55 protein-coding genes and 2 riboswitches (1 of these 57 only partly in view) are annotated in these 55,731 nt (G+C 71.1%); of the genes, 20 read left to right on the forward strand and 35 right to left on the reverse strand.

The features are described 5' to 3' along the window. Window positions 1-311 precede the first annotated feature (311 nt). From ABZY11_RS08175 to ABZY11_RS08185, 3 genes are all read right to left on the reverse strand, one after another. Window positions 312-704, reverse strand: coding sequence for a DUF3040 domain-containing protein (locus ABZY11_RS08175; protein ID WP_356478345.1), 393 nt, complete (start codon window positions 702-704; stop codon window positions 312-314). A gap of 291 nt (window positions 705-995) precedes the next feature. After that, window positions 996-1,754, reverse strand: coding sequence for a methyltransferase (locus ABZY11_RS08180; protein WP_356478346.1), 759 nt, complete (start codon window positions 1,752-1,754; stop codon window positions 996-998). Window positions 1,755-1,856: 102 nt separating this feature from the next. Next, window positions 1,857-2,384 carry an SAV_6107 family HEPN domain-containing protein gene (locus ABZY11_RS08185; RefSeq protein WP_356478347.1) on the reverse strand — a complete coding sequence of 176 codons (528 nt, stop codon included), beginning with the start codon at window positions 2,382-2,384 and terminating at the stop codon, window positions 1,857-1,859. Between the two features lie 169 nt (window positions 2,385-2,553). Between ABZY11_RS08185 and ABZY11_RS08190 the strand changes: the two genes are divergently transcribed. From ABZY11_RS08190 to ABZY11_RS08210, 5 genes are all read left to right on the forward strand, one after another. Beyond that, window positions 2,554-3,393 (forward strand): ATP-binding cassette domain-containing protein, encoded by an 840-nt coding sequence (locus ABZY11_RS08190; RefSeq protein ID WP_356478348.1) that lies wholly within the window; start codon window positions 2,554-2,556, stop codon window positions 3,391-3,393. Continuing rightward, on the forward strand, window positions 3,365-5,452 hold the full coding sequence (locus ABZY11_RS08195; protein WP_356478349.1) for a YhgE/Pip domain-containing protein: 2,088 nt from the start codon (window positions 3,365-3,367) through the stop codon (window positions 5,450-5,452). Before ABZY11_RS08190 ends, ABZY11_RS08195 begins: the two co-directional genes overlap by 29 nt. A gap of 29 nt (window positions 5,453-5,481) precedes the next feature. Beyond that, the gene (locus tag ABZY11_RS08200) at window positions 5,482-6,093 is read left to right on the forward strand and encodes a TetR/AcrR family transcriptional regulator (RefSeq protein ID WP_356478350.1); all 612 of its coding nucleotides are present in this window, start codon (window positions 5,482-5,484) and stop codon (window positions 6,091-6,093) included. Between the two features lie 361 nt (window positions 6,094-6,454). Continuing rightward, on the forward strand, window positions 6,455-7,072 hold the full coding sequence (locus tag ABZY11_RS08205) for a DUF4126 domain-containing protein (protein WP_356478351.1): 618 nt from the start codon (window positions 6,455-6,457) through the stop codon (window positions 7,070-7,072). A 30-nt stretch (window positions 7,073-7,102) separates the two neighbouring features. Beyond that, window positions 7,103-8,620 carry an NAD(P)/FAD-dependent oxidoreductase gene (locus ABZY11_RS08210; protein ID WP_356478352.1) on the forward strand — a complete coding sequence of 506 codons (1,518 nt, stop codon included), beginning with the start codon at window positions 7,103-7,105 and terminating at the stop codon, window positions 8,618-8,620. A gap of 49 nt (window positions 8,621-8,669) precedes the next feature. On the opposite strand, the gene ABZY11_RS08215 is transcribed toward ABZY11_RS08210, so the two are convergent. The 7 genes from ABZY11_RS08215 to ABZY11_RS08245 all read right to left on the reverse strand — a co-directional run bounded on the left by ABZY11_RS08215 (window position 8,670) and on the right by ABZY11_RS08245 (window position 15,354). Further along, window positions 8,670-9,587, reverse strand: a complete 918-nt coding sequence (locus ABZY11_RS08215; protein ID WP_356478353.1) for a hypothetical protein — start codon at window positions 9,585-9,587, stop codon at window positions 8,670-8,672. A gap of 50 nt (window positions 9,588-9,637) precedes the next feature. Beyond that, complete coding sequence (metF, locus tag ABZY11_RS08220; RefSeq protein ID WP_356478354.1) at window positions 9,638-10,555, reverse strand: methylenetetrahydrofolate reductase [NAD(P)H]; 918 nt, start codon at window positions 10,553-10,555, stop codon at window positions 9,638-9,640. Between the two features lie 124 nt (window positions 10,556-10,679). Beyond that, window positions 10,680-11,333 (reverse strand): thiamine phosphate synthase, encoded by a 654-nt coding sequence (gene thiE, locus ABZY11_RS08225; RefSeq protein ID WP_356478355.1) that lies wholly within the window; start codon window positions 11,331-11,333, stop codon window positions 10,680-10,682. A 106-nt stretch (window positions 11,334-11,439) separates the two neighbouring features. Continuing rightward, window positions 11,440-11,805 (reverse strand): Rv2175c family DNA-binding protein, encoded by a 366-nt coding sequence (locus tag ABZY11_RS08230; RefSeq protein WP_266420400.1) that lies wholly within the window; start codon window positions 11,803-11,805, stop codon window positions 11,440-11,442. 43 nt (window positions 11,806-11,848) lie between these two features. Continuing rightward, window positions 11,849-13,597 carry a peptide-N4-asparagine amidase gene (locus ABZY11_RS08235; RefSeq protein ID WP_356478356.1) on the reverse strand — a complete coding sequence of 583 codons (1,749 nt, stop codon included), beginning with the start codon at window positions 13,595-13,597 and terminating at the stop codon, window positions 11,849-11,851. A gap of 127 nt (window positions 13,598-13,724) precedes the next feature. After that, entirely contained in the window at window positions 13,725-14,909 is a 1,185-nt protein-coding gene (locus tag ABZY11_RS08240; RefSeq protein ID WP_356478408.1) for an FAD-dependent oxidoreductase, read from the reverse strand. Between the two features lie 100 nt (window positions 14,910-15,009). Further along, window positions 15,010-15,354, reverse strand: a complete 345-nt coding sequence (locus ABZY11_RS08245; RefSeq protein ID WP_356478357.1) for a hypothetical protein — start codon at window positions 15,352-15,354, stop codon at window positions 15,010-15,012. Between the two features lie 51 nt (window positions 15,355-15,405). Continuing rightward, window positions 15,406-15,519: riboswitch (TPP riboswitch) on the forward strand. Here ABZY11_RS08245 and thiO point away from each other — a divergent pair. The 6 genes from thiO to ABZY11_RS08275 all read left to right on the forward strand — a co-directional run bounded on the left by thiO (window position 15,517) and on the right by ABZY11_RS08275 (window position 21,312). Next, window positions 15,517-16,701 (forward strand): glycine oxidase ThiO, encoded by a 1,185-nt coding sequence (thiO, locus tag ABZY11_RS08250; protein WP_356478358.1) that lies wholly within the window; start codon window positions 15,517-15,519, stop codon window positions 16,699-16,701. Its footprint overlaps the riboswitch before it by 3 nt. Beyond that, complete coding sequence (gene thiS, locus ABZY11_RS08255; RefSeq protein WP_356478359.1) at window positions 16,698-16,934, forward strand: sulfur carrier protein ThiS; 237 nt, start codon at window positions 16,698-16,700, stop codon at window positions 16,932-16,934. Before thiO ends, thiS begins: the two co-directional genes overlap by 4 nt. Window positions 16,935-16,936: 2 nt before the next feature. Further along, window positions 16,937-17,749, forward strand: a complete 813-nt coding sequence (locus ABZY11_RS08260; RefSeq protein ID WP_356478360.1) for a thiazole synthase — start codon at window positions 16,937-16,939, stop codon at window positions 17,747-17,749. Between the two features lie 93 nt (window positions 17,750-17,842). Further along, the gene (pknB, locus tag ABZY11_RS08265; RefSeq protein WP_356478361.1) at window positions 17,843-19,759 is read left to right on the forward strand and encodes a Stk1 family PASTA domain-containing Ser/Thr kinase; all 1,917 of its coding nucleotides are present in this window, start codon (window positions 17,843-17,845) and stop codon (window positions 19,757-19,759) included. A gap of 6 nt (window positions 19,760-19,765) precedes the next feature. After that, window positions 19,766-20,623, forward strand: coding sequence for a deoxyribonuclease IV (locus tag ABZY11_RS08270; RefSeq protein ID WP_356478362.1), 858 nt, complete (start codon window positions 19,766-19,768; stop codon window positions 20,621-20,623). A 113-nt stretch (window positions 20,624-20,736) separates the two neighbouring features. Further along, entirely contained in the window at window positions 20,737-21,312 is a 576-nt protein-coding gene (locus ABZY11_RS08275) for a DUF4396 domain-containing protein (RefSeq protein ID WP_356478363.1), read from the forward strand. Between the two features lie 33 nt (window positions 21,313-21,345). Here the strand turns inward: ABZY11_RS08275 and ABZY11_RS08280 are convergent, their stop codons facing one another. Next, on the reverse strand, window positions 21,346-21,978 hold the full coding sequence (locus ABZY11_RS08280; protein WP_356478364.1) for a sulfite oxidase-like oxidoreductase: 633 nt from the start codon (window positions 21,976-21,978) through the stop codon (window positions 21,346-21,348). A 154-nt stretch (window positions 21,979-22,132) separates the two neighbouring features. Here ABZY11_RS08280 and bfr point away from each other — a divergent pair, with 154 nt between their 5' ends. Then, entirely contained in the window at window positions 22,133-22,612 is a 480-nt protein-coding gene (gene bfr, locus ABZY11_RS08285) for a bacterioferritin (protein ID WP_124718145.1), read from the forward strand. A gap of 15 nt (window positions 22,613-22,627) precedes the next feature. Here bfr and ABZY11_RS08290 read toward each other — a convergent pair whose 3' ends face one another. Next, the gene (locus tag ABZY11_RS08290; protein ID WP_356478409.1) at window positions 22,628-22,936 is read right to left on the reverse strand and encodes a (2Fe-2S)-binding protein; all 309 of its coding nucleotides are present in this window, start codon (window positions 22,934-22,936) and stop codon (window positions 22,628-22,630) included. Window positions 22,937-23,106: 170 nt separating this feature from the next. Next, window positions 23,107-24,453 (reverse strand): class II 3-deoxy-7-phosphoheptulonate synthase, encoded by a 1,347-nt coding sequence (locus tag ABZY11_RS08295; RefSeq protein WP_356478365.1) that lies wholly within the window; start codon window positions 24,451-24,453, stop codon window positions 23,107-23,109. Window positions 24,454-24,556: 103 nt separating this feature from the next. Here ABZY11_RS08295 and ABZY11_RS08300 point away from each other — a divergent pair, with 103 nt between their 5' ends. Next, a complete protein-coding gene (locus tag ABZY11_RS08300) occupies window positions 24,557-24,613 on the forward strand; it encodes a trp operon leader peptide (RefSeq protein ID WP_107408160.1) in 57 nt (18 codons plus the stop codon). A 92-nt stretch (window positions 24,614-24,705) separates the two neighbouring features. Continuing rightward, window positions 24,706-26,622, forward strand: a complete 1,917-nt coding sequence (locus ABZY11_RS08305; RefSeq protein ID WP_356478366.1) for an anthranilate synthase family protein — start codon at window positions 24,706-24,708, stop codon at window positions 26,620-26,622. A gap of 34 nt (window positions 26,623-26,656) precedes the next feature. Here ABZY11_RS08305 and ABZY11_RS08310 read toward each other — a convergent pair whose 3' ends face one another. The 4 genes from ABZY11_RS08310 to ABZY11_RS08325 all read right to left on the reverse strand — a co-directional run bounded on the left by ABZY11_RS08310 (window position 26,657) and on the right by ABZY11_RS08325 (window position 30,494). After that, window positions 26,657-27,661 carry a 2-hydroxyacid dehydrogenase gene (locus tag ABZY11_RS08310; RefSeq protein ID WP_356478367.1) on the reverse strand — a complete coding sequence of 335 codons (1,005 nt, stop codon included), beginning with the start codon at window positions 27,659-27,661 and terminating at the stop codon, window positions 26,657-26,659. A gap of 126 nt (window positions 27,662-27,787) precedes the next feature. After that, window positions 27,788-28,480 carry a response regulator transcription factor gene (locus tag ABZY11_RS08315; RefSeq protein WP_356478368.1) on the reverse strand — a complete coding sequence of 231 codons (693 nt, stop codon included), beginning with the start codon at window positions 28,478-28,480 and terminating at the stop codon, window positions 27,788-27,790. Beyond that, a complete protein-coding gene (locus ABZY11_RS08320; RefSeq protein WP_356478369.1) occupies window positions 28,477-29,700 on the reverse strand; it encodes a DUF5931 domain-containing protein in 1,224 nt (407 codons plus the stop codon). Before ABZY11_RS08320 ends, ABZY11_RS08315 begins: the two co-directional genes overlap by 4 nt. 50 nt (window positions 29,701-29,750) lie before the next feature. Beyond that, window positions 29,751-30,494, reverse strand: coding sequence for a lysophospholipid acyltransferase family protein (locus tag ABZY11_RS08325; protein WP_356478370.1), 744 nt, complete (start codon window positions 30,492-30,494; stop codon window positions 29,751-29,753). A 193-nt stretch (window positions 30,495-30,687) separates the two neighbouring features. Here ABZY11_RS08325 and ABZY11_RS08330 point away from each other — a divergent pair, with 193 nt between their 5' ends. Both ABZY11_RS08330 and ABZY11_RS08335 read left to right on the forward strand, forming a co-directional pair. Further along, window positions 30,688-31,467 carry an alpha/beta fold hydrolase gene (locus ABZY11_RS08330; protein WP_356478371.1) on the forward strand — a complete coding sequence of 260 codons (780 nt, stop codon included), beginning with the start codon at window positions 30,688-30,690 and terminating at the stop codon, window positions 31,465-31,467. Then, window positions 31,460-32,140: a hypothetical protein gene (locus ABZY11_RS08335; RefSeq protein ID WP_356478372.1), complete on the forward strand. Its 681-nt coding sequence runs from the start codon at window positions 31,460-31,462 to the stop codon at window positions 32,138-32,140. The genes ABZY11_RS08330 and ABZY11_RS08335 overlap by 8 nt, the downstream gene beginning before the upstream one ends. Window positions 32,141-32,196: 56 nt before the next feature. On the opposite strand, the gene ABZY11_RS08340 is transcribed toward ABZY11_RS08335, so the two are convergent. From ABZY11_RS08340 to ABZY11_RS08365, 6 genes are all read right to left on the reverse strand, one after another. After that, window positions 32,197-32,955: an endonuclease/exonuclease/phosphatase family protein gene (locus ABZY11_RS08340; RefSeq protein WP_356478373.1), complete on the reverse strand. Its 759-nt coding sequence runs from the start codon at window positions 32,953-32,955 to the stop codon at window positions 32,197-32,199. Window positions 32,956-33,197: 242 nt separating this feature from the next. Continuing rightward, window positions 33,198-34,139, reverse strand: coding sequence for an ROK family glucokinase (locus ABZY11_RS08345; protein ID WP_356478374.1), 942 nt, complete (start codon window positions 34,137-34,139; stop codon window positions 33,198-33,200). A gap of 74 nt (window positions 34,140-34,213) precedes the next feature. Then, window positions 34,214-34,672, reverse strand: a complete 459-nt coding sequence (locus ABZY11_RS08350; protein ID WP_356478375.1) for a DUF5304 domain-containing protein — start codon at window positions 34,670-34,672, stop codon at window positions 34,214-34,216. Window positions 34,673-34,755: 83 nt separating this feature from the next. Beyond that, window positions 34,756-36,048: an ArsA-related P-loop ATPase gene (locus tag ABZY11_RS08355; RefSeq protein ID WP_356478376.1), complete on the reverse strand. Its 1,293-nt coding sequence runs from the start codon at window positions 36,046-36,048 to the stop codon at window positions 34,756-34,758. Window positions 36,049-36,052: 4 nt separating this feature from the next. Next, window positions 36,053-36,502, reverse strand: a complete 450-nt coding sequence (locus tag ABZY11_RS08360) for an SRPBCC family protein (RefSeq protein ID WP_356478377.1) — start codon at window positions 36,500-36,502, stop codon at window positions 36,053-36,055. 107 nt (window positions 36,503-36,609) lie between these two features. After that, window positions 36,610-37,416 (reverse strand): metallophosphoesterase, encoded by an 807-nt coding sequence (locus tag ABZY11_RS08365; protein ID WP_356478378.1) that lies wholly within the window; start codon window positions 37,414-37,416, stop codon window positions 36,610-36,612. Window positions 37,417-37,696: 280 nt separating this feature from the next. Here ABZY11_RS08365 and ABZY11_RS08370 point away from each other — a divergent pair, with 280 nt between their 5' ends. Beyond that, a complete protein-coding gene (locus ABZY11_RS08370) occupies window positions 37,697-39,493 on the forward strand; it encodes an AMP-dependent synthetase/ligase (RefSeq protein WP_356478379.1) in 1,797 nt (598 codons plus the stop codon). 59 nt (window positions 39,494-39,552) lie between these two features. On the opposite strand, the gene ABZY11_RS08375 is transcribed toward ABZY11_RS08370, so the two are convergent. Next, on the reverse strand, window positions 39,553-40,695 hold the full coding sequence (locus ABZY11_RS08375; RefSeq protein WP_356478380.1) for a glycosyltransferase family 4 protein: 1,143 nt from the start codon (window positions 40,693-40,695) through the stop codon (window positions 39,553-39,555). A gap of 120 nt (window positions 40,696-40,815) precedes the next feature. On the opposite strand from ABZY11_RS08375, the gene ABZY11_RS08380 reads away from it, so the two are divergent. Continuing rightward, window positions 40,816-42,063 (forward strand): glycosyltransferase 87 family protein, encoded by a 1,248-nt coding sequence (locus tag ABZY11_RS08380; RefSeq protein ID WP_356478381.1) that lies wholly within the window; start codon window positions 40,816-40,818, stop codon window positions 42,061-42,063. A gap of 14 nt (window positions 42,064-42,077) precedes the next feature. On the opposite strand, the gene ABZY11_RS08385 is transcribed toward ABZY11_RS08380, so the two are convergent. The 5 genes from ABZY11_RS08385 to ABZY11_RS08405 form a co-directional block, all read right to left on the reverse strand. Beyond that, window positions 42,078-43,319, reverse strand: coding sequence for a hypothetical protein (locus ABZY11_RS08385; RefSeq protein ID WP_356478382.1), 1,242 nt, complete (start codon window positions 43,317-43,319; stop codon window positions 42,078-42,080). A gap of 16 nt (window positions 43,320-43,335) precedes the next feature. After that, window positions 43,336-44,367, reverse strand: a complete 1,032-nt coding sequence (locus ABZY11_RS08390; RefSeq protein WP_356478383.1) for a C40 family peptidase — start codon at window positions 44,365-44,367, stop codon at window positions 43,336-43,338. 236 nt (window positions 44,368-44,603) lie between these two features. Further along, the gene (locus ABZY11_RS08395; RefSeq protein ID WP_356478384.1) at window positions 44,604-45,632 is read right to left on the reverse strand and encodes an NlpC/P60 family protein; all 1,029 of its coding nucleotides are present in this window, start codon (window positions 45,630-45,632) and stop codon (window positions 44,604-44,606) included. A gap of 284 nt (window positions 45,633-45,916) precedes the next feature. Further along, complete coding sequence (locus ABZY11_RS08400; protein WP_356478385.1) at window positions 45,917-47,281, reverse strand: NYN domain-containing protein; 1,365 nt, start codon at window positions 47,279-47,281, stop codon at window positions 45,917-45,919. 33 nt (window positions 47,282-47,314) lie between these two features. Then, complete coding sequence (locus ABZY11_RS08405) at window positions 47,315-47,557, reverse strand: hypothetical protein (RefSeq protein ID WP_014156692.1); 243 nt, start codon at window positions 47,555-47,557, stop codon at window positions 47,315-47,317. Between the two features lie 163 nt (window positions 47,558-47,720). Between ABZY11_RS08405 and ABZY11_RS08410 the strand changes: the two genes are divergently transcribed. Both ABZY11_RS08410 and ABZY11_RS08415 read left to right on the forward strand, forming a co-directional pair. Then, window positions 47,721-48,461: a rhomboid family intramembrane serine protease gene (locus ABZY11_RS08410; protein ID WP_356478386.1), complete on the forward strand. Its 741-nt coding sequence runs from the start codon at window positions 47,721-47,723 to the stop codon at window positions 48,459-48,461. After that, window positions 48,458-48,739 (forward strand): Lrp/AsnC ligand binding domain-containing protein, encoded by a 282-nt coding sequence (locus ABZY11_RS08415; protein ID WP_093543818.1) that lies wholly within the window; start codon window positions 48,458-48,460, stop codon window positions 48,737-48,739. Before ABZY11_RS08410 ends, ABZY11_RS08415 begins: the two co-directional genes overlap by 4 nt. A 76-nt stretch (window positions 48,740-48,815) precedes the next feature. Here ABZY11_RS08415 and ABZY11_RS08420 read toward each other — a convergent pair whose 3' ends face one another. From ABZY11_RS08420 to ABZY11_RS08445, 6 genes are all read right to left on the reverse strand, one after another. Next, window positions 48,816-50,192, reverse strand: a complete 1,377-nt coding sequence (locus ABZY11_RS08420) for an aminotransferase class V-fold PLP-dependent enzyme (protein ID WP_356478387.1) — start codon at window positions 50,190-50,192, stop codon at window positions 48,816-48,818. 176 nt (window positions 50,193-50,368) lie between these two features. Then, window positions 50,369-50,486: riboswitch (SAM riboswitch) on the reverse strand. Window positions 50,487-50,570: 84 nt separating this feature from the next. Continuing rightward, window positions 50,571-51,635: an anthranilate phosphoribosyltransferase gene (gene trpD, locus ABZY11_RS08425; RefSeq protein WP_356478388.1), complete on the reverse strand. Its 1,065-nt coding sequence runs from the start codon at window positions 51,633-51,635 to the stop codon at window positions 50,571-50,573. Window positions 51,636-51,758: 123 nt separating this feature from the next. Then, complete coding sequence (locus tag ABZY11_RS08430) at window positions 51,759-53,384, reverse strand: cytochrome bc complex cytochrome b subunit (protein ID WP_356478389.1); 1,626 nt, start codon at window positions 53,382-53,384, stop codon at window positions 51,759-51,761. Next, window positions 53,381-54,433 (reverse strand): Rieske 2Fe-2S domain-containing protein, encoded by a 1,053-nt coding sequence (locus tag ABZY11_RS08435; RefSeq protein WP_356478390.1) that lies wholly within the window; start codon window positions 54,431-54,433, stop codon window positions 53,381-53,383. Before ABZY11_RS08435 ends, ABZY11_RS08430 begins: the two co-directional genes overlap by 4 nt. Beyond that, entirely contained in the window at window positions 54,430-55,239 is an 810-nt protein-coding gene (locus ABZY11_RS08440) for a c-type cytochrome (RefSeq protein WP_356478391.1), read from the reverse strand. The genes ABZY11_RS08435 and ABZY11_RS08440 overlap by 4 nt, the downstream gene beginning before the upstream one ends. Window positions 55,240-55,301: 62 nt before the next feature. Further along, window positions 55,302-55,731 carry the 3' portion of a heme-copper oxidase subunit III gene (locus ABZY11_RS08445; protein ID WP_356478392.1) on the reverse strand. 191 nt of this gene lie beyond the right edge of the window, so the window shows 430 of its 621 coding nt (coding positions 192-621); the start codon falls outside the window, past its right edge — the gene reads right to left on this strand; its stop codon occupies window positions 55,302-55,304.

The following is a 55,731-nucleotide window of genomic DNA, read 5'->3' on the forward strand; positions in this document are numbered from 1 at the left end:
CGACCGTCGCGCCAGCAGGGATGACCGCCCACCGGCAGGGGGTGACCGGGGGCGTGGTCTGCGGCCCGCCACCGGCCCCCTGTCGCCGGACGCTCCGGTAGCTGCCCGGGATACCCCGCAGGCGGCCTTCGCGCCGGCAGCGGGCGGGCCCGAGGCTCCCTCGGGCCCGCCCGCACCAGGTCGTGTCCACACCAGGGCCCGTCCGCAAAGAAGTCAGCCCCGGACCGGCCACCACGGGCGGCCGGTCCCGGGCATACGTGAGGGGCGGCCGCCACCACGCGGCCGCCCCTCACCCAAGTGTGTCCGAGGGCCTACTGACCCTGCTCGTCGCGGCGGCGCTGCCACCGCTGCTCGATGCGGTTCATCACGGTCCGGCGCTGCCTGGGCCGACCGCGCTCGCCGCTGCCTCCGGCTGCCGGATGTTCGCCCGGTTTGGGTGCCTTGCGCCAACCAGTGACCGCCAGGACCGCACAGCCCAGCATGACGAGAAAACCCACCACGCTGATCCAGATCTGCTGGGCGACCATTCCGGCCATGAGGAGCGCGATACCTACCAGGAAGCCTGCGACCGCCTGGTAGACCCGTCGCCGGGTGTACGTACGCAGCCCGCTTCCCTCGAGCGCTGTCGCGAACTTGGGATCTTCGGCGTACAGCGCTCGCTCCATTTGCTCGAGCATTCGCTGCTCGTGCTCCGAGAGCGGCACGGAGTCCTCCTCGTCGTCGGCCGCGGGGGGCGGCCGGTATGCGGCCCTTCCAGGATAGGCAGGGAATCGCCCCCGTGAAACCCGCCTTCTTGCCCATCAGCCAGTCCGGGCCGCCACAACGGCTCAGCTGCTGAGGCGTTGATTCCCCAACCTCCGATCCGTCATGCCGGATGGTGTCCCCCGATCATACGGGGCGCAGCCCCCGATCGGGGGGCCTGGTGCGTACTCCGTCTGCCGCTGCGTCGCTGATCAGCCGCGCTGCGGCCGGGCCGCCACCGGACCGGACCGCGCTCAGGCGCGCTTCGTGCCCAGAACGTGCAGCTGCGTCGCGACCGAGTGGAAGGCGGGCAGCTCGGCCGCGGCGGACTCCAGCTTGAGCAGGGCCTCCACCGCACCGGGCTCCGTGTCCACCAGCACGCCCGGCACAAGATCCGCGAAGACCCGCACGCCGTGGACCGCACCGACCTCGACATCGGCCCCGGAGACCAGCTCGGTGAGCTGCTCCGCGGTGTAGCGCCGGGGCACCGGGTCTCCTTCGCCCCAGCGGCCCGCCGGGTCGCTGAGCGCCTGCCGGGCCTCGGTGAAGTGACCGGCGAGCGCGCGGGCCAGGACGGCACCGCCGAGCCCGGCGGCGAGCAGGCTGAGCGCACCGGACGGCCGGAGCGCTGCCACGGCGTTGCGTACGCCTTCGGCGGGGTCGTCCACGTACTCCAGGACGCCGTGGCACAGCACCGCGTCGTACCCCCCGCGCTCGACCACCTCGAACAGGCCGTGGATATCGCCCTGGACACCGCGGACCCGGTCGGCGACCCCGGCCTCGGCCGCGCGGCGCTCCAGCGCGAAGAGCGCGTTGGGGCTGGGGTCGACGACGGTGACGCGGTGGCCGAGACGGGCAACCGGCACCGCGAAGTTGCCGGTGCCGCCGCCGGTGTCCAGGACGTCCAGGGCGTCCCTGCCGGTCGCCTTCACCCGGCGGTCGAGGGCGTCCTTGAGGACCTCCCAGACCACGGCGGTACGGAGGGAGGCGCGGGGGCGCAGCTGGTCCGACACGACAGATGACTCCTCGGCACGGTGCCGCCGCTGACGGCGGAGCGTGAACAGTGCAGGTGGTACGAGCAATACCCACCCTATTGCCTCGCGCCGCCGCTGCCGTCATCCCGCGTCGGGCCGCTCCCTCCTGGCCTGTGGGAGCACCGGCTGGAGCACCAGCAGCCGCTCGACCAGACGCAGGAACATCGCCGCGTCCCGCAGCAGGTCGTCGGCGTCCCGCCGGCTGGCCGCACCCGGGATCCCGGCTTCCGCGCGGGCCCTGCGGCGGGCGCCGGAGGCGAAGAGCGCGCTCCATTCGGTCAGCTCGGGGGCTATTTCGGGCAGGACCTCCCAGGCGCTGCGGATGCGCTCCCGGCGCCGCTTGGACGTCTCCGGGCGGCCCCGCGCGGCGAGCACCGCGGCCGCGGTGCGCAGCGCTGCGAGGTGGGCGGTGGCATACCGCTCGTTCGGCACATCGAGAACGGCGGCCTCGTCGAGGCCGGTGCGGGCCTGGGCGAGCAGATCGAGGGCGGCGGGCGGCGCCGTGGTGCGGCGCAGAACGGGGTGGACATCGCTTGCCGGGCCGGTCAGTGAGGGGGCAGGGCCGTCTGCGCGGCGCCGGGGTGCGGCTGCTGCGGACGAGTGGGCCATGACGAAACCTCCTGTCTCGTGTAACGGCTCCGTGGCCGTATGTATCCATCGTGAGGGGCACCACTGACAATTGGTCTCGACCCCTCCCTGACCTGCCCTTTTGCTTCGTCCGCAAGTTCGGGCTACCTTTTTGGACTGACCGGTCAGTCCAAAACAAGGGGGAGGGTCTGTGGACAGCCCGCACGGGGCATCCGTCACCGCCGAGGACTTCGGCCTCAAGGGGCCGCGCGGCTGGGCCTTTCAAGGCATGGGGATCGATGCCGGGCCCGGTTCTCTGGTGGCCATCGAGGGCCCGTCCGGCTCGGGCCGCACCTGCCTGCTGCTCGCTCTCACCGGCCGGATGCGCCCCACCGAGGGCCGGGCGAAGGTCGGCGGACTGCGCCTGCCGCGCAAGATGGCCGCCGTACGCCGCATCGCCGCACTGGGCCCGGTCCCCGGGGTCAGCGAGCTCGACCCGGCCTTCACCGTCGCCGAGCACCTGCGCGAGCGGGCCCTGCTGCAACGCCGCTTCGACGGTTCGCTGCGCGCCCTGCTGCGCCCGCGTGCCGAGCGGATCGCCACTGCCCAAGGGCGGATCGACGCGGCGCTGGACGCCGCCGGACTCGACCCGGCCACCCTGCCCAAGGCCGAACGGACCTCCGTACGGGACCTGGAGCGGCTGGAGGCGCTGCGGCTCTCCGTCGCCCTCGCACTGATCGGCAACCCCCGGCTGCTCGCGGTGGACGACACCGATCTCAAGCTCTCCGACGCCGAACGCGCAGAGGCCTGGGACCTGCTGCGGTCCATCGCGGACAGCGGCACGACCGTGCTCGCCGTCTGCAGCCAGGCGCCCGAGGACGCCATCACCCTGCGCATGGTCAGCACGGACGCCACCGGCAGCACGGACAGCACCGACAACGCAGACAGCACCGACGGGGCCGGCGTGAGCAGCGCGGACGACGGCACGACCGGGGAGAACACGACCGAGGAAGGAACGGCCGATGCGTTCGCCGAGACTGGCCGCGCTTGAGCTCAAGCGTTTCGGCAGGGGAAAGCTGCCGCGCGCCGCACTTGTCGCGCTGCTCCTCCTGCCGCTGCTCTACGGCGCGCTGTACCTGTGGTCCTTCTGGGACCCGTACGGCCGCCTCGACAAGATCCCCGTCGCGCTGGTCAACAACGACAAGGGCGCCACCGCGGCCGGCAAGCGCGTCTCGGCCGGCGACGAGATCACCGGCAAGCTCCTCGACTCCAAGGTCTTCGACTGGCACGAGGTGAGTTCCGCCGAGGCCGACAAGGGTGTCGAGGACGGCACGTACTACCTCTCACTCACCATGCCGTCGGACTTCAGCAAGCGGATCGCGTCCAGTTCGGGTGACTCCCCCGAGACCGGCGCCCTCCAGGTGCGGACCAACGACGCCAACAACTACATCGTCGGGCAGATCTCCCGAACGGTCTTCTCCGAGGTGCGCACCGCCGCGTCGACCAACGCCTCGCGCGGTTTCTACGACCGGATCTTCATCAACTTCTCCGACCTCCACGACGCGACGGCGAAGGCCGCCAAGGGCGCCGACGACCTCAAGGGCGGCATCGGCAAGGCCAAGAAGGGATCGCAGGATCTCGCGGACGGGCTGAAGGACGCCAAGGCCGGCAGCGGCCGGCTGGCCGGCGGGATCGTCAAGCTGAACAAGGGCGCGGGCGACCTCGAAACCGGCTCCCGGCAGGTGGCCGACGGCACTCAGCAACTCGCCGACAAGGTGAACGGGGTGGCGGCGGACGTCCGCCCGTTCCTGAAGGACAACGGCAAGTCGATCGGCGACACCGCCCGACTGGTCTCCGATTCCTCGAAGACCGTGCGGGACAACCTTGACCTGCTGGTGAAGGCGGCACCCACCGCGGCCACCGCCGCGCACACGGCCTCCGACGACCTGGCCGAGATCTACCGCACCAGTTGCACCGACGAGCCGGTCCCCGACGCCACCGTCTGCCCGCCGCTGAAGCGCGCCAAGACCGCGGCGGCCGATGTCGCCGGCGTGGCCGACGATGTGAACGTGCTGGTGACCAACCAGAACGGTGATCTGAAGAAGCTGCGCACCCAACTGACCACGCTTCAGCGGCAGGCCGACGACCTGGCCGAGCGTGCGCCGCACCTGGACGAGGACCTGAAGTCCGCCGTCAAGAAGATCAACGCACTCAACACCGGCGCCCACAAGGTCGCGAAGGGGGCCGACGACCTGCACACCGGCCTGGCCACGGCCCGGACCGGCTCCGCCGACCTGGACTCCGGCGTGGGCGATCTCAAGAAGGGCGCGACGAACCTGGACGGCGGGCTGATCCGGCTCGGCGACGGCTCGACCACCCTCGCCCAGGGGCTCAACGACGGTGTCGGCAAGATCCCCGACTACGACAAGAAGGACCGCGACGCCCGTACGGGTGTCATGGCCGACCCGGTGCAACTGGCCTCCCAGTCGCTGCACGCGGCCCCCAACTACGGCACCGGCTTCGCGCCGTACTTCATCCCGCTCTCCCTCTGGGTCGGCGCGATGGTGGCCTACATGCTGATCCAGCCGCTCAACCGGCGTGCGCTCGCCGCCGGGGCCTCCGCCTGGCGGATCGCCTTCGCGGGCTGGCTGCCGGTGGCCGCGATCGGCCTGCTGCAAGTGGCCGCCCTGATGTCCGTACTGCACTGGGGACTCGGTCTGCAGATGACCCGCGCAGCCGGGACGGTCGGCTTCCTGGCACTGGTGACCTGCTGCTTCGCGGCGATCGTGCAGTGGCTGAACGCCCGGTTCGGAGCCGCGGGACGGATACTCGTGCTGGCGGTGCTGATGCTCCAGCTGACCTCGGCCGGCGGAACGTATCCCGTCCAGACCAGCCCCGGGTTCTTCAACGCGATCCACCCCTACCTGCCGATGAGTTACGTCGTCGAGGGGCTGCGCCGGCTGATCACGGGCGGCGGCCTGGGCCCGGTCTGGCAGGGCAGTGCGGTGCTGCTGGCCTTCACGGTGGGGGCGCTCGCCCTGACCGCGGTCGCCGCACGCCGCAAGCAGGTGTGGACCCTGGACCGGCTCCACCCGGAGCTGAGCCTGTGAGCGCGCCGGAACCTGTGAGAATCGGGGTCATGGAAAGCAGTAGCACCACGCGTCGCCGGGCCACCCGGCAGAAGCTCTACGAGGCGGCCGTGACTCTCATCGCCGAGAAGGGCTTCTCGGCGACCACGGTGGACGAGATCGCCGAGCGCGCCGGGGTCGCCAAGGGCACGGTCTACTACAACTTCAAGAGCAAGACCGAGCTCTTCGAGGAGTTGTTGCGGCACGGCGTCGGACTGCTCACGGCCTCGCTGCGCTCCGCGGCCGAGGAGACCGAGGGTCGCGGCGGCACCCGGGTCGAGTCCCTGGACGCGATGATCCGGGCCGGTCTGGTCTTCATCGACCGCTATCCGGCCTTCACCCAGCTCTACGTCGCGGAGCTGTGGCGCACCAACCGGGCCTGGCAGGGAACCCTCCTGGTGGTACGTCAGGAAGCCGTCGCGGTGGTCGAGGGGGTGCTGCGCGAGGGCGTGGGCAACGGAGAGCTGAGCGAGGAGATCGACATCCCGCTCACGGCCGCCGCGCTGGTCGGCATGGTGCTGGTGGCGGCCCTGGACTGGCAGGCGTTCCAGCCGGAGCGTTCGATCGACGACGTGCACTCGGCGCTGTCGCTGCTCCTGCACGGGCGGGTCAGCGGGCGCTGACCCGCCCGGCCGGGAGCGTGGCAGCACGGAAGACGCCGGCCCGGAGAGGCTCGATCCCCCCGAGCCTCCGCCGGACCGGCGTCTTCCGTGCTGCCGGAGAGCCTTCCCCGTGACCCCGTTCTCCCCCGTGGTCCCCGGGCCCTCCGTTGTGATCCCCCGCTCCGGAGGGAGCGCCGCGACCGTTCCGCCGCCCCGTGCCGGCGGTACCGGAGCCGCGCTCCTTCCGTGTGTTCCACTCTCCCGTCCGCGCAGGTGGGAACCCATCCGCACAGCTACTCATCTCCTCGCCTAGGTACGGATACTCAGAGCTGCGCACCGAACCCCACCCCGGGTGTTGCTCCATCTGGTTACGATCGCGTCCGTGTCCGTACTTCCTCTGGTGTTCACAAGCGGCTGGGCCAGCGGGATCAACGCTTACGCGGTGGTCCTGCTGCTCGGTGTGTTCGGCGCGACCGGTCTGACCGACGAGGTGCCCGCGTCGCTGCAACGCACCGATGTCCTCGTCGTGGCCGCGGTCCTCTTCCTGTGCGAGGTGGTGGCGGACAAGGTCCCGTACATGGACTCGGTCTGGGACTCGGTGCACACCGTCATCAGGCCGGTCGCCGGTGCCGTCGTGGCCGCGCTGCTGGCCGGCGAGAGCGATTCGCTGCCGCAGCTCGCGGCCGCTGCGGTCGGCGGTTCCACGGCGCTGATGAGCCATCTGGTGAAGGCGGGCACCAGGATGGCGGTCAACTCCTCCCCCGAGCCGTTCAGCAATATCGCCGTGAGCATCGCCGAGGACCTGGGCGTCGCCGGGATCGTCACCTTCGCGATATTCCATCCGGTGGTGGCCGCGGTCATCGCGGGGACGCTGTTGTTGCTGGGCATGGTGACGGTGGCCTTCCTGGCCTCCAGAATCCGCCGGTTCCTGCGCCGAAGAGCTCAGCGGCGGGAGGAGAAACGCCTGGCCGGGACGGGTTCGCACTGGCCGGCGGAGTGACTGTCGGTGGTGGCCGTTAAGGTCACTGACATGGCACGTATTGCGGTGATAGGCGCCGGGATGGGCGCGATGGCGGCGGCCGCCAGACTGGCCGTGGCAGGCCACCGGGTGACAGTGTACGAGCGGTCGGAGACCTTCGGCGGTTCGGTCGGCCGGTATGCCCATGAGGGCTTCGCCTTCGACACCGGTCCGGCGCTGCTGCATCTGCCCGCCGTCTACCGCGACTTGTTCGTGAAGACCGGCAAGGAGCCGCTGGAGCGGTGCGTCACCATGACCCAGGTCGATCCGGCGAGCCGTCATCTGTTCGCCGACGGCACGGCGGTCTCGCTGCCGAATGCCTCACGGGCCGGGGTCGTCTCCGCGCTGGACGACGCGCTCGGTGGCGGTGCCGGCGCGGCCTGGGGCGGGTTCCTGGACCGGGCGCGCGATGCCTGGGACCGGTCCCGGCGTCCGCTCCTGGAGGAGCCCCTGCGCCCCGACCGGCAGGTGCTCGGCCGTGATCCGTATCCGGCGCTCCGGCAGCGCCGCCTGCTGCGCTCCGCCCGGCAGGCGGGCACGGTCGCGGAGATCGGCGCGTGGGAGCTGGCGGACCCCCGGCTGGCCGCGCTCCTCGACGGATACGCCCTGTCGTACGGGCTCGACCCGCAGCGCGCACCGGCGGCGGCCGCCCTGCTGCCGTACATGGAGGAGACCTTCGGCAGCTGGTACGTCTCCGGTGGGATGCGGGCCCTGGCGCAGGCGGTGTACGAGCGGTGCCTGGCCCGGAAGGTGGAGTTCGTCTTCGGCGGCGAAGTGGCCCGGGTCGTCGAGAAGGACGGCCGGGCGACGGGCGTCGAGCTGGTGGACGGGACGGTCGCCGAGGCCGGCCATGTGGTGCTGGGGGCCCGGCCGTGGCCGGGCCTGGTGCCCGGTCAGGAGCTGTGGCAGGACGACGATGTGACGGCGCGTCCCCGGCCGGGACAAGGGATGGTGCCGGGCCGGTTCCTGATGCTGCTCTCGTTGCGCGGCGCCCGGCCCTCGGACACCGTGCACCGGACGCTGGTGCATCCCGAGGACGGCGCGGCGGAGCGCGAGGCGGTGTTCGGCGGACGGCTCGCCGAGCGCCCCACGGTGACGGTGCTGCGCCCGGACGACCCGTCGACCCGCCCGGACGACGCGCACGAGGCGGTGACGCTGATGGCGACGGTCGCCCCGCACGGGGCGGTGGACTGGACGGACCCGGCGCTGCGCGAGCGGTGCGCCGATTCGCTGATCGAGGCGGCGGCCGCGGCCGTGCCCGGGATACGGGAGCGGCTGCTCCGCGCCGAGGTGCGGACGCCGGCCGAGACGGCTGCCGAGACCGGCGCCGAGGGCGGTTCGGTGCCCGCGCCCGCGCTGGCCGGGGCGGGCGGAGCGTATCTGCGTCCGGGCAACCGCACCCGGCTGCCGGGGCTCTACGCCGCGGGCGGCTGGTCGCATCCGGGCGGCGGGCTCGCCCACGCGGGCATGTCGGGGGCGCTGGTCGCCGGACTGATCGTGGAGGGCGACGGCTTCCGGGGCTCGCAGTGACCCGGTGGGCCCGCTGCCGAACCCGTCCGGTCCGGCGGCCTGCCCGTCGTCAGTAGCGGTACTGCTCTTCGTCGTAGCCGTTGCCGTTGTTGTAGCCGTTCGGGTACGGGGCGGGCTGTGCGGGCTGTTCCGGGGGTGTGACCGGGTACTGCTCGCCCTCGCGCTGCTGAGGCACCCAGACACCGCCCGGCGGGGTCTCGGGAGCGTACTGCTGGGCGTAGGGGTCGGCGGTGTACTCCTGCCGGCCGCCGAAGCTGTCGTAGCCGTTGCCGTAGCTGTCGTACGCGTCGTACTGCGCGGAGCCGCCGGTGGTGCCGGTCCCGATGTACGGGTCGGAGTAGGCGGCGTACTGCTGCCGTTCGGTGCCGTAGTCGTACTGCCCGGCGAGCGGGTCCTGACCGGCGTGCGTGTCCTGGCCCGGCGCCCCGTACCCGGAGGGGTCGGCGTACGGGTCGTAGGCGGCGTACTGGGGCTGCTGCCGGGGCTGCTCCTCCTGGCTCCCCTGCTGCGAGTGGTGTTGGTCGGAGTAGACGCCGTACTGCCCGGTGTCGTCCGGCATCGGCTCGGGTGCGTAGACCGCGGCCGCCGGAGCCTCGGCGTCCGCGCGCTGCGGGGCCTGCTCGTCGTACGCCATCTCCAGGTCCGACACCTGGAGCGTGGGCCCGCGGCCCTCCCGGTCGCGGCCGCCGCGGCGACGACGGCTCTCGCCGGGGCGGCCCCCTATGGCCCAGCCGGTGGAGAAGCCGCGCCGGAAGGAGAGCGTGACGTACGTCTGGCCGGTCGCGAAGGCGATCGTGCCGAGGACGATGACGAGCACCGACGGCATCAGCACGCCGACGACCACGCAGCCGAAGCCCGCGAAGGCGAGCAGACGCCAGCGAAGGCGCGCCTTGTACTGCAGGAGCACCTCGCCGAGCAGCCACAGCGCGACGATTCCGAACGCGATGTAGAGGACCGTCCAGCCCATGCCCGCCCCCTCCTACGGCCACCGCCCCGGGTCACGGCGGGTACGGCCGGTCACGACTGCTTGTGCAGTCCGAGATTCTCGTAGATTTCGAGCGTCGCCGTCGAGTTGTTGAGCGTGATGAAGTGCAGTCCGGGCACACCCTCGGATCGCAGCCTCGCGCAGAACTGAGTTGCGAAGTCGATTCCAATGGAGCGTACAGCGGCGGGATCGTCCTTGGCGGCGAGGATCCGTTCTTTCAGGGACGAGGGGAAAGACGCGTTGCTGAGCTGCGCAAACCTGTCGAGCTGCTTGACGCTGGTCAGCGGCATGACTTCGGGGATGATCGGGGTTTCGCAACCCGCAGCGACCGCACGGTCACGCATACGCAAATAGTCCTCCGGATTGAAGAACATCTGGGTGATCGCATAGTCGGCACCGGCACGGCACTTGTCCACGAAATGCCGGATGTCGGTGTCCCAGTCGGTCGATCTCGGGTGCTTCTCGGGAAATGCCGCGACGCCGACACAGAAATCACCGGATTCCTTGATGAGCCGGACGAGATCGGCCGCGTACCGCACGCCCTGCGGGTGCTCGATCCACTCACCCATCGGGTCGCCCGGCGGGTCTCCGCGCACGGCGAGGATGTTCCGGATCCCGGCGTCCGCGTACTGTCCGATCATGTTGCGCAGCTCGGCGACGGAGTGGTTGACCGCCGTGAGGTGAGCGACCGGGGTGAGGGTGGAATCGGCCGCGATCTGCTGGGTGGCCTTCACCGTGCCGGCCCGGGTGGAGCCGCCGGCCCCGTACGTCACGGAGACGAAGCTCGGCCGCACCGCCTCGACCCGGCGCAGCGCGTTCCAGAGGTTCCGCTCGCCCTTCTCGGTCTTGGGCGCCCAGAACTCGAACGAGTACGAGGTCTTGCCGGTCGCGAGGAACTCACGCACCGTGCGTGCGTGATCTGTCCTGGTGGATGGTGTGCCAAGGGCCATACGGGCAGGTTAACCAGAGCGCGACGACCGAAGGACCGGACCAGCGTGAATTGCCCGAATTGACTGGTTGTTTGTCCATCCTTCGGACAGTCGGCCGGATATCGCCTCCGGGCGGCCGGCCCGATCACGCCTCGGCGCGCGCCCGGATCCTCCTGGCCAGCTCGGCGGTGGCGGCGGCCGGGTCGGTGGCCTCGGTGATCGCCCGGACGACGACCACCCGGCGGGCACCGGCGTCCAGCACCTCGTCGAGATTACCGGCGTCGATCCCGCCGATGGCGAACCAGGGGCGCGGCCGGCCGAGCGAGGCGGCGTACCGCACCAGGTCCAGGCCCGGGGCGTGCCGTCCGGGCTTGGTCGGAGTGGGCCAGCAGGGGCCGGTGCAGAAGTAGTCCACGCCGGGCTCGGCGACGGCCGCGTCGACCTCGGACACGGCGTGTGTGGAGCGGCCGATCAGCACGTCCTCGCCGAGGACGGCGCGGGCGGCGGGCACCGGCAGGTCCCCCTGGCCGAGGTGCAGCACATCGGAGCCGATGGCATGGGCGACGTCGGCCCGGTCGTTCACCGCGAGGAGCTTGCCGTGGCGCCGGCACGCCTCGGCGAGGACGGCCAGGTGGTCGAGCTCCTCGGCCGCCTCCATGCCCTTGTCCCGGAGCTGGACGATGTCCACCCCGGAGGAGAGGACGGCGTCGAGGAACGCGGGGAGGTCGCCCTGGCGCCTGCGGGCGTCCGTGCACAGATAGAGCCGGGCATCGGACAGCAGCGCGCGAGGCGTGGACATGGTGCGGTTCCCCCCTGGGAGAGCGTCGTGGAGCGGTTGTCACCGGGCAGTGCGGGACGCGGGCCGCGCGGTGTCGCGCGGCCCGCCCCTCACATGCGGCCGGCGGTCAGACGGCGAGCGCCTGGGCGCGGCGCTTCACCTCCGTGCCGCGATTCTCGCTCAGTGCCTGGGCGGGGGTACCCGGCAGGGTCGGGTCGGGGGTGAAGAGCCACTCCAGCATCTCTTCGTCGTTGTAGCCGTCGTCCCTCAGGAGCGTCAGGGTGCCGGAGAGGCCCTTGACCACCTTGTTGCCGTCGATGAAGGCGGCAGGCACCTGAAGCGTCCGGTTCTCACCACGTCGTACGGCGATCAGCTGGCCCTCCTTGACCAGCTGCCGCACGCGCGTCACCTCGACATCGAGCATTTCGGCGATGTCGGGCAGGTGGAGCCAGGCGGGGACGAGAGCATCGATCTTTGCGTCAATCTCGGTCACGGGTACAAGCCTGCCATCCCGCGCTGACAGCCGATACCCGGACTCAGCCCTTCAGGGCCTCGCGGACCACGTCGGCGACCCGGCAGGGGCTCTGCCGGTCGCCGGTGACCCAGCCGTGCGCGGTCGTCAGGGAACGCGAGTAGCAGGCCCCGGTGTCGGTGGTGCCCCGGTACGTCTCGGACGACGCTCCGTCCGCGGCCCGGACGGTGCCGTTCTCGCGGACGAGGCTGCCGGTCGAGTCCACGGTGTCGTCCGTGACCGCGTCCGTGCGCCACCGGTGCGCGGAGCCCGTCCTGGACGTGTCGAGGAGCACTCGGCGCTGGGTGACGGCGGCGTTCAGTTCGTAGTTGTTGTAGTCGCCGTAGAGCGGGATGTCCATGTCGACGTCGATGGGGTAGGACCAGGCGTGCCGCCGGGCCTCGGTGTGCCCGCCGGTCCTCGTCGTCACCGTGGTGGCGCCGTGGTCGCGCTGGTGCATCGTCTGCTGCTGGCCGGTCCTGGAGACCGTGTCCTCGTTGGTGTACGAGAAGTCCTGCTCGACGGTGGTGGCGACCCGGCCCTTCGAGGTCCGGACGTAGCCCGAGATCTTCCAGGCTCGTCCGGTCGACACGGCGACATGGGTGGAGCCGTCGGCGCGCGGGGTCTGGACGGTCTTCACCACCGGCTCGTCGGTGAGCGTGTCGACGGTGACCCTGCCGCTCGTACGGGCCGCGTGCGCGTCCGTACGGAGGAAGAGCGAACCGTCGACGATCCAGCTGTCGGCCGCGCCGTACGGGGTGATGCTGATGGTGTGCGGCCTGCCGTCGGCCAGTTCACCGGCGAACGGGGTGAGGTCGATGTCGTACGCCTCGGTCCTGAACTGGTCGATGGCCGGGACCGGCCGCCACAGGGTCGGCACGATGCCGCCGGAGTAGACCACGGGGTACGGCTGGGCGAGACCCGCGGGCCGCCCGTCCACGGCGATCTGCACCTCGCGGTAGGGGCCGCCGCCGCAGAGATAGTCCGGGGCGGTGGCGGCGAGGTCGCTGGGGACCGCGTCGAACCACTGCTCGTCGCAACCGCCTCCGCGTGCGTACACCTGGAGGCGCGCGCCGGTCAGATTGCGCGGGAAGGTGACGTCGGTGTTGGTGGAGCCGCCCTTGCCGACGCTCATCCAGGGGGCGCCGGCGGACCCGGTGTCGCCGAGGGGGACGATCCGGTCGGCCGTTCGCGCGGCCGGGTGGCGCTTGTCGGCCCGGTAGTACGTGATCGTCAGCTTGACCTTGTACACACCGGTGTAGGTGTCGTTGACAACGTTGCCGAGGTCCAGCTGGAGCTTCTGCGGGTCCTTGAGGAGCGGCGCGAATTCGGTGACGTCCTTGGCGACGTGCCAGCTGATGCCGTCCTCGTCGGGCTCGGCGGTGCTGGTGCGGAAGATCTCCGCGCCGCCGACGAACACCCCTGCGAGACGGTCGTACTGACGCCCCTTCACACTGGCCGACCAGTCGAGAACGACCTTGCTCCAGGGGCCCGCGCACTTGTCCGGCGGGGTGAGCGTGGTGGTGTACGGCGGCCCGCCGAGGGTGTTGCCGAAGTCGTGCTCGACGGCCGTCACGGCGCAGTGTTCGGTGTCGGGCCGGGAGACCGGCGGCAGCGCGTCGACCGGGTCCTGGTAGTCGACGGCCGGGTTGGATCCGGGCTTCGGGGCACTGCCCGCGTTCGCCGGGACGGCGAACGCGCCGCCGGCCAGGGCGATCGAGGCCGAGACCACGGAGATCCGGCGCAGGGCGCGGACCCATCTGTGTCGGGGCATGTACTTCCTTCGGAAAACGAGTCGGTGATCCGGAATCAGGGATCCAAAAGATGCACAGTGCACCAATCTCGGTCGCCGCCCAAGGGGTTGCCCGCATACCGGACACCCCCGTGCGCCCTGCGGCACGCTACTGACGGATCGCCGACTTCAGCGGTACGGAGGGATCGGCGGCCCGCGTCGGATCGAGCCGCGCCCCCGCCTCGATGAGCTTGCGCCCCTGCGCCAGATCGCGCGGACGGCCGACGGCGAGAACCGCGACCAGCACGCCGTCGCGCAGCCAGCACACCGACCAGGCGGGGTCCGCCGGATCGCCGCGCCACAGCAGGGTGTCGGCGCTCCCGTGGTGGCCCGCGTACTGCACGAACCGGTCGAACTGCTCGGACCAGAAGTACGGAACGGGGTCGTACGTCATCGGCGCCGGGCCGTCACCGGCGGCTGCCCCGATGATGTTGGCGGCGGCGGTGCGCGGGCCCTGGAGCGCGTTGTCCCAGTGGTGGACGAGCAGGCGCTCGCCGTACCGGGCGGAGGGGAACGAGGCGCAGTCGCCGACCGCGTACACATCGGGCTGCGAGGTGCGCAGCGCCTCGTCGGCGGTCACCGATCCGTCGGGGCCGAGTGCGATGCCGGAGCCGGCCAGCCAGCCGGTGGCGGGCCGGGCGCCGATTCCGACGACGACCGCTCCGGCCGGGAGCGTACGGCCGTCGGCGAGGATCACCCGGCCCGGCTCGACGCGGGCGACCCGGGCCCCGGTGAGGAGTTCGGCGCCGCTCTGCGCGTACCAGGCGGCCATCGGGGCGGCGACCTCCGCGGGCATCGCGCCGGCCAGCGGCCGGTCGGCGGCCTCGACGACGGTGACCGCGCAGCCCGCGGCGCGGGCCGCGGTGGCGAACTCGGCACCGATCCAGCCCGCGCCGACGACCACGACGCCGTGCTGCTCGTCGAGGACCGGCCGCAGTCGTGCCGCGTCGTCGAGGGTACGCAGCAGATGGACGCCGGGCACCCCCTCGACCCCGGGCAGGACGACGGGTTCGGCACCGGTCGCGATCACCAGGACGTCGTAGGGGACAGGGCCCGACGCGGTGTCCAGCTCATGCGCCGCGGGCCGCACACCGGTGACTTCCCGCCCCAGTCGCAGATCGATCTCCAGCGCCTCGAAGTCGATGTCGAAGGCGGAGTCCTCGGCCTTGCCGAGCAGCACCGCCTTGGACAGCGGGGGCCGGTCGTAGGGCTGATGCGGTTCGGCGCCGAGCAGGGTGACGGGGCCGGTGAAGCCCTGCTCCCGCAGGGCCACCGCGGTCTGCACCCCGGCCATGCCCGCGCCGACGATGACGACGCGGCGTCCTGCCCGCCGGTCCGGCTGCTCTGACTGCTGCTGATCGCTCACCCGTACACCTTAAGCACCTGACAGATCGTCAGGAAAGGGCGAGTTCCTCGACGGTGCTCGTCCCACTGCCCTCCTGCGACTCCCACTCCCACCGCTCGTCCAGCCGGACCCGGCCGTCCGCGAGGTCGACGACGGTGGAGACACAGTGGCCGGAAGATGTCGTTCCGTCCTGCTTCAGCTGGACGTACCGGAAGTCGAGGGTGTCGCCGGCCCGGGTGCCGACGAGATGGCCGCGCACCACGTCGCCGCCCGTGTAATCGGCCCAGATCCGGCCGTCTTCCTCGTGGTACGTGAAGCGGGTACGGGTACCGACCTGGCCGGGCGCCTGGTCGGCGACCGGTGCCAGGACGAGTCCGTCGAGCGAACGGGCCACGGTGGCTGCTCCCTTACTGGTCCGGGGGGACGGGGTTTAGGGTGGCCAACGTAAAACACTCGCGGGAGCCCGGACGCACCGGGCTGAGAGGGAGGCTGGGGCGGCCTCCGACCGTACGAACCTGATCCGGGTCATGCCGGCGAAGGGAGGGGCTGGAAGCCCATGCGTTCTTCTCGGAACGGAAACGGATCCGATGTCCTGGTCATCGGGGGCGGGATCATCGGCCTGGTGATCGCCTGGCGGGCCGCGCAGCGCGGACTGCGCACGGCGGTCGCCGATCCCGAACCGGGTGGCGGTGCCGCCCGAGTGGCGGCCGGCATGCTGGCCGCCGTCACCGAACTCCACTACGGCGAACAGCTGCTGCTGGGTCTCAACGTCGCCTCCGCCGCCCGCTATCCGGCCTTCGCCGCCGAGCTGGAGGCGACGAGCGGGCAGGAGACCGGCTTCCGTGCCTGCGGCACCCTGGCCGTCGCGCTGGACGCCGACGACCGCGCCCATCTGCGGGACCTGCACGCCCTGCAGCAGCGGTCCGGCCTGGAGTCGGAGTGGCTCACCGGCCGTGAGTGCCGCCGTCTGGAGCCGATGCTCGCGCCGGGCGTCCGGGGCGGTCTGCGGGTCGACGGCGACCACCAGATCGATCCCCGCCGGCTGGCCGCCGCCCTGCTGACCGCCTGCGAGCGGGCCGGGGTGGTCTTCCACCGCGACTGGGTGGAGCGGCTGAGCGTGGTGGGCGACCGGGCCGCCGGAGCGGTGCTCGCCGGGGGCACGGAGCTCGCGGCCGACCAGGTCGTGCTCGCCGCGGGCAGCCTCAGCGGCCGGCTGCCGGGGCTGCCGGACGAGGTGGTGCCGCCGGTCCGGCCGGTGAAGGGCCAGGTGCTGCGGCTGACCGTGCCCGCCGGGTACGCGCCGTTCCTGAGCCGGACGGTCCGGGCCGTGGTCCGGGGCAGCCATGTCTATCTCGTACCGCGTGAGAACGGCGAACTGGTCATCGGCGCCACCAGCGAGGAAATGGGCTGGGACACCACGGTCACCGCGGGCGGTGTCTACGAGCTGCTGCGGGACGCCCACGAGCTGGTCCCCGGCATCACCGAGCTGCCGCTCACCGAGACCCTGGCCGGCCTGCGCCCGGCCTCCCCCGACAACGCCCCGCTGCTCGGCCCCACCGCCCTGCCCGGCCTCCACCTCGCCACCGGCCACCACCGCAACGGGGTGCTGCTCACCCCCGTCACCGGTGACGTCATGGCGGAGCTCCTCACCACCGGCGAGCTGCCCGAGCAGGCCCGCCCCTTCACCCCGCACCGTTTCCCTTCCGCCGCCGTCTCCGTATGTCAGGAGCAGCCCGCATGACCGAGCCCGCACCCCGCCCCGTGCCGGCGTCCCTCTCCGTGTCCGTGAACGGCGAGGTCCGGGTCCTCGCCGCGGGCACCGCCCTGGACGCCCTGGTCGCCACCCTGACCGCCGCGCACTCCGGCGTCGCGGCCGCCGTCAACGAGACCGTCGTACCGCGCGGCCAGTGGTCCGCCACCGCCCTCCTCGACGGTGACCGCGTCGAGGTCCTGACCGCCGTCCAGGGAGGCTGACCATGTCGGACGATCTCTTCACCCTCGGCGACACCGTCTTCGGCTCCCGGCTGATCATGGGTACCGGCGGCGCCCCCAGCCTCGACGTGCTGGAGCGCTCCCTGACCGCTTCCGGCACCGAGCTGACCACCGTCGCGATGCGCCGCCTCGATCCGACCGTGCGGGGCTCGGTGCTCTCCGTCCTCGAACGGCTCTCCATCCGCGTGCTGCCGAACACGGCGGGCTGCTTCACCGCGGGCGAGGCCGTGCTGACCGCCCGGCTGGCCCGCGAGGCGCTCGGCACCGACTGGATCAAGCTGGAGGTGGTGGCCGACGAGCGGACCCTGCTGCCCGACCCGATCGAGCTGCTGGACGCCGCGGAGATCCTGGTCGACGACGGCTTCACCGTGCTGCCGTACACCAATGACGACCCGGTGCTGGCGCGCAGGCTCCAGGACGTGGGGTGCGCGGCGGTCATGCCGCTCGGCTCCCCCATCGGCTCCGGGCTCGGCATCCGTAATCCGCACAACTTCCGGCTGATCGTCGAGCAGGCCCGGGTGCCGGTGATCCTCGACGCGGGCGCCGGTACCGCCTCCGATGCGGCGCTCGCGATGGAGCTGGGCTGCGCGGCGGTGATGCTGGCTTCCGCCGTGACCCGGGCCCAGGAGCCCGAACTGATGGCCGCGGCGATGCGCCACGCGGTGGAGGGCGGGCGGCTGGCGTACCGGGCCGGCCGGATTCCGCGCCGCCACTTCGCCGAGGCCTCGTCGCCGGTGGAGGGGCGTGCGGTGCTGGACCCGGAGCGCCCGGCCTTCCGAGCCGCCGGTACGGCGTGAAGAACGTGTCCCTGTCACGGCTCGGCTGCAGTACGGCCCCGGGACCGCCCCGGCCCGTGAGCCGTGTCCGTGGCGGCTCGTAGACTCGCCTGCGTGGATACGACCCTCCAGGACCCTCTCGTCGGGCAGCTGCTCGACGGCCGCTACCGCGTCGATGCCCGCATCGCCGTGGGCGGCATGGCCACGGTCTACCGGGCCGTGGACACCCGGCTCGACCGGGTGCTCGCCCTCAAGGTGATGCACCCGGCACTGGCGACCGACGCCTCGTTCGTCGAGCGCTTCATCCGCGAGGCCAAGTCCGTGGCCCGGCTCGCGCACCCCAATGTGGTCGCGGTCTTCGACCAGGGCGCCCAGGGGCAGTACGTCTACCTGGCGATGGAGTACGTCGCGGGCTGCACCCTGCGCGACGTGCTGCGCGATCGCGGCGCCCTGCAGCCGAGGGCCGCCCTGGACATCCTGGAGCCGGTCCTCGCCGCCCTCGGCGCCGCGCACCGGGCGGGCTTCGTGCACCGCGACATGAAGCCGGAGAACGTCCTGATAGGGGACGACGGCCGGGTCAAGGTCGCCGACTTCGGGCTCGTACGGGCGGTGGGCGCCGTCACCAACACCACCGGGTCCGTTCTCGGCACGGTCTCCTATCTCGCCCCCGAGCAGATAGAGGCCGGCACGGCGGACACCCGCACCGATGTGTACGCCTGCGGCGTCGTCCTGTACGAGATGCTGACCGGGGCCAAGCCGCATGCCGGCGACACCCCCGCCCAGGTCATCTACCAGCATCTCAACGAGGCAGTCCCACCGCCGTCGGCCGCCGTCCCGGGGCTCCCGGCCGAGCTCGACGACCTGGTGGCGAGCGCCACCGCCCGAGACCCCGAGGTCCGCCCGTTCGACGCGGTGGCGCTGCTCGCCGAGACCCGCGAGGCCCGCTCCGGCCTCACCGACGCCCAGCTGGACGCCGTACCGCCGCAGGCCACCGCCGAGGTGCACGACGCCGCCGAGGACCGCACCAGCGTGATCCCGCGGCTGCTCCCGGTCGGCCAGGGCGTCTCGCACCACACCAGCAGGCTGGAGATGCCCCCGCCCGCGCCGCCGCGGACCACGGCGCAGGACCGGCGCCGCCGCGGGCCGCGGCGCTCGGTGATCGCCGCAGTCGTCGCCGTGCTGCTGGCGCTGGGGATAGGCACCGGTGTCTGGTACATCAACTCCGGGCAGTTCACCCGGGTCCCCCCGCTGCTCGGCCAGACCCAGCAGAACGCCGAGCAGCGGCTCTCGAAGGCGGGTCTGGAGCTCAAGGGCGTCAAGCGGGCCTACAGCGACACCGTGGACCGCGGCAAGGTCATCAGCAGCGACCCGGAGTCCGGCGCCCGCGTCAGGGGCAACGACGCCGTGACGCTCGTCGTCTCGCGCGGTCCCGAGATCGTGAAGGTGCCCGATCTCCAGGACCTCTCGGTCGCCGACGCCAGGCACGAGCTGAAGAATGCCGGCCTGGTGCCCGGCATGGTCACCAAGGAGTTCAGCGAGGAGACGGTACGGGGCGATGTGATCCGTACCGACCCCGTGGCGGGCACCGAGCGGCACCCGGACTCGGCGGTCGCCCTCTTCGTCAGCAAGGGTGCTCCGGTGGACGTCCCCGACGTCACCGGGCTGTCCGTCGAGGACGCCACCGCCGCGCTGGCGGAGGAGGGGCTGAAGGCCGAGGTGCTGCCCCACCGGGTCAATTCCCCCGAGGACGCGGGCGACATCGCCCGGCAGTCGCCGGGCGAGGGCACCGAGGCCGCCGAGGGCGACACCATCGAACTCACGGTCTCCGACGGGCCGCGGATGATCGACGTCCCCGACGTCACCGGCAAGGACGTCGACGAGGCCAGGAGCGAACTGGAGGACGCGGGCTTCGCGGTCAAGGTCGACCGCCCGTTCCTGTCCTTCAGCGACACCATCGCGAGCCAGTCCGTCGACGGCGGCGAGCAGGCCCCCGAGGGCAGCACCATCACCATCAAGACCAAGGGACTCTAGATCCACATGCGCAACCCAGTCGGCGGCCATGTTCCGGTGGCCGGCGGCCTCGCCAAGGTCGGCCTCCCCTACGCCCGCGAGATGGGGGCGGAGGCTGTCCAGGTCTTCGTCGCCAACCCGCGCGGCTGGGCGACCCCGGTCGGCAACCCGGCCCAGGACGAGCGGTTCCGCGCCGAGTGCGCCGCCGAATCCATACCGGCGTACGTCCACGCCCCGTATCTGATCAACTTCGGATCGCACACCGGGGCAACGGTCGAGAAGTCCGTGGAGTCGCTGCGCCACTCGCTGCGCCGGGCCCGCGAGATCGGCGCCCTCGGCGTCGTGGTGCACACCGGATCGGCGACCGGCGGCAGGCCGCGCGAGCTGGCCCTCGCGCAGGTACGCACGCACATGCGGCCGCTCCTGGACGAGCTGACGCACGACGACGACCCGTATCTGCTGCTGGAGTCGACCGCCGGGCAGGGGTTCTCGCTCTGCTCGCGGACCTGGGACTTCGGCCCGTACTTCGACGCGCTGGACGCCCACCCCAAGCTCGGCATCTGCCTCGACACCTGCCACATCTACGCGGCGGGCCACGACCTGACCGGCCCGGCGGGCATGCGGCAGACCCTGGACCTGCTGGTGGCGACGGTCGGCGAGGGCCGGCTGAAACTGATCCACGCCAATGATTCCAAGGACGTGGTGGGAGCCCACAAGGACCGGCACGAGAACATCGGCGCCGGGCACATCGGCGAGGAGCCGTTCCGTGAGCTCTTCTCGCATCCGGCGACCGCCGGCGTACCGCTGATCATCGAGACACCCGGCGGCAAGGAAGGCCACGCGGCGGATGTGGCACGGCTGAAGGGACTGCGCGACCTGGGCTGAGATGCCGTGCGGGCCCCTGGCGCCCGCATCCGATTTCCCATTGAGGAATACCCCACGGGGGTATACGGTTCTTGCTGTCGGCAGGAACCGCCACTCGATATTGGGGGATCGCCATGCAGCACGACACGCACCACGGGCAGCCCAGCCACCACGCGGACCAGGCGAGCCACGCAGACCACACCGGTCACGCGGACCATGCGGGTCACACGGACCACTCCGCCCACCCGGGCCACGCCGCCCACCGCCCCGGCGGGACCGGCTGGGCCATGGCCGCCCGGGCCACGCTGCACTGCCTCACCGGATGCGCCATCGGCGAGATCCTCGGCATGGTGATCGGCACAGCGCTCGGCTGGGACAACATGGAGACGATGGCGCTCGCCATCCTCCTGGCCTTCTTCTTCGGCTACACGCTGACCCTGCGCTCCATCCTGAGGGCCGGCGTCGACTTCCGTACGGCCCTGCGGGTCGCGCTCGCCGCCGACACCCTGTCCATCGCGGTGATGGAGCTGATCGACAACGGCGTGATCGCGCTGTGGCCGGGCGCCATGGACGCCGCCCTCTCCGACGCGCTGTTCTGGGGCGCGCTCGCGCTCTCGCTGGCCGTCGCCTTCGTCGCCACCACACCGGTCAACAAGTGGATGATCGGCCGGGGCAAGGGGCACGCGGTCGTGCACCAGTACCACCACTGAGGAACGGGCCGGACAGGCCCGGGAGCCGTCAGGTCAGAGCTCGGGGCCGTCCCCGGGCTCTTCCTGGTAGGAGTACCGCTGCTCGCTCCACGGGTCACCGATGTTGTGATAGCCGCGCTCCTCCCAGAAGCCGCGGCGGTCGGCCGTCATGTACTCGACGCCCCGGACCCACTTGGGCCCCTTCCAGGCGTAGAGATGCGGCACGACGAGGCGGAGCGGGAAACCGTGCTCGGCGGTGAGCAGTTCCCCACCCTTGTGGGTGGCGAAAAGTGTTCGGTCCGAGGCGAAGTCGGAGAGCCTCAGGTTCGAGCTGAATCCGTACTCGGCCCAGACCATCACATGCGTGACGTTCGGCGCGGGCGGCGCGAGCTCCAGGACCGTACGGGCGAGAACCCCGCCCCATTCGGCGCCGAGCATGCTGAATTTGGTGACGCAGTGCAGGTCGGCGACGACCGAGGTGAACGGCAGCGCCGAGAACTCCTGGTGGTTCCAGCAGTGCTTCTCGCCGTCCGCGGTGGCCCCGAAGACCCGGAACTCCCAGCGGTCGGGCTTGAACTTGGGCACGGGCCCGTAGTGGGTAACCGGCCAACCACGCTGGAGTCGCTGTCCTGGCGGAAGCTCGGACTGCCCTGACGCGCGTTGTTCCCGGCTTTCCGGCTGACCCATGACTCCATGGTGACAGACAGGCAGGGGTGGTCTTGACCAGGGTGGGGGCGATTCGGACAACTCGCAGTAAGCCTGCACTTACTGGACGCCTCTCGGGCGCGATGCGAGGATGCGGCCAACTTGCCCAGTTCACCGGTTGGAAGGAGTCTCTGCGATGCAGGGCGACCCCGAGGTCCTCGAGTTCCTGAACGAGCAGCTGACCGCCGAATTGACCGCCATCAACCAGTACTTCCTGCATGCGAAGATGCAGGACAACTTCGGCTGGACGAAGCTCGCGAAGTACACCCGCTCCGAGTCGTTCGACGAGATGAAGCACGCCGAGATCCTCACGGACCGCATCCTCTTCCTCGACGGACTGCCCAACTACCAGCGGCTGTTCCATGTGCGGGTGGGCCAGACCGTCACCGAGATGTTCCAGGCGGACCGCCAGGTCGAGGTGGAGGCGATCGACCGGCTCAAGCGCGGGATCGAGCTGATGCGCGGCAAGGGCGACATCACGTCCGCGAATATCTTCGAGTCCATCCTGGCGGACGAGGAGCACCACATCGACTACCTCGACACTCAGCTGGAACTGGTCGAGAAGCTCGGCGAGCCGCTCTACATCGCCCAGCTGATCGAGCAGCCGGACAGCTAGAGTCGTTCGCTCGGATCAGGCCGCGTCGGGGAGCGTGATCCCCGGAGCCACGCCCGGGGAGATGCCCGGAGCGATGCCCGGGTCGGCCTTGGATCCGGCATCGGTGGCGGTGTCCTCGGCCGCGCCGGGCGTCCGCTTCCGGTCGAGCAGTTCGCGGCGCGGGCAGGCGCCGCGGCCGAGCATGGCCTGGATCGCCCGGACACAGCCGCCGCAGTCCGTGCCCGCCTTGCAGGCGGAGGCTATCTGCCGGGGTGTGCACGCCCCGGCGTCCGCATGTTCCTTGACCTGCTTCTCCGTGATGCCGAAGCACGAGCAGACGTACACGCGGTTCACCTCCCGGCGGGATCGGTCGTTCACTGCCACCCCGTTTGTCGGTGAGGCCAACCTAACCTTACCCGGCGCCGAAAGGCGTTGAAAGCCTCCGAACGCCCTGTGGGGCACGGATCACATCGATCCGTGCCCCACAGTCGTACGCGTGCTGCCTGCGGTGATGCCTACTGGTCCCGGTACATCTCGGCGACCAGGAACGCCAGGTCGAGCGACTGGCTGCGGTTGAGCCGCGGGTCGCAGGCCGTCTCGTAGCGCTGGTGCAGATCGTCCACGAAGATCTCGTGTCCGCCACCGACGCACTCGGTGACGTCGTCACCGGTGAGCTCGACGTGGATGCCGCCCGGGTGCGTACCGAGGCCCTTGTGCACCTCGAAGAAGCCCTTGACCTCGTCCAGGACGTCGTCGAAGCGACGGGTCTTGTGGCCGGAGGCGGCCTCGAAGGTGTTGCCGTGCATCGGGTCGGTCACCCACGCCACGGTGGCGCCGGACGCGGTGACCTTCTCGACCAGGGCCGGGAGCTTGTCACGGACCTTGTCGGCGCCCATGCGGACGATGAAGGTCAGCCGGCCGGGCTCGCGCTCGGGGTCGAGGCGCTCGATGTAGCCGAGCGCCTCGTCGACCGTGGTGGTCGGGCCGAGCTTGATGCCGATGGGGTTGCGGATCTTCGAGGCGAACTCGATGTGGGCGCCGTCCATCTGGCGGGTGCGCTCACCGATCCAGACCATGTGGCCGGAGGTGTCGTACAGCTCGCCGGTGCGCGAGTCGGTGCGGGTCAGCGCCGACTCGTAGTCCAGCAGCAGGCCCTCGTGCGAGGAGTAGAACTCGACCGCCTTGAACTCGGCCGGGTCCGTGCCGCACGCCTTCATGAAGTTCAGCGCGTTGTCGATCTCGCGGGCGAGCGCCTCGTAGCGCTGGCCGGACGGGGACGACTTCACGAAGTCCTGGTTCCAGGCGTGCACCTGGCGCAGGTCGGCGTAACCGCCGGTGGTGAAGGCGCGGACCAGGTTCAGCGTGGAAGCGGATGCGTGGTACATCTGCTTCAGCCGGTCCGGGTCCGGGACGCGGTCCTTCTCGGTGAAGGCGAAGCCGTTGACGGAGTCGCCGCGGTAGGTCGGCAGGGTCACGCCGTCGCGGGTCTCGGTCGGCTTGGAGCGGGGCTTGGAGTACTGCCCGGCGATCCGGCCCACCTTGACGACGGGCACCGAGGCCGCGTACGTCAGGACGGCGCTCATCTGGAGCAGCGTCTTCAGCTTGGCCCGGATATGGTCGGCCGACACGGCGTCGAAGGCCTCGGCGCAGTCACCGCCCTGCAGCAGGAACGCCTCGCCCTTGGCGACGGCTCCCATGCGGGCGCGCAGCTGGTCGCACTCGCCCGCGAACACGAGGGGCGGATACGACGCGAGGTCCGCGAGTACATCGCGCAGAGCCTCGGCATCGGGGTACTCGGGCTGCTGCGCCGCGGGAAGGTCTTGCCAGGTGTTGCCACCGGCGACGGAGGTATTGGCGTTCACGGTCACAACCCCAACATTACGGGGTCCGGCGGTACGTCCATCCGTAAGCTCAATAGTTGAGACGCGCGCTCGGACGGCATCGGCGTCCGCTAGGGTTCGGGACATGTTCGCGCAGACAAACCAGAACTGGTGGTGGACCGCTCATCCGGCGGCCCACTGACAATCGCGCGCGACAGACCACGCGAAGGCCGCCCGAGGGGCGGCCTTCTCCGCGTTCTGGGGAGCCGTTCCTCCATCCGGAAGGAACACCCCATGCCTCACCGCACCGATGCCGTCATCGGCAGACTCCTGAGTGACGACTGCCCGCCGTTCGCGCTGCTGCGCAGGCGCGCCCCCGGCCGCGACCAGGACACCGTCGAGGTGCTGATCGGCCGGGTACGGGAAGCGGACCGGCTCGCCGATCTCCCCGTCGGTGAGTTGCCCTCGCTCGCCCTGGTGCCGTTCCGGCAGATCGCCGAGCGCGGCTTCGATGTGCGCGACGACGGGACCCCGCTGTCCGTGCTGGTCGCGGACGAGATGTACGAGCTGCCGCTCGCCGAGGTGCTGGACTGCCTGCCGGTGAGGGACGTACGGGTGGAGGGCGGCGCCTTCGACGTCGGGGACGAGGAGTACGCCGGGATCGTCCGGCGGGTCATCGAGGACGAGATCGGGCAGGGCGAAGGGGCGAACTTCGTCATCCGGCGGACCTTCCGGGGTGAGATCCCCGGTTTCGGCCGGGCCGACGCGCTGGCCCTCTTCCGGCGGCTGCTGGCCGGTGAGCGCGGCGCGTACTGGACCTTCGTCGTGCACACGGGTGGCAGCGGGTCCGAAGGGCCCTCCCCGTCGGGGCGGACCCTGGTCGGCGCCAGTCCCGAGGTCCATGTGCGGATGTCCGGCGGGACGGTCGTGATGAACCCGATCAGCGGGACGTACCGCTACCCCGCCGAGGGCCCGACCGCGGAGAGTCTGCTGACCTTCCTCGCCGACCGCAAGGAGACCGAGGAGCTCTCCATGGTCGTCGACGAGGAGCTCAAGATGATGTGCACCGTCGGCGACATGGGCGGGGTGGTGGTCGGCCCGCGGCTCAAGGAGATGGCCCATCTCGCCCACACGGAGTACGAGCTGCGCGGGCGTTCCTCGCTGGATGTGCGGGAGGTGCTGAGGGAGACCATGTTCGCGGCGACGGTCACCGGCTCCCCGGTGCAGAACGCCTGCCGGGTCATCGAGCGGTACGAGCCCGGCGGGCGCGGCTACTACGCGGGGGCCCTGGCGCTGCTGCGGCAGGAGCCGGGCGGGACGCAGACCCTGGACTCGCCGATCCTGATCCGTACCGCCGACATCTCGGCCGACGGCGAGCTGCGGGTGCCGGTCGGGGCGACGCTCGTACGTCACTCCGATCCGGACGGCGAGGTCGCCGAGACCCATGCGAAGGCGGCCGGGGTGCTCACCGCGCTCGGGGTACGGCCCGGCCGGCCGCGGGACGAGGCGGTCCGGCCGCGGCTGTCCGGCGATCCGCGGGTGCAGGCGGCGCTGGAGGCCCGGCGGGACGGGCTCGCGCCGTTCTGGCTGCGGATGCAGGAGCGTACCCACGAGCTGTCCGGCCGGGCGCTGGTGGTCGACGGGGAGGACACCTTCACCGCGATGCTGGCACATCTGCTGCGCTCCTCGGGGCTCGATGTGTCGGTGCACCGCTACGACGAGCCGGGGCTGCGCGAACTGGTGCGGGCGCACGAGGGTCCGGTCGTACTGGGTCCCGGGCCGGGGAATCCGGGCGACACCGCCGATCCGAAGATGCGGCTGCTGCGCGGGCTGGCCGCGGAGCTGGTCCGGGATCACCGGCACGGCCTGCTGGGGGTCTGTCTCGGCCATGAGCTGATCGCGGCGGAGCTGGGTCTGGAGATCGTCCGCAAGACCGTGCCCTACCAGGGCGCGCAGACCCGGATCGAGCTGTTCGGGCGGCCGGAGACGGTCGGCTTCTACAACAGTTTCACCGCGCGCTGCGACGAGGCGGTGGTCACCGAGCTCGCGGCGCACGGGGTCGGGGCGAGCGTGGACGCGGCGACCGGTGAGCTGCACGCGCTGCGCGGACCGGGCTTCGCCTCGGTGCAGTTCCACCCGGAGTCGGTGCTGACACTGCGCGGCGCGGCGATCGTGGCAGAGCTGCTGGCGGGGCTGCCGGTGGCCGGCTGAAGGGGCGGACGGGACCCCGGGGCGATCCGGGGTCTCAGCTCGCCGGGAGCGCCGGGACGAGGACGTTGTCGCTGCGGCGGCGGGCCAGGTAGTCGGCGACGTTCTGCACGGTGGCGTCGATGATCTGCCCCACGGCGTCCTCCGTGTAGTAAGCCTGGTGCGAGGTGACGATGACGTTCGGGAAGGTGACGAGCCGGGCGAGGGTGTCGTCGTCGATGCCCTGGAGCGACTTGTCCAGGAAGAAGAGCCCGGCCTCCGCCTCGTACACATCGAGTCCGACACCCAGGAAGCGGCCCGCGCGCAGTTCGGTGACCAGCGCCGTGGTGTCGATGAGCCCGCCGCGGCTGGAGTTGATCAGGATCGCGTCGTCCTTCATCCGGGCCAGGGCGTCCTCGCCGATGATGTGGTGGGTCGAGGGCAGCAGCGGGACGTGCAGGCTGATCAGGTCGGACTCGGCGAGCAGTCGTTCCTTCTCCACGTACTTCATGCCGAGCGCGACGCAGGCGGGGTTCTCGGCGACGTCCCAGCCGAGCAGTTCCATGCCGAAGCCGTGGGCGATACGGGTGAAGGCCTCGCCGATCTTGCCGGTGCCGATCACGCCCACGGTGCGGCCGCGCATGTCACGGCCGAGGAGTCCGTCGAGCCGGAAGTCGAAGTCGCGGGTGCGGCTCGCGGCCCGGATGATCCGGCGGTTGACGGCCATCGCGAGGGTCCAGGCGAATTCGGCGACCGAGTACGGCGAGTAGTAGGAGACCCGGGCGACCCGCAGGGCGAGGCGCTCGGCGACGTCGAGGTCGATGTTGTTGAAGCCGGTGGAGCGCTGGGCGATCATCTGCGTGCCGCCCGCCGCGAGGGTCTGCAGGACGCTGCTGCCCAGGTCGGCGTTGACGCTGGTGGAGATGATCTCGTAGCCCGCCGCGATGGGGGCGGTGTCCTTGTTCAGGAAGACGTCCAGGCAGCGGACCTCGTGCTGTCCGGCGAAGGCCTTCTCGATCAGCGGCTTCTCGTCGGACTGGACACCGAAGGCCAGGATTTCCACGACTTCTCCTTTTCATCGTGCGGATCAGCAGATCAGGGGCATGGGCCGGTCATCGCGAATATACGGCCCATGTCCCTGCCGCGCCGCTCGGCCGAACGGGGTGTCCGGCGGTCGGCGCCGTGCTGCTCAGGCGTCGTCGAGACCGCGCTCGATCGCGTACCGCACGAGCTCCACCCGGTTGTGCAGCTGGAGCTTGCCCAGGGTGTTCTGCACATGGTTCTGCACGGTGCGGTGCGAGATGACCAGCCGCTCGGCGATCTGCTTGTACGAGAGCCCCTTGGCGACCAGCCGCAGCACCTCGGTCTCGCGCTCGGTGAGCTGCGGGGCCTTGGGTTCGTCGGAGGCGACGGGCGTGGGGTCGGAGGCGAGCCTGCGGTATTCGCCGAGGACCAGTCCGGCCAGGCCCGGTGTGAAGACGGGGTCGCCGACGGCGGTGGACCGCACGGCCTCGGTCAGCTCCTGGGTGCTGGCCGACTTGAGCAGATAGCCGGTGGCGCCGGACTTGACCGCTTCCAGTACGTCGGCGTGCTCACCGCTCGCGGAGAGCACCAGCACCCGCAGCCCCGGGTGGGAGCCGACGAGCTCCTTGCAGACCTGGACACCCGGCATACCGGGCAGATTGAGGTCGAGCACCAGGACGTCGGGGGTGGCGGCCTTCGCCCTGCGGACGGCCTGCGGTCCGTCACCCGCGGTCGCCACCACGTCGAAGCCCGACTCGGAAAGGTCGCGGGCGACGGCGTCGCGCCACATCGGATGGTCGTCCACCACCATCACCCTGATGGCCCGCTCCTCGGCACCCTGGGTGTTCTCCGTGCTCATCTCGCTGATCCTGCCTTCCCCCGTGAAACCTTCGGAACCTTCAACTCGACCTCGGTGCCCTGGCCGGGCACCGAGATCAACTCGGCCGTGCCGCCCAGGTCACGCAGCCTCCCCCGGATCGACAGGGCCACCCCCATCCGCCCCTCGCCCTCGGCCTGGGCGAGCCGCCCCTCCGGGATTCCGGGGCCGTCGTCCCGGACCGTCACGATCACCTCGTCCGGCCAGTCCTCGACGAGGATCCAGGCCTGGGCCTTCTCCCCCGCATGGACCCTGACATTGTCCAGGGCGGCACTGACAGCGGCGGCCAGCTCCATCGCGGCCGCCGGGGCGAGCAGCACCGGAGCACCCGGCTCCGCGAAGCTGACCCGGGAGCCGGCGTGCGGGGCGAGCAGGGAGCGCAGATCGCAGTCGGCCCGGTCCGAGGGTTCGTCGTCGACCTCGACGCTGCGGACCACGGCGCCCTCGGCGGCGTCCTCGGAGACCCGGGTGGTGGGCACAAGACCGCTGGAGACCAGGGTGCGCAGGGCGACCTCCTGCTCCCCGGCCATCCGGCCCAGCTCGGCCGCCTCCCCGCCGAGCGCGGTGCCGCGGCGCTGCACCATCGCGAGGACCTGGAGCACGCTGTCGTGGATGTCCCGGGCCAGCCGTTCCCGCTCGCGGGTGGCGGCCTCGATCTCCAGGGCGCGGGCGAGGGTGCGCTCACTGGCCCTGGCGACCTCGACGACGTACCCGATCGCGATGGAGGCGACCCAGACCAGCAGCACGTTGTGGAAGGTGTCCCGGCTGGGATGGCCGCGTTCGATGATGTTGGCGACGGCGACGAAGGTGGAGGCGAAGGCCGCCCAGCGCCAGCCGCCCTTGATCGCGAAGGCCAGCACGGAACCCGCGGTCCAGATGGACGGCAGCGTCGGGCCGTCGACCTGCTGGGCCTCGAAGTCGGCGAGCGGGGTGAGGAGTATGCCGATGAGCGCGACGGTCAGATCGGCGCCGAGGAAACGCTTGGTGCAGGCGGCGGCGCCCGCGACCTTCGGAAGGGTGGCGAACGTCCAGACCACCATCACCGCCAGGAAGGCGACGGCCACCCACGGCCGGTCGTACTTGTCCCGGCCGAAGACGGAGAGCAGCACCGCGTACAGCATCGTCAGAATGCGGTACGCGGTCAGCGCACGCCACAACGGCTGCTCGACCGACATCCGTACGACCCGCTCGCGCCTGGCCACTTCCCCACCCCCCGGACGGAACCGGCGCACTCACGCGCCGTACCGTTCCTTCAGCCTTGCGTTCCGGACTCGGTGCCCTTGTGCTTCCCCGCCTCGGCGCGGCGCTTCGCCTCGTCCGCGATCTGCCGCTTGGCCGCCGTCGCGTAGATGTCGACGTACTCCTGGCCGGAGAGCTTCATGATCTCGTACATCACCTCGTCGGTGACCGAGCGCAGGATGAAGCGGTCGCCGTCCATGCCGTGGTAGCGGCTGAAGTCGAGCGGCTTGCCGATCCTGATCCCCGGGCGCATCAGCTTGGGCATCACCTGGCCGGGCGGCTGGATCTTCTCCGTGTCGATCATCGCGACGGGGATGACGGGCGCCCCGGTGGCCAGCGCCACCCTGGCGAGTCCGCCGGGCTTGCCGCGGTAGAGACGGCCGTCGGGCGAGCGGGTGCCCTCCGGGTAGATGCCGAAGAGGCCGCCGCTCTCGATGACCTCTATGCCCGCCTTGATGGCCGCCTCGCCGGCGCCGCGGGCGCCCGAGCGGTCCACCGGGAGCTGGCCGACACCCTTGAAGAAGGCCGCGGTCAGCTTGCCCTTCACGCCGGGCGCGGTGAAGTACTCGGACTTGGCGATGAAGGTGACCTTGCGGTCCAGGACGGCCGGCAGGAAGAAGGAGTCGGAGAACGACAGGTGGTTGCTCGCGAGGATCGCCGGTCCCTGCGCGGGAATGTTCTCCAGGCCCTCCACCCATGGCCGGAAGGCGAGCTTCAGTGAGCCGCCGATGGAGAACTTCATTGCGCCGTAGATCAACTCGGGTGCCTCCTGTGTGCTGTCCGACAGACCTTAACCCGTGGGCCGCCCGCGCTCCCGCCCGGCACGGAGCCGATGCCGCGGCCGGAGCCGTGACGGCCCTGGTCGGTGTCAGTCCGGTCGCGTACGGTGAAGTAATCCTTCTGCACTCCCCTTTCGCTCCCCCTTCGAGCCTCACGAACAGGAGACCCCGGTGCCGGTCCTTCCTGGAGCCGAGCCGTTCCGCCACGAGGGCGGAGAGGTCGGCGTCCTTCTCTGTCACGGATTTACCGGTTCCCCGCAGTCGCTGCGCCCCTGGGCCGACCATCTGGCGGAGCGCGGGCTCACCGTCTCGCTGCCCCTGCTGCCGGGGCACGGCACCCGCTGGGAGGACATGCAGCTCACCGGCTGGCAGGACTGGTACGCGGAGGTGGACCGGGAGCTGCGCGCCCTGCTGGAGCGGTGCAGCCAGGTCTTCGTCTTCGGACTGTCCATGGGTGGCGCGCTGACGCTGCGGCTGGCGGCGAAGCACGGGGACGCGATCAGCGGTCTGGTGCTGGTCAATCCGGCGAACAAGGTGCACGGCCTGTCGGCGTACGCGCTGCCGGTCGCCCGCCATCTGGTGCGGACGACGAAGGGGCTGGCGAGCGATATCGCCCTGCCGGGCTCCGACGAGGTGGGGTACGACCGGGTGCCGCTGCACGCGGCGCATTCGCTGCGGAAGTTCTTCCGCCTGGTAGACGCCGAACTGCCCCAGGTCACCCAGCCGATCGTGCTGCTGCACAGCCCGCAGGACCATGTGGTGCCGCCCGCCGACTCGGCCCGCATCCTCAGCCGGGTGTCGTCGACGGACGTCCAGGAGATCCTGCTGGAACAGAGCTACCACGTGGCGACGTTGGACCACGATGCGGAGCGGATCTTCGACGAGAGCTACCGGTTCATCGGCCGCCTCGCCCCGAGCGTCGGAAAGAAGGGGAGCACGTCAGGTGGCTGAGCACGACGCGGAGCGCGCGGGCAGCGAGGAGGAGCGCGAGCCCCTTCCCGCGGAGGGAGCGGCCGTCCCCGACGACGGCACGGGCCCGCAGGACGCCGCTGCCCAGAAGGCGTCGCCGGGCGCCGACGGCAGCCGGTCCGAGCCGTCGGCGGACGATGATGCCGTGTGGAAGGCGATCGTCGCGGGGTACGGCGAGGAGCCGCCGGACCCGCCGGGCGCCAAGCCGTTCAGGTCGATCGAGGATCTCGCGCTGCTGGAGGACGACGAGCCCGGCGTCCTGGATCCGGACAAGGGGATCGGGACGAAGTCCGCGAAGCCGCCGGAGAAGCCGCTCGGCAGCTCGGTCGTGTTCGCCCCCGGCGTCGCGGGTCCGCGTGACTACGAGGTCGCGGAGCCGAAGGACGACGACCTCGACGACAGCGACGAGGGGCATTTCGTCCCGCCGGAGCCGCCGCCGCTGCCGGAGGCCGATGTCACGGCGAAGTTCGCCTGGCTCGCGGTCGTCGGCGGTCCGGTGCTGATGCTGATCGCGGTGCTGCTGCGGTGGGACATGACCTGGTGGCTCACGACGGTCTGCGTCGGCGGATTCCTGGGCGGTTTCGTCACGCTGGTGGCGCGGATGAACGATGACGACGAGGACGGCGACGACCCCGGGCGCGGGGCGGTCGTCTGATACCGGGCGCCGCGGCGGTCTGAGACCGGGCGCCGCGGCGGGCGGGCCGGTCCGGCTCAGGGCTTGATCGCGGGTACCCGTAGCGCCGCCAGCACCGGCAGGTGGTCGGTGGCCGCCCGCAGGTCCGCGTCGGTGACACCGGGCAGCCCGGCGGGGACACCGCAGCCGAGCACCTCGATCCCTTCCGTCGCGAAGACCGCGTCGATGCGCCGTCGCGGGTGGTCCGGCGCGTAGGTGTTCTCCTCGCCCCACGGCCGGACCGCCCAGCAGTCCTGGAGCCGCCCGGCCAGCCGCCGGAACGCGCTCCCGGTCGGTACGTCGTTGAGGTCACCGGCCGCGATGGCGTGCTCGACGCCCATCGAATCCAGCCGGTCCAGCAACATCTCCGTCTGGGCCAGGCGTTCGTCCCGCTGGAGGCTCAGATGGAAGCTGAGCAGACCGATCCGGGTGCCCGCGATCCGTACCACCGACGTGGCGAAGCCCCTGCGGTGCAGCCCGGGGGTGAGCGGCAGCAGTACGTCCTCGGTGCGCTCCACGGTGGCCCGCAGCGAGCAGAGCAGCAGCGGACCGGCCGCCGTGGCGCCGCCGCTGAGGACGACCAGGTCGGTGCGGGCCGCGAGCCAGGCCGCGCGCTTGCGCCAGCGGAAGAAGCGCGGGGCTTCCTGGATGAGAACGAGGTCGGGGGCGCAGGCGGTGATGACGCGGGCCAGTGCCTCGCAGTCGTCGCGCATCGACCGGATGTTGTAGCTGAGCACTCTGATGACGGCCGAACCATCCGGCTCGGTACGGGAGTCGGGCAGTGGCGTCAGGACCATGCGTCTCACGATACGACGGACGCCCGCCGCTCCCACAGGGGCGCGACGGGCGTCCGGCTCCGTCCGGTCCCGGCCGGCCAGGGCCTGTCCGGTGTATCGGGGTCGGTCAGGGCGCGGCGTCTGGTGCGGTGCATCGCAAGGCGCCGGAGCGTCTTGATAGCGGAGCTGTTCGGACGTTTCGGCAACGCCGCGAGGTGCCGTGCCAGACGCCGCGCCCCGGCCATGATCCGCCGGGACAGGCCCTAGCCCTGGCGGGCGAGGTCCGCCGCGCCCACCAGTCCCGCCTTGCCGCCCAGTTGGGCCGCGAGCACCTGGGCGTGCGGTCGCCATTCGCCGCCGATCAGCCAGCGCCGGAACGACTTGCGGATCGGGTCGAGCACCAGCTCGCCCTCGTCCGACACACCGCCGCCGACGATGAACGCGGACGGGTCGAAGAGCGAGGCGAGGTCGGCGAGTCCGGCGCCGGCCCAGCGGGCCAGCTCGCGGAACGAGTCGATCGCCACCGGGTCGCCCTGCCGGGCGGCCTGGCTGATGTGCTTGCCCTCGATGCCGTCCACCGTGCCGTCGCCCAGCGACAGCAGGATCGTGGCGCTCTCCGGGGTGGCGTTGGCGCGCTGCTTGGCGTACCGGACGAGTGCGCGTCCGGACGCGTACTGCTCCCAGCAGCCCTGGCTGCCGCAGCCGCAGAGCAGCCCGTCCGGGACGACCCGGATGTGGCCGAACTCGGCGGCCACGCCGAAGCGTCCGCGGCGCAGCTTGTTGCCGATGATGATGCCGCCGCCGAGGCCGGTGCCGAGCGTGATGCAGATGACGTCGTCGTGGCCCTGTCCGGCGCCGAAGCGGTATTCGCCCCAGGCCGCGGCGTTGGCGTCGTTCTCGACGACGACGGGAAGGCCGACGCGCTGTTCGACCTTGTCCTTCAGCGGCTCGTGCCGCCAGTTGATGTTCGGCGCGAACAGCACGGTGGCGCGCTTGTCGTCGACGTATCCGGCGGCACCGATGCCTACGGCATCGATCTGGTGGCCCTCGCTCGCGCCGGACACGGCCGTCGCGATCGCGTCCACGATGCCTTCGGCCGTCGGCGGGGTCGGCACCTTGTGCGTCGAGAGGATCCGGCCCTCTTCGTCGACAACTCCAGCCGCGATCTTCGTGCCGCCGATATCGACGCCGATGGTGAGTCCCATGAATCCCTCAGTTCCGGTCGAGCCCCGCTGTGGCCAACCGTACCCGAGCCGGGCCCCCGGCCCATCGGTGCCGATCAGTCCAGGTCGATGTGCTCGCCCCCGGCGGGGCCCTCGTCACGGGGGTCGGAGGGGTCGTCGGCCTTCTTCTCGGTGCCTGCGGGGTCCCCGGCGCCCTGGGTCCAGCGGCGCTCCTGGCCCTCGACGGCGGAGCGGTAGGCGGCGAGGAGTTCGCTGCCGGCCGCGGCGATGTGGTCGAAGACGTCCGGATTGCGCTCGATGACGGGCTCGACCGCGGACTTCGCCTGCTTGATGATCTGCTGCACGGTGCCCTGGGCCGCCGCGCCGAACAGCGGCGACTGGAGGGACGAGACCTTGTCGGCCACGGCGTCGACCAGCTTGCGCAGTTCCTCGGCGGCGGAGCCGGGCGGCGGGCCGTGCTGGGCCCGGCGGCGGGCCTTCTCCGCTTCGAGGTCCTCGGCGCAGGCCTTCGCCCACGCGTCGTCGTCGACGGGACGATCGGTGGCATCGCTCATGGCGGACTCCTGCGACGTGGTGTGCCGGCGGCCCGGCATACGGGGCGCCTACTACCGACGTTACCCGAAGCGTGACGCGCCGTTCAGCCCGTCCGCGGCCACAGGCCGGGGTCCGGCGTGAACCGGACCCGGAGCACCCCGTCGGTGAGGGCGGCGCCGGAGACGGTGCAGCGGCGCAGTCCGGACTCCAGCGGGACGATCCGGTGGAACGGGCCCACGGTGAGCAGCAGTTCGTCGCCGCGGCGGACCAGCTGGAGGTCCTTCTTGACCGCGCCGGGCAGCGGCAGGCACCAGACGAGGACCGGGTCGCCGTCGCCGGACGGCGGGACGGTCACGATCCGGGCGCCGGGCAGCAGTCCGTCCAGGCCGTCCGGGGCGTCGGGGCTCTCGATCCACCAGGGGTCCCCGGCCCGGCCGGGGCTCCGCTCTTCCGGTTCCGGGACCAGCCCGTCGCCCTCGGACGGACCGCCGTCGGGGCCTGCCGTGGTGCCGAGGCGGGTGAGGTCGTCGAGGCCCTGCGGGTCGCGGCCGAGGTGGGGCACTTCGCACAGCGCGGCCTCGGGCGCCCATTCCTCGTACCAGCGGTCGACGGTCTTCTCCTGCTGCGCGGCGAGCGCCGCGAACCAGGGGTCGCCGGAGTGCCTGGGCAGCACCCGGTTCACCGCGAGGGTGTCGACCCGCAGTCCGTGCAGGGCGAGGCCGGTACGGGCGGTGCGCAGGGCGTCCTCGGCGGCGGGGCCGGGCTCCGCGACCAGCCGGAGCGTGGTGTTGCGGTCCTCGATCAGGGCCTGGACGGCGGCCAGCTCGGCGTCCCTGCGGGCGGCCGTCTCGTACAGCCACTGGGCGGGCATGGGCACACCGGCGAGCTGGGCGAGCATCGGGCGCAGAGCGCGGGCGGCCTGGCGTTCCGGGGGAAGCAGCCGGCGCAGATAGCGGCGCAGCTGTTCGGGGAGGGCGAGCAGGGCGAGCGCTTCGCGCAGCGGTGGCAGGTCGACGACGAGGAGGTCGTGGCCGCGGCGCGACCAGTCGCCCTCGGCGGCGCGGCGCAGGGCGTGCAGCAGGGCGAGCTGGGCGCTGCCGGGGAGTTCGGTCAGTTCCTCGCCGTCCAGCCGGTTCCCGCCGAGCAGGTCGAGCACTCCGGACGCCTGGTCCTGGAGGGCGAGGAGTTCGCTGCGGAAGTGCTCGCCGGAGTCGATCCGGGCGGACCACAGCCCGTCGGTGACCTCGGTGGGTTCGGTGGCCTCGGGGAAGCCGGGTATGCCGTCGGCGGTCAGCAGCAGGGTGCGGCGGCCGCGGCGGGCGGCGGCCAGCGCGGTCGCTGCCGCGACGGTGGTACGGCCGGCGCCGCCGGGGCCGGTGACGAGGACCGTACGCATCGGGTCAGACCTTCGGGATGGACTCGACGCGCTTCTTCAGACCGGCCAGGGCCCGGTCGATGATGACCTTCTCCGCCTTGCGCTTGATCATGCCGAGCATCGGGATCTTGACGTCGACGGTCAGCCGGTAGGTGACCTCGGTGCGGTCGCCGTCGCCGAGCGGGGCCAGTGCGTAGGAGCCGTCGATGGCGCGCAGCATCTGGGACTTGACGAGGGTCCAGCTGACCTCGTAGTCGCCGATCCAGGTGTAGGCGAGCGTGTGGTCGTCCTTGATCGCTCCGGCGTCGAGGACGAGCCGGACCTTCTCGGCGCGGCCGTGGTCGTCGGTGGAGAGGACCTCGGCCTCCTTGACCTCGCCGGTCCACTCCGGGTAGCGGGCGAAATCGGCGATCACTCCCATGACGTCGGCCGGTGCCGCCTCGATCGTGATGCTCGAGCTGGTGTGTTCAGCCATCGCCGTGGCTCCTCCAGTGCGGTGTACCGGTGCGTCGGCAGAGGCCTGCCGTCAGAAGGCTATCGCGTGTGCGCGGCGCCTCGTTCCAGGGTCCGGTGCCGGTGTTGTCACCACTCCAGGGCCCAGGGCCTGCCGGTGGACGCGAAGTGACCGACGTTCACGCATTCGGTGGCACCGATCCGCATCCGGCGGACCAGCGGCTGATGGACATGGCCGAACAGTGCGTACCGGGGGCGGGTGCGGCGGATGGCGTCGAGCAGGGCCCGGCTGCCGCGCTCGAAGCGGCGCGCCACCGTGTCGTACGTCAGCTCCGGCACATCGGGCGGGATGTGGGTGCAGAGCACGTCGACCGGACCGAGCGCCTCGATCTTCGCCGCGTACTCCTCGTCGCCGATCTCGTACGGGGTGTTCATCGGGGTCCTCAGCCCGCCGCCGACGAAGCCGAACACGCGGCCGCCGATCTCGGCCCGTTCGCCGTCGAGGACGGTGGTGCCGGGGTGTGCGTACTCGGACCACAGGCCGGGGATGTCGACGTTGCCGTAGGTGGCGTACGTCGGTGTGGGGAAGGCCGCGAAGAGCTCGGCGTACTGCTTGCGCACCGCCGAGACGATCGCGGCGTCGCGGTCCCGGCCCGCCCACAGGCCCCGGCCGAACTCGCGGGCCTCCTCGAAGCGGCGCGCGGTGCGCAGCGCGACGATCCGGTCGGCGTTCTCCACACCGAAGAGGTCGGGGAAGATGCCGCGCGAGTGGTCGGCGTAGTCGAGGTAGAGCACCAGGTCACCGAGGCAGACCAGCGCGTCGGCGCCGTCCCCGGCGCGGGCCAGCGCCTCGGTGTTGCCATGCACATCACTGACCACATGGATGCGCGTGCGCTGTCGGGTCGATGTGCCTGGGCTGTCCGGTCCGGCTCGCATGACGATCACCCTAGAACCCTCCCGGCCACCTGGGTAGAGGCCGTCGGACCTGCGAATTCCTTCGCCCGGTCACGCGGGTGGACTACTGTGCGCCCAAGGATCACCGATCTGTGTGACGCGTAAGACATCTGGCCGGAACCCCCTATCGGGAATCGAGTACTCGTGGGTAACGTCCGGGCAGTCCAGTCGTGCCCACCCCACTGAGCACCTGCCAGTCTTGGACCGCATCCGGTGCGTCGCACAGAGCCGTGGCACCGGAGCCCGATGAGGAGCAGCAGTCTTGCGCGAGTTCAGCCTTCCGGCCCTGTACGAGGTTCCCTCGGACGGCAACCTGACGGATCTCATCCGCCGCAATGCCGCTCAGCATCCCGATGTCGCGGTGATGAGCCGCAAGGTGGGGGGCGTGTGGACCGATGTCGACGCCGCGCAGTTCCTGGCCGAGGTCAGAGGCGTCGCGAAGGGCCTGATCGCCGCGGGCGTCGAAGCCGGTGACCGGGTGGCCCTGCTCTCGCGCACCCGCTACGAGTGGGTGCTGCTCGACTTCGCGATCTGGAGCGCGGGCGCGGTCACCGTCCCGGTGTACGAGACCAGTTCGCCCGAGCAGATCCAGTGGATCCTCGGTGACTCCGGTGCCGCCCTGTGCCTCGTGGAGTCCGATGCGCACCAGGCCTCCGTGGTCTCCGTCCGGGCGGAGCTGCCGGCCCTGAAGGGCATCTGGCAGATCGAGGACGACGCGATCCGTCAGTTGACGGCGATCGGGGAGGACGTCTCGGACGAGACGCTGGACCTGCGGATGGTGAGCGCCAAGGCGGACGACCCGGCCACCATCGTCTACACCTCGGGCACCACCGGCCGCCCCAAGGGCTGTGTGCTCACGCACCGCAGCTTCTTCGCCGAGTGCGGCAATGTGGTGGAGCGGCTGAAGCCGCTCTTCCGTACCGGCGACTGCTCCGTGCTGCTCTTCCTGCCCGCCGCGCATGTCTTCGGACGGCTGGTGGAGGTGGGCTCGGTGATGGCTCCGATCAAGCTCGGCTGCGTATCGGACATCAAGCACCTCACCGATGAACTGGCCTCGTTCCGGCCGACGTTGGTCCTCGGTGTGCCGCGGGTCTTCGAGAAGGTGTACAACGCGGCGCGCGCCAAGGCGCAGGCCGACGGCAAGGGGAAGATCTTCGACAAGGCCGCGAACACGGCGATCGCCTACAGCCGCGCGCTGAGTACTCCTCAGGGCCCGCCCCTGGGCCTGAAGTTGAAGCACAAGATCTTCGACCGGCTGGTCTACGGCAAGCTGCGGGCGGTGCTCGGCGGGCGCGGCGAGTACGCGATCTCCGGCGGTGCGCCGCTGGGCGAGCGGCTCGGCCACTTCTACCGCGGGATCGGCTTCACCGTCCTGGAGGGCTACGGCCTGACCGAGACCTGTGCGGCCACCGCCTTCAACCCGTGGGACCGGCAGAAGATCGGTACGGTCGGCCAGCCGCTGCCCGGTTCGGTCGTGCGGATCGCCGACGACGGCGAGGTGCTGCTGCACGGCGAGCACCTGTTCACCGGCTACTGGAACAACGAGGCGGCGACGGCCGAGGCGCTGGCCGACGGCTGGTTCCACACGGGCGACATCGGCACGCTCGACGAGGACGGCTATCTCGCGATCACCGGCCGCAAGAAGGAGATCATCGTCACGGCGGGCGGCAAGAACGTCGCTCCCGCGGTGATCGAGGACCGGATCCGCGGGCACGCCCTGGTCGCCGAGTGCATGGTGGTCGGCGACGGACGGCCGTTCGTGGGCGCGCTGGTCACCCTGGACCAGGAGTTCCTGGGGCGCTGGGCCGAGGAGCACGGCAAGCCGGCCGGCTCGACGGCCGTGTCGCTGCGCGAGGACCCGGAGCTGCTGGCCGAGGTGCAGCGGGCGGTGGACGACGGGAACGCGGCCGTGTCCAAGGCGGAGTCGGTACGCAAGTTCCGCATCCTGGACTCGCAGTTCACCGAGGAGGCGGGCCACATCACGCCGTCGCTGAAGCTGAAGCGGAACGTGGTGGCGAAGGACTTCGCGGACGAGATCGAGTCGATCTACCGGGGCTGACCGGCATCCGTACGCGAGAGGGCCCGCACGGCGTGTGCGGGCCCTCTCGCGTACGTGGCTCAGAGCAGCGCCCGGAGCCGTTCGGCGAGCAGGTCCCAGCGCCACTTCTCCTCGACCCAGGCCCGGCCCCGCTCCCCCATCCGCTGCCGCAGCTCCGGGTCGCGGAGCAGGGTGACGATCCGGTCTGCCGACTCCTCCACGCTGCCGCCGCTCACCACCCACCCGGTCTCGCCGTCGAGCACCGCGTCGGGCGCGCCGCCCGAGTCGCCGGCCACCACCGGGAGCCCGGTCGCGGACGCCTCCAGGAAGACGATGCCGAGGCCCTCCACGTCGAGGCCGCCGCGACGGGTGCGGCACGGCATGGCGAAGACGTCGCCCGCGCCGTAGTGGGCGGGAAGCTCCTCCCACGGCACCGGTCCGGTGAACCGTACGGACTCCTCGACGCCGGTCTCCGCGGCCAGCCGCTTCAGCTCCTCGGCGTACGGTCCGCCGCCGACGATCAGAAGCACCGCGTCCGGCACCTGCGCAAGGATCGCGGGCATCGCGAGGATCAGCGTGTCCTGGCCCTTGCGCGGCACGAGCCGTGACACACAGACGACGACGGGCCGGTCCGAGAGCCCGAGCCCGGCCCTCGTCCGGTCCCCGCCCGACTCCGGGTGGAAGGTCTTCTCGTCGACGCCGGGCGGCAGTTGGGACATCCGTCCCGCGGCCGCGGGGGTGAGTGCGGGGGCGATCCGGGAGCGGGTGTACTCGCCCAGGTACGTGATCGTGTCCGTGCCCTCGCCGATCCGGCGCAGCAGCTGCCGGGCCGCGGGCAACTGGGCCCAGCCCGCCTCGTGTCCGTGGGTGGTGGCGACCAGGCGGCGGGCGCCGGCCCTGCGCAGCGCCGGTGCCATGAGCCCGAGCGGGGCCGCGGCGCCGAACCAGACGGAGGTGCAGCCGTGCTCGCGCAGCAGCCGCACCGCGCGCCGGGTGACCCGCGGGGTCGGCAGCAGCATGGTCGTGGGGTCGCGTACGACGGTGAACGGCTGCTCGGCGTCGAAGTCGGCGGTGGCCGCGATGCCTTCGGGGCTCCGCTTCCAGGTGGAGGCGTAGACGACGATCCGTCCGGGGTCCAGGCGCAGCGCCATGTTGTGCAGAAATGCCTGGATGCCGCCGGGGCGGGGCGGGAAGTCGTTGGTCACGATCAGGGTCTTGTCCATCCCGGCCGACAGTACCGGGCGGTCCGGCCCCGATGGCTCGCGCACCGGCCGTGCGGGCATCATGGCTCCTCGTACCGAGTGCCCAGCGGGTACCCCCTGATGAAAACGGATGAGGCGGTCATGACGGGATCGACCGGCGCGCGGCTCGCTGTCGCGGTGTGGGCCCTGACCAGGGTCGCGCTGCTGCTCTGCGTCACCAAGGTGATCACGCTGCCCGGACCGGACGTGACCAGTGATGTCTCGGTGATCTACCACGGCTGGTCCGAGGTCCTGAAGACCGGTACGTATCCGGAGTCCGACGTCACCTGGCAGTACCCGCCGCTGGCCGCGCTCGCCATCCTCTCCCCCGCGCTGCTGCCGTTCCTGGACTACGCCTCGGCCTTCTTCGTCCTCGCGTTCGTGTGCGACCTGCTGGTGCTGGGGCTGCTGCTGTACGCGGGCCGGGGGAACGGCCGGTGGGCGGCGGGCGCCTGGGTGTGGGTGGCGGGGGTGCCGCTGCTCGGCACGACCGCGTACGCCCGCTACGACGTGATGGTCACGGCGGTGGCGGTGGCGGCGCTGCTGGCGGGGCTGCGGCATCCGCGGGTGCTGGGGGCGCTGGCCGCCGCCGGTGCGCTGCTGAAGGTGTGGCCGGTGCTGATCCTGGCCGGTACGGCGCGCGGCCGGCGGACGCGGCTGGCGTGGACGGCCGCGGCGGTGACGGCGGCCGGGCTGCTGGTGGTGTGCACCGTGGCGATGCCGGGGGCGCTGGCCTTCCTCGGCGCCCAGCGCGACCGGGGCACCGAGGTCGAGTCGCTGGGCGCGCTGGTCTTCCATGTGGCGCGGCAGTTCGGCTGGCAGGGCCGGGTGGAGTACCACTACGGCTCGATGGAGTTCCTGGGTCCGCACGTGCCGCTGGTGAGCACGCTCGCCCTCGGTCTGTCCGTCCTCGCGTTCGGCTGGCTGCTGCTGTGGCGACTGCGGGCCCGTGAGTTCGGCGCGAGCACCCCGGCGGACGCGGCGTTCACGGCGGTGCTGCTGTTCACGACGACGAGCCGGGTGATCAGCCCCCAGTACATGCTGTGGCTGGTCGGCCTGGCGGCGGTCTGCCTGGTGTTCCGCGAGAGCCGGATGGTGCTGCCGGCCGGTCTGGTGCTGCTGGCGACGGGCATCACCCAGTGGGAGTTCCCGCTCGGGTTCGTGCATGTGGTGACCAGCGACGCGACGGGCGTGACGCTGATGTTCCTGCGCAACGGCCTGCTGGTCGCGGCGACGCTGATCGCCTGCCGTCGGCTGTGGCGGCAGACGGTCCCCGGGGCGGCGCGCGACGGCGGAGGGTCCGCCGCCCGGTCCGGCCTCGACCGGAAGGCGGAGCCGGTCGGCTCCTGAGCCGTACGCCGTGCTCAGCCGAGCGCGGAGCGCAGATACTCCCGCCAGAGCACGATGAAGTCCTGCGGAGTCGTGTCGAGGACCTCGTGCATGGCCTGCTCCACGGCTCCGTCCCGTCCCGAGTGCCCTCCGACGGCCCGGTAGAAGGCGAGCAGCTTCTTCTCGCCCCAGTGGTCGGCGATCAGCTCGCAGGCCGCCCAGCCGCCCTCGTACGCCCGCGCCAGGCGCGCGGGGTCCCCCGCGAAGCCGAAGTCCTCGTCCGTGGGGAGCGCGGCGGGCAGATCGCCACGCAGGACGGCGTCCGCGAGTTCGGGTGCGATCCGTGCGGCGGCGCGGTCCTCGGCGCGGTAGGCCGCCCAGTCCGCGAAGCCCTCGGAGAGCCAGGTCGGGGTGGCCGAGGAGGTGCGGGCGCGGGTGGCGACGTGGGTGGTCTCGTGGGTGAGGACGACTTGCTGCCCGAAGGCGCCGAGCGTGCCGTACGCCTGCGGGTTGACGATCACCCGGTCCGCGGGGTTCCGGCCGGTGCCGCCGGTCCGCCCGGTGGTGACGGCGGCGATGCCCCGGTAGTCCGCCGCCGTCGACCCCAGCAGCCCCGCCATGTCCTCCACCGTCCGCGGTACGAGCACCACGACCCGGCCCGCCCAGCGTTCCGGCCAGGCACGGGAGACGGCGGGCACCGCGCGGTCCGCGGTCCGGGCGATCCGGCGCAGCTCCTGCTCCGTGCGGCCCACCCCGAGGACCAGGCTGTGCTTCCCGGGCACCACCCGGACGTCGCCCTGCTGCCAGAGCTGCCGGCCGTCCTCCCCGTCCGCCGCCCGGTCGCCGGCGACGTACCAGCGGCCGTCCGCCCGGTCCCGCCTCAGGTCGAGCACCCGGTCCGCGGTGACCGGGGCGGCGTCGTAACCCTTGATCCGGTAGCGCAGCTCGACGTCGGCGGTGGCCCGGTCGGCGCCCCGCGCGGTCACGTCGTGCAGCCGGTACGTCCATGAGCTCAGCGGTATGTCCGCGAGGTTGCCGAGTTCCCGGCGCTGGGCCGTGCGCAGCCCGGTGGCACGCGGGTCCGTGGTGGCCAGATAGGCGTCCGTGTCGTGGGCCAGCACGGCGGCCGCCCGGCGGTCCAGCGTGGCGCGGACACCGCGGGTGGTGGAGCCGGGGGCGGCGTCGTCGGGGGCCGCGCAGCCGGGGGCGAGCAGCAGCCCGGCGAGCAGCGCTCCAGCCGCACGCCGTCCCGCTCTCCTTCCCCGCCCATCACTCACCCGATCGAGGGTACGGTCAGACGCGGGTGACCGACGAGACGGGCATCATGCCGACCGGGTCGTAACGGACCGCGGCGCCCGGGTACGGCGCGTGGATCACCTGGCCGTTGCCGACGTACATCGCGACGTGGCCGGCGTCCGCGCGGTAGACGACCAGGTCGCCGGGGCGGGCCGCGGAGAGCGGCACCATGTGTCCCGCGTACCGCTGGGCCTGCGAGGTGCGCGGCAGGCTGACCCCGGCCTGGGCGTACGCCCACTGCATCAGCCCGGAACAGTCGAATCCGGCCGGCCCGTTGGCCCCCCAGACGTACGGGCGGCCCAGTGCCTGCCGGACCGCCATGACGGCGGCCGCCGCGCGTGCGGAGCCGGCCGGCAGATCGGCCATGGCGGGGTAGGCGCCGTCGCGGCCGGAGCGCGAGGCCCGCTCGAACTCCGCCCGGTCGGCACCGGGCAGCGTGTCCAGCAGCTTCCTGGCCTCGGCGAGTTTGCGCTCGACGGTCCGTTTGTGGCGGGTGGCGGCCGCCCGGTTGCGCTCCAGTTCGGCCAGCGCGCGGGCCGCCTCCGCGCGGGTCTGCGTGAGCCCGCGCTGGACCTGCTGGAGTTGGCGCAGCTCGGTGGCCTGAAGGCCGGTCAGACGCTCCAGTACGGCCGCCCGGTCGAGGTAGCTGTCCGGGTCGGAGGAGAGCAGCAGGGCGAGCGAGGGGTCGATGCCACCGGAACGGTACTGCGCGCTCGCCGCCGAACCGAGCACCGTACGCATCCGGTTGACCTGCTCCTGGCCGCGGGCCGCCCGGTCCTGGGCCCGGTCGACCTCGCCGCGCAGCCGGTCGGCGTTCTCACCGGCCTTGTTGTACCGCTCGGTGGCCTGCTCGGCCTGGGTGTACAGCCGGTCGATGCGGGCCTCGGGGGTCCGGGGCGCGTCCTGCGGGTCGGCGTTCGCGGTGGCCGCCCCGAGGGTGGCGGCGGCGGTCGCCGCCGCGGCCGACAGAACGGTGGCCCGGACGCTCAGGTTGAGGCCGGGCTGTGTGGAACGGCGATGGGACACCACAGGACGCCGCACTCCCTTCCGCTGTACGCAGCCGCGCGCAGCCCCTGCCACCCGGGGCGGGCGGACCGACGAACGGGAGCTGCACGGCAGGCAGACAGTAGCCGGACGGTCACGGAGCGGCGAACGGCCGCGCCGGGCGGAAGGCAACAGAAACGGCGACGCCCCGCCGGTGACCTGTGGTCTCCGGCGGGGCGGACGGTCTGCGCGGGCGCGGGAATTCGCCCGTTCGGACGTCGTCAGCCGACGCGCACGCCGAACTGGAAGCTGCCGATGGTGTCCATCGACTCGAAGCGGACGAACGTGCCCGGGTACGGGGCGTGCAGGAGGGTGTTGTTGCCCGCGTAGAGGCCCACGTGCGAGGTGTTGTTGAAGAAGACCAGGTCGCCCGGCTTCAGCGCGCTGCGCCCGATGTGGACACCGTCGTTGACCTGGGTGTACGTGACCCGGGAGATCTGGACGTTGGCCTGGGCATAGGCCCACTGGGTCAGCCCGGAGCAGTCGAAGGACCCGGGGCCGGTACCGCCACGGCCGTACGGCTTGCCCACCTGGGTCTTGGCGGCGTTCAGGGCGGCGGCACCCCAGGCGGAGGCGGGGACCTCGTTGCCCAGCTCGACCCGGTCGCCCGCGGAACGGCTGGCGCGCTGCTGGTCCTCGCGCATCTTCGCGCGCTCGGCGGCGGTCATCGAGTTGAGCAGGCGCTGCGCCGCGCCCAGCTTGGTCTGGAGGGTCTTCTTCTTCTCGCCGAGCGTCTTGCGTACGTCCGCGAGGTCACCGAGCTTGTCCTGGGCCTCCTTGCGCTGCTGCGCGAGGACCCGCTGCTTCTCCTGGATCTTCCCCAGGGTCTCGGTCTGCTTGGCCGTCAACTGGTCGAGGGCCGAGGCCTCGTCGAGGAAGGTGTCCGGGTTGGACGAGAGGAAGAGCTGCACCGACGGGTCGATGCCACCGGAGCGGTACTGCGCCGCGGCGAGCGAACCGAGGCCGTTGCGGAGCGTGTTGATCTCCTGCTGGCCTCGGGCCACCTTGTCCTGCAGCGCGCTGACTTCCTTCTGCAGCTTCTGCTGCTTCTCCTTGGCGCCGTAGTACTTCTCGTTGGCCTCGCCGGCCTCGTGGCTGAGCTTCTCGACCTTCGCCCTGACTTCGCCCTTGGAGGGCTTCGGGTCGGCGTGGGCCGCCTGGGAGGTCAGGGCCACAGCCGCGGCGGCGGTCGCGGTGAGCACGGTCACACGGGCGCGGCTCGGCTGCTTGGGACGACGGTGGGACGCCACGGAGGCGAGCTCCTTCTTCCTCGAGCCGCCTACCGGGCTGTGGGGGATTCGAATCCCCGGCTCCGTGCACGTCACGGACTCGGCGGTGCCTTCACTGTCACCCCGGATGGGTGATCAACCGTGCGAAGGTTCGAGGCCCGACCCTAGTGACCATCTTGTGATCAGTTCAAATCCTCACACGAAAAATCTCGTCACAGGCTGCACTTCTTTACCCACGACGCACGGGCTGTAGCGGTGACTTGACGGTCCGTTCCCTGATTTCCACCAAGACCCGGCAAGTGCCGCTAGACACGCGAAAGGCGCTTCAGGAGCAAGACGGACGCAACGGGCCTGGCGCCCGCCATCGCCACTCCGTCGGCGACTTCGCGGTCGGTGGAGACCACCACGACGGGTCTGCCCGGAGGTTCGGCGCGCGCCAGCTGACGGATGAGCTCGTCGGCGGTCACACCGGGCTTGCTGAACAGCACCCGGACCCCGCGCGGCGGTGCGAGCAGCACCGGGGCCGCCAGCTCGGCCCCGTCGAAGACACAGGTCATCTCGGCGCCGGTCTGCGCGGCGAGCACCGAGAGCCCGCCCAGCAGCCGCAACCGCTGCTTCTCCAGCGGCAACTGCGGATAGCCGGTCTTGGTGACGTTGTAGCCGTCGACGATCAGATGCGCCTGCGGCAGCGCGAGCAGTTGGTCGAGCAGGGCCGGGTCGGTCTCCGAAAGCGCCCTGGCGGCAATGTCCTTGGGCGACAGCCGGCCCGGCTCGACCGCGTCGACGCTGTCCGCGGGACGCATCGAGGAGGGCGGCAGGGCCAGTTCACGGCGGAGCCCGCTCGCCGCGTCGAGCACCGTGTCCAGCAGCAGCCGCAGCCGCATGTCCTCGACCGAGCGGCCCTCCCTGGCGGCGCGGCGGCCCGCCTCCACGGACGCCTCGGCCTCACCGAGCCGAGCCTTGAGCCGGCGGCTCTCGCTCTCCGCCGCGGAGACCTGGGCGGCCGCCTCGGACCGTACGGCGTCGGTCTCGGCCCGGCTGCGGCGCAACGCGGCCTCGCCGCGCTTGACCTCGTTGACGGCGCTGCGCAGCTTGCGCTGAAGGGATTCGGCTTCCTTGCGGGCCGCGTCCAGCTCGCCGCGCAGCCGCTCCGTCTCGCTCTTCGTCTGGGAGCGGGCGCGGACGAGTTCCTCGCGCAGCCGCTCCAGTTCGCGGCGGCTCTCCTCGTCGGCGCGCTCGGCGTCCGCGCGCTGGGCCTCCTCGCCTGCGGCGGCGACCAGCTTGACCCAGCCCGCCGGGCGCAGCACATAGGCCGCCGCGGCCACATCGACGGGGTCGGCCGCGGCGGGCGGCGCACCGGCTTCCAGGGCGGCGGCCAGCTCCGGCTGCTCCTCCTTGAGCCGCTCGCCGATGCGCTGCCGGAAGAGCGCGTCGCCCTCCAGGGCGGCTGCCATCGCGTTCCCGGCGAACTTGGCCCGCCGGGTCGGGGTGAAGCGGGCGTACTGTCGCAGCTGGGCCGGGAGTTCGGTGACCGTCAGGCCGCCGAACGCGTCCGAGACCAGCGCCACGACCCGCCGCCGTACACCTTCGGGCAGCGGGCGGTCGAGCGCCTCCACGGCGCCGTCGGCCGCCTCGGCCGACTCGGCGCCGCCAGCGGGCTGCTCCACCATCCGTCACCCCAAATGTCTGTGGGCGCGGCTCCGTCAGGAGTCGGCACCCGGCCTGTCCACCAGTTCGATCTGGTCCACCGCGTTGCACCAACGGCAGCGCACCGACTCGATGGTCTCACTGACCACCTCGCGTTCCTCGACGCTGGACTCACCGGCCAGGTCGAGATGGACATATTCGACGACCTTCGAGGAGCGCGTCACGTCGAAGCGCGTGAGATTTCCGCAGAGCGTGCAGCGCCAGCGGGTCCCGTCGGTCGGCTGGGGAACCGTCGTCATCGTTGCGTCCTCTTTCGTCGAGCCTCGTGCTGCCTTGCTTCAAGGATCTCGCGGTGCGCCGTCGAACTGCGGATGTCCTGCCGCAACCCTACGGCCTCGCCGTGTCCCCCCGACACGGCGAGGCGGTCTGTCCCGTTCCCTCCGCTTGCGTCATGCTCTGTTCATGATCGATCGGCGAGCTGTGACCGGTGGGCTGCTGCGTACGGTCACCCCGGGCGGACCATTGGTGACCCATGCCCTGATCGCGGCCTGCTCCCTGGTCTTCGTGATCAGCCCGCTGTCCGGCTTCAACCCGGTCCCCGGCACCGCCGACGCCCTGCTCGCCGCCCAGGCCGGGTACTTCGAACGCTGGGGCGTGATCCCCAGCGAGCTGTGGGAGGGCTCCGCGCGCGCCCTGCTCACCCCCCTCACCGCCCTCTTCGTGCACGGCAGCTGGCTGCATCTGCTCGGCAACTTGCTCTTCCTCTACGTGTTCGGGGCGATGACCGAGGAGCGCATGGGCCGGGTCGGGTTCACCTTCTTCTATGTCATCTGCGGCTATCTCGCCCTGGTCGCCTACGCGGCCGCGCACGCCACGTCCGACCAGACACTGGTGGGCGCGTCGGGGGCGATCTCGGCGGTGCTCGGGGCGTTCCTGTACCTGTTCCCCCGGGCCCGGGTCACCAGCCTGTTCCCGTTCCTCTTCTTCCTGCCGCTGCGCTTCCCCGCCTGGATCGTGCTGGTCTTCTGGTTCGTCCTGCAGTGGCTGGCGGTCCAGGGTGCGGGCAGCGGAGGGCCGGGCGTGGCCTATCTGGCCCATGTGGTGGGCTTCGCACTCGGCTTTCTCTACGCCTGGGGGCGTTACCGGCGTACGGATAGAGTGAAGGCACCAGCCACGGCCACCGAGGGAGACAGCCAGCCGTGATCACCGCGATCGTGCTCATCAAAACCAGCGTGGACCGGATTCCCGAGATCGCCGAGGCCATCGCCGCGCTGGACAGTGTCAGCGAGGTCTTCTCGGTCACCGGTACGTACGATCTCATCGCCATGGTCCGGGTGGCCAAGCACGACGATCTCGCCGATGTCATCCCCGGCCGGATCAGCAAGATCCCCGGCGTCGAGGCCACCGACACGCATGTGGCGTTCCGTACCTACTCGCAGCACGACCTGGAGGCCGCCTTCGCCATCGGCCTCGACGCATAGGCACACCCTTCACGGTGTGACACTTCGGCGGGGGACGGGCTCGACTGCCCGTCCCCCGCCGAAGTGCTGTGTGCCGTCAGAGCTGCGCCGCACCCCGGTCCGGGACGCAGCGGCCGTCCTCGGTGCGGTACTTCCACTGGGCGCCCTCGCTCACCAGCTCCCTGACCGCGCGGACGAAACGCTCGATGTGCTCGTCCGGGGTACCGGCGCCGAAGCTCACCCGGATCGCGTTGAGCGACCGCTCCCCCGGCTCGGCCTCCGGCGCACCGCACTCGCCGACCTCCTGCGGGTCGCTGCCCAGCAGGGTGCGGACCAGCGGGTGGGCGCAGAACAGGCCGTCGCGGACCCCGATGCCGTACTCGGCGGAGAGCGCGGCGGCGAAGTGCGAGCTGTTCCAGCCCTCCACCACGAAGGAGATGACGCCGACCCGCGGGGCGTCGTCGCCGAACAGCGAGAGCACCTTGACCTCCCGAACCCCGGCGAGCCCGGTCCGGACGGCATCGACGAGGTACTGCTCCCGGGCGACCAGGTCGTCGAAGCCCGCCTCGGTGAGCGCCTTGCAGGCGGAGGCGATGGAGTACACACCGATGACGTTGGGGGAACCGGCCTCGTGGCGGGCGGCGGTGGAATGCCACTCGACGTCCACACCGCCGTCGGTGCGACGGGCCACCTTGCGCGAGGCGCCGCCGCCCGCGAGGTAGGGCTCGGCCTCCTGCAGCCAGTCGGCCCGGCCGGCGAGGACGCCCGAGCCGAAGGGCGCGTACAGCTTGTGTCCGGAGAAGGCGACCCAGTCCACATCCAGGTCGGCGATGTCGACGGGGTGGTGCGGGGCGAGCTGGGCGGCGTCCAGCACGATCCGGGCACCGTGCGCGTGCGCGGCGGCGGCCAGCTCCTTCACCGGCCAGAGTTCGCCGGTGACGTTGGAGGCGCCGGTGACACAGACCAGCGCGGGGCCGTGGGGCTCGCGGTCGGCGAGCGCCCGCTCCAGCGTCTCGACGGCCTGGGCGGGGGTGCGCGGGGCGTTCAGGTACGTCACCCGGGCGTCGCGCCACGGCAGCAGCGAGGCGTGGTGCTCGGTCTCGTACACGAAGACCTGGCAGTCGGCCGGGACGACCGCGGCCAGCAGGTTCAGCGAGTCGGTGGTCGAGCGGGTGAAGATCACCTGGTCGTCGGCGCGGCAGCCGAGGAACTCCGCGACGGTCGCGCGGCTGTTCTCGAAGAGGTCCGTGGAGAGCTGCGAGAGGTACCCGGCCCCGCGGTGGACGCTGCCGTAGTACGGGGCGTACGCGGCGACGTCGTCCCAGACGCGCTGGAGCGCGGGGGCGCTGGCGGCGTAGTCGAGAGCGGCGTACGTGACCTCACCGCCGGTGACCAGCGGAACCGTCACATCCTTGCCCAGAACCGGCAGAGGGGCACAAAGCGACTGGTCGGCGGCAGCGGTGAAGACAGACATGGCGAACTCCCGTAAGAGGCAGGCGAATTGCATGCGCCGGCGGATACGCGGCAGCGCAGCGGAAAGTGAAAGAGGGGTGTGCGGAGGAGGGCCGGAAGGCCCTATCGCATTCGCGTGCTCACAAGAGGCTCCCTAGGGACCAGGACCCCGGGGGCTGGCATTCACAGATGCCGAGGGGCCCGCGCTTGCCGCAGACCTCGCTGCCTACGGCCTGGTCTTCACCCGGGGCACCCCGCCACGGACGGAGGGTTGCCGGACAGCGGGCCGGGGCCGTAGTCGCTGTCACTCATGACCTGCCCAGCATCTTGCCATACGTACGAAGACGCGCAAGGCGCAGTCCAGGATCCGGACTTCGCCCCGCGCCACATCTCCGCCCGTTCAGGCGTTGCTGACCGCCACCCAGCGCTCCAGCGCGCGGGCCGCCGCCCCGGAGTCGATGGACTCGGCGGCCTTCGCGATACCGGCGGCGAGCTGCTCGTTCAGCGTGCCGTCCGTCGGGTCGAGGGCCACCAGGGCCGCCGCCGAGTTGAGCAGCACGGCCTCCCGCGCGGGGCCCCGCTCGCCGGCCAGCACCCGCCGGGCCACATCGGCGTTGTACGAGGCGTCCGCACCGCGCAGGGCCTGCACGGGCACCAGTTCCAGGCCGACGTCGCGCGGGTCGAACGCCTCCTCGCGCACCGTTCCGTCCCGGACCACCCATACCCGCGAGGTCGCGGTCGTCGTCAGCTCGTCCAGGCCGTCGTCGCCGCGGAAGACCAGCGCCGAATTGCCGCGCTCGGCAAGGACTCCGGCGACGATGGGCGCCATCTTCAGGTCGGCCACGCCGACGGCCTGGGAGCGCACCCTGGCCGGGTTGGTGAGCGGCCCGAGAATGTTGAACGTCGTCGGCGTGCCGAGCTCCTTGCGGGCCCGGGCGACATAACGCAGGGCGGGGTGGAACTTCACCGCGAAGCAGAAGGTGATGCCCGCCTCCTCGGCGACCTCGACGACCCGCTGCGCGCTGAGGTCCAGGTTGACGCCGAGCTTCTCCAGCACGTCGGAGGAACCGCTCGCCGACGAGGAGGCGCGGTTGCCGTGCTTGACGACCTTGGCGCCGGTACCGGCGACGACGACCGCCGACATGGTGGAGATGTTGACCGTCTTGGCGAGGTCGCCGCCGGTGCCGACGATGTCGACCGTGCGACCGGGTACGTGGATGGTGTTGGCGTGCTCGTACATCGCCCGCACCAGGCCGGACACCTCGTCGATGGTCTCGCCCTTGGCGCGCAGGGCCACCGCGAACCCGGCGATCTGCACATCGCTCGCCTCACCGCTCATGATGCGGTCCATCGCCCACGCGGTTTCGTCGGCGGTGAGGTTCTCGCCGCGCAGCAGGGGGTTCAGCACACCGGGCCAGGAACGGTCCGCCACGCTGTCGCCGCCGATCGGGGTCACAACGTTCATGGTCCGCTCCTGGGTCCACAGCCGGTAAAAGGGATCGCCTCCACCCTATCGAGCGCCGGGGACGGCAAAGAGCCCCGTCCATCGAATGGACGGGGCTCCCGCTGTGGCGATCAGTTCAGGCGATCAGTGGTGACCGTGGCTGCTGGTGATCTCCTTGTACTCCTCGACGGTGGGCTTGGCGATCTGGTTGTTCTCGCCGAAGTAGCCCTTGCTGAGCCGGGCCCGCAGCTTCTGCAGGAGAGACACCTTGCGCTCGACACCGTTCTCGTCGACCGTCGGGCCGATCTCGACCGGCTTGTACTGCTCGTGCGCGGTGAGCGTGTGCAGCTGCTCGGGGCTGAGCGGCTCGTGGATCTCGACGAACTCACCGTGCGGCAGGCGCTTGATGATGCCGGACTCGCGCCCGTGCAGCACCTTCTCCTTGTCGCGGCGCTGGAGGCCGAGGCAGATCCGCCGGGTGGCGATGAACGCGAGGACCGGGCCCGCGAAGATGAAGATCCGGACGAACCAGGAGATGGCGTTCAGCGACAGGTGGAAGTGCGTGGCCCACAGGTCGTTGGCACCGCCGATGAAGACGACGACGTACTCGGTGATCCAGGCGACGCCGAAGGCCGTCCGGGTCGGGGCGTTGCGCGGGCGGTCCAGGATGTGGTGCTCGCGCTTGTCCCCGGTGATCCAGGACTCGACGAACGGGTAGACGGCGATGACCCCGAGCACCAGTCCGAAGACCATCAGTGGGATGAACACACCCAGGACGAGCGTGTGGCCCCAGAGGTTGATCTCCCAGCCGGGCATCACTCGGATCAGTCCCTCGGCGAAGCCCATGTACCAGTCGGGCTGGGCGCCGGTGGACACCTGGTCCGGACGGTACGGGCCGATGTTCCAGATCGGGTTGATCGTGGCGATGGCCGCGATGACGGCGATGATGCCGAAGACCAGGAAGAAGAAGCCACCGGCCTTCGCCATGTACACCGGCAGCAGCGGCATGCCGACGACGTTCTTGTTGGTCCGGCCGGGACCCGCGAACTGCGTGTGCTTGTGGTAGAAGACCAGGATCAGGTGCGCCACCAGCAGACCGAGCATGATACCCGGCAGCAGCAGGATGTGGATCGAGTAGAACCGGCCGACGAAGTCGTGACCGGGGAACTCTCCGCCGAACAGGAACATCGAGATGTACGTGCCGACAACCGGCATCGACAGGATCGCGCCCTGGGTGAAGCGGACACCCGTACCGGACAGCAGGTCGTCCGGGAGCGAGTAGCCGGTGAAGCCGGTGAACATGCCCAGCACGAACAGCAGGAAGCCGAACAGCCAGTTGATCTCACGCGGCTTGCGGAACGCACCCGTGAAGAAGACGCGCATCATGTGCACGAACATGCCGGCCAGGAAGATCAGCGCGGCCCAGTGGTGGATCTGGCGAACGAGCAGACCGCCGCGGACGTCGAAGCTGATGTCCAGCGTCGAGGCGTAGGCCGCGGACATCCGGATGCCCTGCATCGGCTCGTACGAGCCGTGGTACACGACCTCGCTCATGCTCGGGTCGAAGAACAGCGTCAGATACACACCCGTGAGGATGATGATGATGAAGCTGTAGAGCGCGATCTCCCCGAGCATGAAGGACCAGTGGTCCGGGAAGATCTTGCGCATGTTGGCCTTGGCCAGGGAGTAGATCCCGAGCCGGCCGTCCGCCCAGTCGGCCACCCGCTCACCGGCGGGCGCCTTGCGCTGTGTGTCGGTCGCAGTACTCATCCGCGCTCCCAGAAGGCAGGACCGACGGGCTCTTCGAAGTCACCGAGCGCTTCGAGGTTGCCCTCGGCGTTCACACCGATCCGCAGCTGCGGAAGGGCGTGACCGGCCGGACCGAAGATGACGCGGGCGCCGTCGGAGAGGTCGAAGGTGGACTGGTGGCACGGGCAGAGCACGTGGTGGGTCTGCTGCTCGTACAGACTGATCGGGCAGCCGACATGGGTGCAGATCTTGGAGAAGGCCACGATTCCCTCGTGGGCCCACTCGCGCTCGCGCTTGTCCTTGATGTTGTCCGGCTCGATGCGGATGATCATCAGCGCGGCCTTGGCGATCTGGTTCTGGAAGTCGTGCGCGCTCTCCTCCAGGCCCTCGGGCATGGCGAAGGTCAGCGAACCGACGGCGACGTCCTCGGGACGCAGCGGCTCCATCGTGTTCATGTTGATGAGCTGCTTGCCCTTGGCCCACAGGGTGGAACGAAGCTTCTTCTCCGGCAGCGGACCGAGGTCGCGCAGCAGCACCACACCGGAGAGCGGCACCAGGGCCAGCGCGCCGAACATGGTGTTGCGGATCAGCTTGCGCCGTCCGAACGCGGACTCCTCGGCACCCGCCGCGAAGTCCGCCAGAACCTTCGCCTTGACCTCGGGCTCGGCCTCGATGGCGTGCCGGTCGTCGGCGACCTCCACGTCGGACATCAGCGTGCGCGCCCAGTGGACGGCGCCGGCGCCGATCGTGAAGAGGGCCACGCCCAGGGTCAGACCCAGGGAGAAGTTGAGCGCGCTCACGTGGCCGAAGGGCCAGATGTACACGATCTTGTCGACCGGGAAGATGACGTACGAGGCGATGAAGCCGACCGTCGCCAGCATGGACAGCGTGAACATGAACGCGACGGCGCGCTCGGAGCGCTTCGCGGCCCGTTCGTCGATGTCCTGGATGCGCGGCTTGTGGGCCGGCAGCCCCGGGTCGGCGAACGGGTCGTCCGCGACCTTCACCGCGTCGTGCGCGGGTTCCTGCTCAGCAGGCAGTTTCTCGTCTGGAATCTCTTGGCTACTCATGACTTCTTGGCCTTAGCGGTGTGGGCCGCGACCCAAATGGCAACTGCGATCAGTGCGCCGAGCCCGAAGATCCAGGCGAACAGACCCTCGCTGACCGGCCCCAGGCCACCCAGCTTCAGACCACCCGGGTTCTCCGACTGGCTGCTGTTCACGGTCTGGATGTACGCGATGATGTCCCGCTTCTGCTGCTCGGGCATCGTCGTGTCCGGGAAGGACGGCATGCTCTGCGGGCCGGTCTGCATGGCCTCGTAGATGTGCTTCGGGTCCACGCCTTCAAGGCTGGGCGCGTACTTGCCGTTCGACAGCGCGCCGCCCTCACCGGTGAAGTTGTGGCACTGAGCGCAGTTGGAACGGAACAGGTCGCCACCCTTGGCGATGTCCGCACCGTCAGGGCTTACCTGGCTCTTGCTCGGAATGATCGGGCCGGCGCCGAGCGACGCGACGTACGCCGCGAGCTGGTCGATCTGCGCCTGGCTGTAGATGACCTTCTTCTTCGGCACCTGGGCGCCGGGCTGCTGCGCCGGCATACGGCCCGTACCGACCTGGAAGTCAACGGCGGCGGAGCCCACGCCGACCAGGCTCGGCCCGTCGGTGGTGCCCTGACCGCCGGTTCCGTGGCAGCTGGCGCAACCGACGGAGTACAGCTTCTTGCCCTCATCGATGGCGAGGGACTGGGCGGTTTCGTCGGCCTGCGCCTTACTCGCGGGCGCAAACGCGGCGTAGAGCCCCCCAGTGGCCGCCAGCGCGAGGAGTAGTACGACGACCGCCGCCAACGGATGGCGTCGTCGTGCGGAGAGCTTTTTCACGGATTACCCCGGTGTCAGGATCTTCTGCGTCGATGCTGGATGTGGTTCGGGTTCGAGCCCGGTTACTTGATCATGTAGATCGTGGCGAAGAGGCCGATCCACACGACATCGACGAAGTGCCAGTAATAGGACACGACGATGGCGGCGGTCGCCTGTTCGTGGGTGAACCTCTTGGCTGCGTACGTCCTGCCCAGAACGAGCAGGAAGGCGATGAGGCCGCCTGTCACATGCAGACCATGGAAGCCTGTGGTCAGGTAGAACACCGAGCCGTACGGGTCGGAGGACAGCGAGAGGCCCTCCTCCTTCACCAGCTCGGTGTACTCGAAGACCTGGCCTCCGATGAAGATCGCACCCATCACGAAAGTGATCACGAACCAGGTACGGAGCTTCTTCACATCGCCCCGCTCCGCGGCGAAGACGCCGAGCTGGCAGGTGAGTGAGGAGAGCACCAGGATCGTGGTGTTCGTCGCCGAGAACGGGAAGTTCAGGGCC

This window comes from Streptomyces sp. NPDC006510, from assembly GCF_040611955.1.
Classification (GTDB): domain Bacteria; phylum Actinomycetota; class Actinomycetes; order Streptomycetales; family Streptomycetaceae; genus Streptomyces.

Excerpts from the sequence above, each read along its gene's own strand:
- thiO (WP_356478358.1), top strand. The coding sequence starts at position 15,517 with ATGCGTTCTTCTCGGAACGGAAACGGATCCGATGTCCTGGTCATCGGG.
- ABZY11_RS08185 (WP_356478347.1), bottom strand. The coding sequence starts at position 2,384 with ATGGCCCACTCGTCCGCAGCAGCCGCACCCCGGCGCCGCGCAGACGGC.
- ABZY11_RS08345 (WP_356478374.1), bottom strand. The coding sequence starts at position 34,139 with ATGGGACTCACCATCGGCGTCGATATCGGCGGCACGAAGATCGCGGCT.
- ABZY11_RS08430 (WP_356478389.1), bottom strand. The coding sequence starts at position 53,384 with ATGAGTACTGCGACCGACACACAGCGCAAGGCGCCCGCCGGTGAGCGG.
- ABZY11_RS08305 (WP_356478366.1), top strand. The coding sequence starts at position 24,706 with ATGCCTCACCGCACCGATGCCGTCATCGGCAGACTCCTGAGTGACGAC.
- ABZY11_RS08380 (WP_356478381.1), top strand. The coding sequence starts at position 40,816 with ATGACGGGATCGACCGGCGCGCGGCTCGCTGTCGCGGTGTGGGCCCTG.
- trpD (WP_356478388.1), bottom strand. The coding sequence starts at position 51,635 with ATGAACGTTGTGACCCCGATCGGCGGCGACAGCGTGGCGGACCGTTCC.
- ABZY11_RS08355 (WP_356478376.1), bottom strand. The coding sequence starts at position 36,048 with ATGCGTACGGTCCTCGTCACCGGCCCCGGCGGCGCCGGCCGTACCACC.
- ABZY11_RS08275 (WP_356478363.1), top strand. The coding sequence starts at position 20,737 with ATGCAGCACGACACGCACCACGGGCAGCCCAGCCACCACGCGGACCAG.
- ABZY11_RS08210 (WP_356478352.1), top strand. The coding sequence starts at position 7,103 with ATGGCACGTATTGCGGTGATAGGCGCCGGGATGGGCGCGATGGCGGCG.
- ABZY11_RS08410 (WP_356478386.1), top strand. The coding sequence starts at position 47,721 with ATGATCGATCGGCGAGCTGTGACCGGTGGGCTGCTGCGTACGGTCACC.
- thiS (WP_356478359.1), top strand. The coding sequence starts at position 16,698 with ATGACCGAGCCCGCACCCCGCCCCGTGCCGGCGTCCCTCTCCGTGTCC.
- ABZY11_RS08280 (WP_356478364.1), bottom strand. The coding sequence starts at position 21,978 with ATGGGTCAGCCGGAAAGCCGGGAACAACGCGCGTCAGGGCAGTCCGAG.
- thiE (WP_356478355.1), bottom strand. The coding sequence starts at position 11,333 with ATGTCCACGCCTCGCGCGCTGCTGTCCGATGCCCGGCTCTATCTGTGC.
- ABZY11_RS08405 (WP_014156692.1), bottom strand. The coding sequence starts at position 47,557 with ATGACGACGGTTCCCCAGCCGACCGACGGGACCCGCTGGCGCTGCACG.
- ABZY11_RS08420 (WP_356478387.1), bottom strand. The coding sequence starts at position 50,192 with ATGTCTGTCTTCACCGCTGCCGCCGACCAGTCGCTTTGTGCCCCTCTG.
- ABZY11_RS08240 (WP_356478408.1), bottom strand. The coding sequence starts at position 14,909 with ATGGCCGGGGTGCAGACCGCGGTGGCCCTGCGGGAGCAGGGCTTCACC.
- metF (WP_356478354.1), bottom strand. The coding sequence starts at position 10,555 with ATGGCCCTTGGCACACCATCCACCAGGACAGATCACGCACGCACGGTG.
- ABZY11_RS08375 (WP_356478380.1), bottom strand. The coding sequence starts at position 40,695 with ATGGACAAGACCCTGATCGTGACCAACGACTTCCCGCCCCGCCCCGGC.
- ABZY11_RS08400 (WP_356478385.1), bottom strand. The coding sequence starts at position 47,281 with ATGGTGGAGCAGCCCGCTGGCGGCGCCGAGTCGGCCGAGGCGGCCGAC.
- ABZY11_RS08435 (WP_356478390.1), bottom strand. The coding sequence starts at position 54,433 with ATGAGTAGCCAAGAGATTCCAGACGAGAAACTGCCTGCTGAGCAGGAA.
- ABZY11_RS08350 (WP_356478375.1), bottom strand. The coding sequence starts at position 34,672 with ATGAGCGATGCCACCGATCGTCCCGTCGACGACGACGCGTGGGCGAAG.
- ABZY11_RS08195 (WP_356478349.1), top strand. The coding sequence starts at position 3,365 with ATGCGTTCGCCGAGACTGGCCGCGCTTGAGCTCAAGCGTTTCGGCAGG.
- ABZY11_RS08340 (WP_356478373.1), bottom strand. The coding sequence starts at position 32,955 with ATGGTCCTGACGCCACTGCCCGACTCCCGTACCGAGCCGGATGGTTCG.
- ABZY11_RS08315 (WP_356478368.1), bottom strand. The coding sequence starts at position 28,480 with ATGAGCACGGAGAACACCCAGGGTGCCGAGGAGCGGGCCATCAGGGTG.
- ABZY11_RS08200 (WP_356478350.1), top strand. The coding sequence starts at position 5,482 with ATGGAAAGCAGTAGCACCACGCGTCGCCGGGCCACCCGGCAGAAGCTC.
- ABZY11_RS08365 (WP_356478378.1), bottom strand. The coding sequence starts at position 37,416 with ATGCGAGCCGGACCGGACAGCCCAGGCACATCGACCCGACAGCGCACG.
- ABZY11_RS08260 (WP_356478360.1), top strand. The coding sequence starts at position 16,937 with ATGTCGGACGATCTCTTCACCCTCGGCGACACCGTCTTCGGCTCCCGG.
- ABZY11_RS08215 (WP_356478353.1), bottom strand. The coding sequence starts at position 9,587 with ATGGGCTGGACGGTCCTCTACATCGCGTTCGGAATCGTCGCGCTGTGG.
- ABZY11_RS08235 (WP_356478356.1), bottom strand. The coding sequence starts at position 13,597 with ATGCCCCGACACAGATGGGTCCGCGCCCTGCGCCGGATCTCCGTGGTC.
- ABZY11_RS08360 (WP_356478377.1), bottom strand. The coding sequence starts at position 36,502 with ATGGCTGAACACACCAGCTCGAGCATCACGATCGAGGCGGCACCGGCC.
- ABZY11_RS08270 (WP_356478362.1), top strand. The coding sequence starts at position 19,766 with ATGCGCAACCCAGTCGGCGGCCATGTTCCGGTGGCCGGCGGCCTCGCC.
- bfr (WP_124718145.1), top strand. The coding sequence starts at position 22,133 with ATGCAGGGCGACCCCGAGGTCCTCGAGTTCCTGAACGAGCAGCTGACC.